Source organism: Pseudomonas sp. 22072, assembly GCF_052046095.1.
In the GTDB taxonomy this organism is placed as follows: domain Bacteria; phylum Pseudomonadota; class Gammaproteobacteria; order Pseudomonadales; family Pseudomonadaceae; genus Aquipseudomonas; species Aquipseudomonas paracarnis.
In genome coordinates this window covers 1-57,235 of sequence record NZ_JBQEQE010000016.1, presented here as the reverse complement: position 1 = coordinate 57,235, position 57,235 = coordinate 1, and the positions used below count along the sequence as shown (strand labels likewise).

Below are 57,235 nucleotides of genomic sequence, written 5' to 3'. Positions count from 1 at the left end.
TTTCCAAGGGCAACCTGGAAATCCCCCTGGGCAGCGGGCCTTACCAGGTGGCCGAGGTCAAGCCGGGCCGCATGATTCGCTACGAGCGGGTCAAGGATTATTGGGCCAAGGACCTGCCGGTCAATAAGGGCTTCTACAACTTCGATACCCGCATCACCGATTACTACCGCGACAGCACTGTCTCCCTGGAAGCCTTGAAGGCCGGGCAGTTCGACTACTGGCTGGAGTTCAGCGCCAAGAACTGGGCCAATGCCTACAACATTCCAGCGGTGAAAGAAGGCCGATTGATCAAGGAAGAAATCCCCAACGGCAACCCCACCGGCATGCAGGGTTTTGTGTTCAACATGCGCAAGCCGATGTTCCAGGACGTGCGGGTGCGCAAGGCCATCAGCCTGCTGCTGGATTTCGAGTGGAGCAACAAGCAACTGTTCAACGGTGCCTACACCCGTACCCGCAGCTATTTCGAAAACTCGGAAATGGCCGCCACCGGCCTACCCGGTCCGGACGAGCTGGCGATTCTCGAGCCGCTGCGCGACAAGATCCCTGGCGAAGTCTTCACCCAGGCATTCGAACCGTCCCACACCGACGGCAGCGGCATGATTCGCACCCAGCAACGCGAGGCCTACCAACTGCTGCAGGAAGCGGGCTGGAAGATTGTTGACGACAAAATGGTCGACAGCACCGGCAAGCCAGTGACCATAGAGTTTTTGCTGGCCCAGACCGAGTTCGAGCGCATCCTGCTGCCGTTCAAGCGCAACCTGGCAGACCTGGGCATCGACCTGGTGATTCGTCGCGTGGACGTCTCACAGTTCGTCAACCGCCTGCGCTCGCGCGACTTCGACATGCTGGTGGGCAGCTTCCCGCAATCTACCTCGCCGGGTAACGAGCAGCGCGAGTTCTGGAAATCCTCCAGCGCCGACAAGCCCGGCAGCCGCAACTACATGGGCCTCAAGGACCCCGCGGTCGACCAGTTGGTGGAAGAGCTGATCGACGCCGGTTCGCGACAAAGCCTGATCGCCCACGCCAGGGCGCTGGATCGTGTGCTGCAGTTTGGTTACTACGTGATTCCCAACTGGCACATCAAGACCTTCCGCGTGGCGTACTGGGACCACCTTGGCCACCCCAAGGTCTCGCCACGCTACGACGTCGGCACCGCGACCTGGTGGAGCAAACCCGACGTCACACCTGCCGTCCCCCTGGACACACGCGCCGATGCGGCGAGCGGAGGCGATTAAATGCTGGCCTATATTGTTCGCCGCCTGTTGCTGATCATTCCCACGCTGTTCGGGATCTTGTTGATCAACTTTGTCATCATCCAGGCCGCTCCCGGCGGCCCGGTGGAGCAGATGATCGCCAAGCTCGAAGGCTTCGACGGCGCCACCAGCCGCATTGCTGGCGGCGGCGCCGAAGTTGCGGTGGCCGGTTCCAGCTACCGTGGCGCCCAGGGCCTGGACCCGGCGCTGATCAAGGAAATCGAAAAGATGTACGGCTTCGACAAGTCGGCGCCGGAACGCTTGTGGATCATGGTCAAGAACTACGCCCAGCTGGACTTCGGTGACAGCTTTTTCCGAGACGCCAAGGTCATCGACCTGATCAAGGAGAAGATGCCGGTGTCCATTTCCCTCGGGTTGTGGAGCACCTTGATCATGTACCTGGTGTCCATCCCCCTGGGGATCGCCAAGGCCACGCGCCACGGCAGCCATTTCGATGTGTGGACCAGCTCGGCGATCATCGTCGGCTACGCGATACCGGCGTTCCTGTTTGCGATTCTGCTGATCGTGGTGTTTGCCGGTGGCAGTTATTTCGACTGGTTCCCCCTGCGCGGGCTCACCTCCAACAACTTCGAGGAGTTGAGCTGGGGCGGCAAGATCCTCGATTACTTCTGGCACCTGGCGCTGCCCGTCACTGCCCTGGTGATCGGCAACTTCGCGACCATGACCCTGCTGACCAAGAACAGCTTTCTCGACGAAATCAACAAGCAGTACGTGGTCACCGCCAAGGCCAAGGGCCTGACCAATCGCCGCGTGCTGTATGGCCACGTGTTCCGCAACGCCATGCTGCTGGTGATCGCCGGTTTCCCTTCGGCCTTCATTGGCATCTTCTTTACCGGCTCGTTGCTGGTGGAGGTGATCTTCTCCCTCGACGGCCTGGGCCTGATGAGCTTTGAAGCGGCGATCAACCGTGACTACCCAGTGGTGTTCGGCACGCTGTTTATCTTCACCCTGCTGGGGCTGATCGTGAAACTGATCGGCGACCTCACCTACACCCTGGTCGATCCGCGTATCGACTTTGCCAGCCGGGAGCATTGAGATGAACCTGTCCCCCCTCAATCGCCGCCGGTTCGAGCGGTTCAAGGCCAACAAGCGTGGCTGGTGGTCGCTGTGGCTGTTCCTGGTGCTGTTCGTGCTGAGCCTGGGCGCCGAGTTGATCGCCAACGACAAGCCCCTGGCGGTGCACTTCGACGGCGGCTGGTACTTCCCGGCGCTCAAGCGCTACCCGGAGACTACCTTCGGCGGTGAATTCCCGCTGGAAGCCAACTACAAGAGCCCGTACATCCAGGAACTGCTCAAGGCCAAGGACGCCTGGACCTTGTGGGCGCCGATTCCGTTCAGCTACCAGAGCATCAATTACGACCTGAAAGTCCCGGCCCCGGCGCCGCCGTCCTCGGTCAACCTGCTGGGCACCGATGACCAGGGGCGCGATGTGCTCGCGCGGGTGATCTACGGCTTTCGTGTATCGGTGCTCTTCGCCCTGACCCTGACCATACTCAGCTCGATCATCGGCGTGATTGCCGGCGCCTTGCAGGGCTTTTATGGCGGCTGGGTCGACCTGGCCGGGCAACGTTTCCTGGAGATCTGGTCCGGCTTGCCGGTGCTTTACCTGCTGATCATCCTGGCCAGCTTCGTGCAACCCAACTTCTGGTGGCTGCTGGGGATCATGCTGCTGTTTTCCTGGATGAGCCTGGTGGATGTGGTGCGCGCCGAGTTCCTGCGCGGGCGCAACCTGGAATACGTGCGCGCGGCGCGGGCGCTGGGCATGCAGAACGGTGCGATCATGTTCCGTCACATCCTGCCCAATGCGATGGTCTCGACCATGACCTTCCTGCCCTTCATTCTCACCGGTGCCATTGGCACCCTCACCGCCCTGGACTTTCTAGGCTTCGGGCTGCCGGCAGGTTCGCCGTCGCTGGGTGAGCTGGTGGCGCAGGGCAAATCCAACTTGCAAGCGCCGTGGCTGGGCATGAGTGCCTTTGCGGTGCTGGCGATCATGTTGAGCTTGTTGGTGTTTATCGGCGAGTCCGCTCGCGATGCGTTCGACCCGAGGAAATGAGATGAATCCGGACAATCTGATCGAAATCCGCGACCTCAGTGTCGAGTTCGTCACCGGCGAGCATCATCACCGCGTGGTCAACCACGTCAGTTTCGACATCAAGCGCGGCGAAACCCTGGCGCTGGTGGGCGAAAGCGGTTCAGGCAAATCGGTCACCGCCCATTCGATCCTGCGCCTGCTGCCCTACCCGTTGGCCAGGCATCCGTCTGGCACTATCGAGTATTCAGGGCAAGACCTGCTGACGCTCAAAGAGAAAACCCTGCGGCATATACGCGGCAACCGCATTGCGATGATCTTCCAGGAGCCGATGACCTCGTTGAACCCGCTGCATTCCATCGAAAAGCAGATCAACGAAGTGCTCGGCCTGCACAAGGGCCTGACCGGCAAGGTCGCCACCCAGCGCACGTTGGAATTGCTGGAGCTGGTGGGTATCCCCGAGCCACACAAACGCCTCAAGGCGTTGCCTCACGAGCTGTCCGGCGGCCAGCGCCAGCGAGTGATGATCGCCATGGCTCTGGCCAACGAGCCGGAGTTGTTGATTGCCGACGAGCCGACCACGGCGCTGGATGTCACCGTGCAGTTGAAGATCCTGGAATTGCTCAAGGAGCTGCAGGCGCGGCTGGGCATGGCGCTGCTGCTGATCAGCCACGACCTCAACCTGGTACGGCGCATCGCCCATCGTGTGTGTGTGATGCAGCAAGGTTGCATCGTTGAACAGGCCGATTGCGAGACACTGTTCCAGTCGCCCCAGCATCCCTACACCCAGGAATTGCTCGCGGCGGAGCCCAGTGGTGGGCCAGCCAACAATGATGTCGGCCCTCCGCTGCTGGAAGTGGACGACCTGAAAGTCTGGTTTCCGATCAAGAAAGGCTTTTTGCGCAATACCGTCGATTACGTCAAGGCTGTGGACGGCATCAACTTCAGCCTGCCCCAGGGCCAAACCCTGGGCATCGTTGGCGAAAGTGGCTCGGGCAAGTCCACCTTGGGCCTGGCAATTTTGCGCCTGATCGGCAGCCAGGGCGGGATTCGCTTCGAAGGCCAGCAACTGGACCGCCTCAGCCAACAGCAGGTGCGCCCGTTGCGCCGGGAAATGCAGGTCGTGTTCCAGGACCCGTTCGGCAGCCTGAGCCCGCGCATGTGCGTCAGCGAGATCGTTGGCGAAGGCCTGCGTATCCACAAGATGGGCACGCCCGCCGAACAGGAAGCGGCGATTATCGCGGCGCTCAAGGAAGTGGGCCTGGACCCCGAATCCCGGCATCGCTACCCCCATGAATTTTCCGGCGGCCAGCGCCAACGCATCGCTATCGCCCGAGCGCTGGTGCTCAAGCCGCGCCTGATCCTGCTGGACGAACCCACCTCGGCCCTGGACCGCACGGTACAGCGCCAGGTGGTAGAGTTGCTGCGTGGTTTGCAGGCCAAGTACAACCTGACCTACCTGTTTATCAGCCATGACCTGGCAGTGGTGAAGGCGCTGAGTCACCAGTTGATGGTGGTCAAGCAAGGCCAGGTGGTGGAGCAAGGCGATGCCCAGGCTATTTTTGCTGACCCGCAACATGCCTATACCCGGCAGTTGCTCAAGGCGGCTTTTTTGGTGCCGGCCTGACGGCACGCGGGTGCAAATGCAGGAGAAATAACGCCATGTCGCTCAGCCCAATCGCCCGTCCCGCAGACACGCCGCGCTTCTGGCGCGACGAACGCCTGCCGTTCATCGAAGCGCGCACCATCGCCGACGGGCGCAAGGTCACTTACACCCGGCACGCCCATGAGCATTTTTCCATCGGTGCGATCACCACCGGCTGCAGCTATTACCACTACGGCGCGCGCACCTTCGAAATCAGCGCCGGCACCGTGGTGCTGATGAACCCAGGCGATGTGCATGCGTGCAACCCCATCCATGACCAGCCCTGGTCCTACCACATGCTGTACCTGGACACGCCGTGGCTGACCGACCTGCAATACCAGCTGGGATTCAGTACCGACCAGGGCTACCGGCCATTCGACACACCCCATACTCGCGACACCGGGCTGTACCACGGCTTGCTTGACCTGTACCGCACGCTAGTGGATGAGCAGGCCGAACTGCTGCAAAAACAGAGTGCGCTAGTGAGTTACTTCACCGAGGTGCAACAGCGCCTGAATCCTTCACTGACGCCGGTACGCGAGGTCAACCACAAACTGGAACGCGCCGCCGACTACATCCGCGCCCACTGCACACAGGCCTTGAAACTCGAAGACATTTGCCAGGCCGCTGAACTGTCGCCGTCTTATCTGATCCGCGCATTCAAGCAGTATTACGGCTTGACGCCCCACGCCTTCATGGTCAACCGCCGCATCCAGTTCGCCCGCAGCCAACTGCGCAATGGCGCACTGATTGCCGACGTCGCCCTGGCCGCGGGCTTTGCCGACCAGGCGCACTTCCAGCGCACCTTCAAACAACACTTCGCGGCCACGCCGGGGCAATACCGCGAGAACCTCAAGCCATCAGCAAATAACCCACACTGGCCACCAGCAACGCGGCCATTGAGCGGTTGAACAGGCGCACACCTTTGGGGTTGTTCAAGTAGCGGCGCAAAAACGTCCCCGCATACGCCCAGCACGCCACCGACAGGTAGCAGATCACCAGGTAAAGCACGGCAAACAACCATACCTGCGCCGCATCGCCATCGGCCACGAACAACCCCATGCCTGCCACACACGCCAGCCAGGCTTTCGGGTTGAGCCACTGCATGATCGCGCCATACAACATCGACGGCGCGGAGTGCGCACCGTCAGCGTCCAGACGGCCATCATCCACCGCCAGCTTCCAAGCCATATACAACAAGAACGCCACGCCGCCCCAGCGGATCAATTGAATCAGGATCGGCCAGCGCACCAATACTTCATGCAACCCCAGGCCGATCAACACCAACAACAAGGTAAAACCCACGGCGGCGCCGAAGACATGTTTCTGGCTGGCGACGAAACCAAAACGTGCGCCAGAACTTAAAGCGACCACATTCACCGGTCCCGGCGTGATGGACGTGGCCAGGGCAAAGGCGGCCATGGAGAGAATCAAGCTCATTGCAGTTCCTTTTGTGATCCCAAACGAGGTTTAGATCACGGTACCGCGCAGGGACACGAGGGTATTGAAGAAAATGCCCCTGGGTACTTCAGAAACGGACGCTGATCTGATTAGTGCCCCCGCGATAAACTGTGGGAGCTGGCTTGCCTGCGATGGCGGCCGTTCAATCGACAGAGATGTCAAATGTGCCGCCCACAGGTAACCACGATGCGAAGCGAGCCGCTCTTGATCTTGATCTGCTTGTGATCTTGATCTCAGGCGCCCCGTTAAACCACGCTGGCCGAACGCAGGCTTGAATTCGTGGGTAACGTGGTGGGGCAAGAGCGTTTTGCTTACTTTTGTCTGGGCCGGCATTCCGGCTTTTCAAAAGTGAGACGCCGTCAGGGCGGAACCCTAAGTAGCCGTTACCGCAGGAATGGATAGGTACTCGGTATTACGGTGTCGACTGTGAGGTCGTCTTCGCAGGCAAGCCAGCTCCCACAGTTGGATCGCGGGGGCGTCAGGTAGATAGCCATCGGCTGGCACGCCGCGATCGCAGCGATACGGCGACCCAACAAGCCAGCTTTCATAGTGGGATCCAGGGCACCTCTCAGCGCTGGGTGGGAATACGAATATCGCCCCCCCGACACTGGCTCTTCACACTGCGCGGGCAACCGGCAAACGCGAGATCCTTGGTCAGGCACACCCGCACTTCCGACAGCACCTTGCCCTTGCAGATCACCGCCATACCGTGGTTGCCCATGCGTGGGTTGCTCTCGCGAAACAGCGCCTCGATCTCGTTGGCCCGCAATGACGGCGGCGTATTGAACGGCTGCAGTTGCTGCGGAATGGCAACCGCACCGAGCGCCACATCGGTCTTCTCCAGATACTCCAACGGCTCCAGCCCACTGCAGGTACCATGCTTGGCCCACTCATGCTTGAGCAGCGTGCGGGTGGGAAACAGCGCCGCGCCCTTGTCCATTTCTGCCGCGCTCAAGCGCGTCTGCGGTGTACAGGACGCCGGCCACCCTCCCCGTGCGTATTGCGGCCACAAACCATGCAGCACAAAGCCGTAGCCTTTACCTGAGCATTGCTCGTTGCCTGAGTGCGTGAGGCAAAACGTGGGTGACCACGAGAGCGATAGCACATAGAAATCAAACTCACCCGCCTGCCCTTGGCTGCGTGGCGCCGCCGTTGCCGCGGTGGCCATCAGCAGCCACATCACCATCCAGTATTTCATCCCGGTATTCCTTTAAAAGAGTAAAGCCTTACGCTATTGCCACGCCTAGGGATGCTGGGAGTAACGGTGTAACACCTTGTCCAAGATGATATCGGTCTTCAGCGCTTCGATGCCCAGCGACGGATGCTCGGCCTCGCCACGAATATGCGCGTTCATGTTCAGGACGTGGTGCCATTGAATATGGGTGTGACACGGCACGTCCAACACCTCGGTGGTCTCGCCTTCAAGACGCAGCGGCTGGTCCTCGAACACCGAAAACTGAATACGACCGCGACTGCCGATCAGTTCGACCCGGTCTTCGCGTCGGTCCGCCACAAAATTCCAGCAGCCCATGCCCAATGCACCGCTGGCAAATGTCCAGCAGGCCGTCACGGCATCTTCTGCCGCGTAGCGCCCAGCCTGTCGCGCCGAAAAGCCTGAGACCTCGACGATGTCCCCGGCCAGGTACTGGAACAGGTCGAACCCATGGCTCGCCAGGTCGGCAAAGTAACCGCCACCGGCAATGGCCGGATCGGTGCGCCAATTGGTGGCGTCGGAGTCTGTTACAGCAGCGGGTTTGCACAAGGTCCAGGTCAGGTGGCGCAACTCACCGATACGGCCTTCCTGCAGCCAGGTGCGCACTTGCTGAAAGCGTGGCAATGAACGCCGGTAGTAGGAGACAAACAGATGCAGCCCGGCGCGCTCGAATGTGCGCTGCATCAACGCGCTCTGTTCAGCATTCAGCGACATCGGCTTTTCGACGCAACAATGTTTACCCGCCGCGGCCACTCTCAGGGCGTACTCAAGGTGACTGTCGGGCGGAGTGGCAATGTAGACCGCATCCACCTCGGGGTCATCGATCAAGGCCTGGGCATCGGTATAGCAACGGGCAATGCCATGGCGCGCCGCATAATCGCGCACCGCCTCGGCACGCCGCCCCATCACGGCGACCAATGCCGAACCTGGCGCTTTATAGAAAGCCGGTCCACTCTTCAATTCAGTGACACTGCCACAGCCGATCATGCCCCAGCGTATGGTCTTCATCTAATGTCCTCGGTCGTATTCGTCAATCGGGCAGTATCCACATACAGGCCCTGGCGCGCCATAACCACTTAGCATGACAATTGCATTACACTTTTATGACATTCATCCGGCGCGGGGGCACACTCGATGAAAATTAGGGCGACCGTCATTTGCGAACATGAGGGGCACATCCTCTTCGTACGCAAGGCCAGATCAAAATGGGCATTGCCCGGCGGGAAAGTAGAAGCGCACGAGCGTCCGGTAGGCGCGGCGGAACGCGAGCTGGAAGAAGAAACCGGTTTAAACGTGGACGGCTTGCTGTACCTGCAGGAGCTCAAGGCCCGCGACACCGTCCACCATGTGTTCGAGGCCTCGGTGATCAATATCGACGAGGCACGGCCGTGCAATGAGATTGTGGATTGCCAGTGGTACGCCTACAGCGCCGTGGACGAGCTGGACACCACAGACGCTACCCGCCACATCGTCAAATCCTTCCTGCGGCGCCTCTGACGCGCTGGACGGCCGTTAACCTACCGCCGCAAACCCACGGCGCCCGGCCTTTATCTCGGTACGCAACTCACCAATCAGGTTGGAGATGGCACGGATGCTGTCCAGGCCTTCGGGTGATACGCGGGTCAGCAGCAAGTCGACACGACCGGACGCAGGCTCGAACACGCTGATGCGCAGCGAGCCGTCACTATTGAGGCAGCACTCACACGCAAGCGGCAGGAAGCCTGAGGCCATGATGCGGTTGAATTCGGTGATGGAAATCATGATCAGCCCCCCGTCCCTGGGTTCTACCCGATTGAGGTGATGCAAGCAGCATAGATAAGGTTTTGCCGGCCGCCGGACAATTAATGCAAAAGTGTTAGCCAGCCCTCACTTTAGTAGGTCGTCACCGGCCATGAACGACAGGCCGAGATTAAATCGCGGGCAAAAAAAATCCCAAGTAGCTGATGGAAACTTGGGATTTAAAAATGCATAAACCGTGGGAGGTGAACGCTCGGCTATAGTAGCGATTGTAAAAACATGTAACAAGATTATTTTAATCCTTTCGTCGGATTGAAAGCGTCGTAAGTCATTCAATAACCACATATTTTTTAAGGTAGAAGGCAGTAGTCGTGCTACTTTTTGGTGCAAGTAACGACAGTAAATCCCTGTATAAAAAATGGTTATTAATCGGGCGTAGCGCTTTCAAGTAACTGTTCACTTAACTGCTTGCATGTTTCTTGAAGGGCCTCACGACTGGAAGCAGTGGCGCCCACCACGGCCTCCAGATGACGACACAGCGTCAGGCGTTCAGCCGCCTCTTCGCGCTGGCGGTCGACCTTGGCGTTGAGTTGAATGAAATAGAACCCCAGCAGCACGGCGATGCCCAGCACACCCACCGCGAGGTAGCGCAAGCCGTTGGACGATGGAGGCTCTGGGGCATTCATGGCCTTATGGCGCCCTGCTCTTTTCATAACGAACGTCATCACCATCGACCGGGCCCACGACGGACCAGCCCAGGCGCTGATAGAACCCATTGGCCCGGATTTCATCACGCCCATCAGTCACCAGGTAGAGCGTGTCGTGGTGCTCAAACAGAGCCGCCTCGGCCACCGCCATCAGTTGACGGCCCAGCCCAAGCTTCTCGTGCGAGGGCAGCACGAACATTGCGAACACTTCACCTTCATCCAGGTCGACCATGGAAAACCCCGCCGCCTGGCCGTCCACTTCCGCGATCCAGCCGCAAGGTGCTGCGCGCAACGTATCGCTCAATACCTGCGGGGTAATCCCCAGGCCAGCCATCTGTTCAAGGCTCAGGTGGTTTTGCACCACCGAGGTGCGAATCGCGCACAGCGTGTCGACGTCATCAGGTGTCGCCGTTCGAATCAGCACTTGCATACCCGCCTCCATCAAGAAGTGCGCAATTGTATGCAAATACTCACATGGGGTTTGTCGTGGATTTGTAAAGGCCCCACGGCTGGTGCGGGCTACGGATTACTTGCGTGCGACCTTGTAGCGCAGGCAATCCTGGTAAAAGCTTTGACGAATCGCCTCGGGCTTGAGCCTTGAGCGGCTGTCATAGGTCTGCTCGGTGATGCCCATGGCCATCATGCGCATCCACGATTTGCTGAACTTGAGGGTCTGGATCTTCTGCCGGGCCGCGTATAGCGAAACGCCGGATAACTTTAGCTCCTGGGCCCTGGCGGCCGTGCCTGCGCCCCAACTGCACATGTACTTGTCACCCTCGCGCAATTCCCTGGCCTGCGCGACAGTCGCGCCGCCGGCCAGGGAGCAGGCAATCAGCATCATTCCCACAGAGCGCATTTGCATCCTCACCTAACCACCTGAAAATAAAAGTGATTTTGGCGAGGATTTTGTTACAAAGGGGCCATTAAATTGCCTTACTGCGCAAAGCGACTCGCGGATGCTTCCTATCAAGGCTTGAGTTCGAACAGCGCCGGCATCGGTGGCCACTGCGAAGGCACTTTACGAAAGCGGCTGAACCCGGCTGCCTCAGCCATCTGGCGGGCACGCTTCTCGCCCATGAACGCCCCCAGCCCTGCCCCACCGTGGGACAGCGAACAGGTCATGCAATAGAGGGTGCTCTGCGGGTACATGACGCGCCCGAACAGGTTCATGTTCTCGTGCAGTTCCTCGGACAGGTTGAGCTCCACCATCAGGTAAATACCGTCTTCGGCCGTGGCGGCGCGCAAATCCTTGAGCATCTGCTGAGGGTCGGTGGCATCGTGGATCACCACAAAGGTGGTCACGAAGTCGAATTGCTGGCCGCGCAACGCATCGGAGTCGTTCACCTCGAATTGCACCCGGTCACCCACACCAGCCGCCTCGGCGTTGGCCCGCGCCAACTCGATGGAAGGCAGGTGGAAGTCGCAGCCGACAATGCGCGCCTCAGGATAGGCCTTGGCCATGGTGATCGCCGCCAGGCCCGCACCACAGCCGAAATCCAGCACACTGCCGCCGGTCTTGAGCTTCTCTTCGACGCCGTCCAGGGATGGAATCCAGTGCTGGACCAGGTAGTGCTTGTACCAGGGCATGGTCATGCGCTCCATGCCTTTCCAGGTTTCCAGCGGGAACGCCTCTTCAGCGCAACCACCACCATGGCGGAAGGCCTCGATGACCTTGGGCGCCATGCTCACGAACGGCACGCTCAGCTGGATAATGCCACCGGCAAAATACGGCGAATCTTCATCGGCCAGCACCGGCACAAACTCGGCGGGCATTTGGTAACGGCGGGTTTGCGCGTCGTAGGTCACATAATTGCCGGTGGCCATGCTGCCCAGCCATTCGCGCAAGTAACGTGCGTTGTAGCCGGTCTTGTGCGCCAACTCTTCCAGGGTCACCGCCTGGCCGTCGGCCAAAGCCTTGAACAAACCGAGCTGGTCGCCGATGTAGAGCATGGCGCCGCGCAGCGTGTTGCCGTAATCCTCCATGATGCGCGCCGAAAATTGCTGGACCTTGGCTTTATCAACTTCCATAACGTTGGACATCTGTCGCTCCTTGATGAATATGCAAATCTGTTAAGGGATCAGTGGCCGGCGAGTTTGGCCAGCACGTTGTCAACGATGCGTTCGGACATGCCCAAGTGAGTACGGGGCTCGAACAGCCGGGCCAGGGCGCCATCATTCATGACAGCAAGCACCCGCGCATCGGCCTCGATTGCCTCGCGGATCGACACGTGATTGCGCTGGCTGGCCTGGGACACTTCGAAGATGATCTGGTAGGCGCTGCTCTTGCCCAGCTTGCGCGCCATTTCGAACACCACCGCTTCGGTGCAGATGGCATCGCCATAGGCCTGGGCGGTGCATTCCATTTTCTGCACATTCACGGTGAGCCCATCGATGGTCTCGGTCAGAATCGAGAGCGCCATCAGTGCATAGTGGGAAACGTCCGCGACCGCGCACCACTCCAACCGCGTACCGCGGTAATCGCGCTCATGCTCAAGAATCATCGCGTCCAGCGCGAGCATGACCTGGGCCTTGGCCAGCCGTGCCAACACCACCACCTGCTCGCAGCCTTCGGGGTTGCGTTTGTGCGGCATGGTGCTGCTGCCGATCTGCTGGTCGCTCCAGCCCACTTCCACTTCAGCGATTTCCCAACGATTGAGCGTACGGATTTCATCGGCTACGCGGGCCAACGAGGCGGTGACCATGGCCAGGGTGCTGACGAACTCCGCAACGCGGTCACGGGACACATGCCAGCCCGTCAGGGGCACTTGCAGCGACAAGCGCTGGGCAAAACGATCCAGCATCGGCATGGCGTCCGGGCCGAACGCCGCCATGGTGCCGACCCCGCCGAACAGTTGCACCACCAGTACACGCTGGCGGGCTTCGGCCAAGCGCTGCCGGTGGCGCAACAGCTCATCGATCCAGCCGGCGACCTTCAGCCCGAAGGTGGTCGGCAAAGCGGGAATCGAGTGGGTCCTGGCGACCATCAGCGAGTCACGGTGCGCATCGGCCAGGGTCGACAACTTGCCCAGCAAAGTCTCCAGGGCCTGATCCATCGCATCAAGCACATCGCGCATCTCCAGGGATTGGGCGGTGTCCTGGATGTCTTGGGTGGTAGCGCCGTAATGCACGTATTCACGGGCACTGGGGCTACAATTTTTTTGCAGGGCGCTCAGCAATGGCATCAGCGAATGCCCAGTGGCAGCCACGCCCTCGGCCAGTTGGCGCACATTGATGCCCGATAGCAACGCGGCCTTTTCGATCTCCAGGGCCGCCTCGCGCGGGATGATGTTGACATCGGCCTGGGCCATGGCCAGCGCAGCTTCCACGTCCAGCCAACGTTGCAGGCGACAATGACTGCAGAAGATCTTGCGGCTCTGCGGGCCGGCATAACCCGAACCGTGGGTTTTCGAATCGAGGATGTGGCTGTGTTCGTGGCGGCATTGCTCGCCGTCATGATCAAAGCCCGGGTGGTCCGAACGTGCGGTGCAAGACGCACGGGCTGTCACTTCCAATGTTTGCGCATCCATCACATACCCTCCGTAGCGTACAGGGACTGACTGGTATTGCCTTGGGTTGCCATCACCGCCTCAGCGCCATCGCCTGAAGCGCGAGGTCTTGCTTTAGTTGCCACCAGATCGACCATCTCGGCCGCCAGCCCTGTGTAGGCTGTCGGGTCAAGCAAGTCGTCGAGCGTTTGCGCGCTGAAACAACCGCGCAGCCGAGGGTCGCCAAGCAGCGCATCGCGAAAGCAAACGCCCGCGTCCTGGCCCTGCAGGGCGATGTCGTGCACCAGATGATGGGCCGTCTGCTTGCCACACCGAGGCGCCAGCGCAAGCATCACGCGCTCCGACAGGATCAGCCCGCCCAGCAAGTCCAGGTTGCTGCGCATGCGCGCTTCACGCACCTGCAGCCCAGCCTGCAGCAAGCCTTCCATACGAGCGAGCAACGCACCGGCGTAAATGAACAGCTCGGGTAAGGCCGCCCATTCGATGCGCCAAGTGGTGCCGTCACGCTCGTGCATCTGGAAAGCGGCGTCGGTCAGCGCAACCATCTGCGCGCGCACCAGCCGCGACAGCGCGCTGATCAGGTCCACCGTCGATGGGTTTTGCTTGTGGGGCATGGTGCTACTTCCCACTTGCCCGGCTCGCCGCCCCTCGCGCACTTCGTCGATCTCGGTGCGCTGCAGGTGGTAGATCTCATTGGCGACACGGCCCAACGTCGCCGACGCCTGCACCAGCAACCACGCGGCTTCCAGGATGCGGTCGCGGGCGCTGTGCCAACTGCTCAACGGTGCCGACAGGCCGAGGCTTTCCAGGGTACGGCGCTGCACTTCCAAACCCTGCGGGCCAAGCCCGGCCAGGGTGCCCACGGCGCCGGTCAGGTTGCCGACCATCACCCGGGCGTAGGCTTCTTCAAAGCGTTCAAGGTGTCGATCAATCTCATCGACCCACACCGCCACCTTGTAGCCAAACGTGGTGGGCAAAGCGTGTTGACCATGGGTCCTGGCGACCATCGGCGTGTGCTTATGGCGCAGGGCGAGCGTGAGCAGATGCCCACGGATCCCGCGCAAACGCTGCACCACCAGGCCCCAGGCATCGCGGATTTGCAGGATCAGCCCGGTGTCGAGGATGTCCTGGGTGGTCACGCCGTAATGCACGTATTCGCCCAGCCCATCGGCGCATAACCCCTGCAATGCGCGCAGGGTCGGCACCAGGATGTGCCCGGTTTCCAGGCCTTCGCGCCCCAACGCGTCGAGGTCCAGCAGTTCCACGCTGGCTACCCGGGCAATCTCCCGGGCGGCCTCGTGGGGGATGAGGCCCATCTGCGCCTGGGTCGCCGCCAGCGCTGTTTCAACATCGAGCCACTTCTGCACCTGATTGGCATCAGAGAAGATCGCAGCAAATTCCGGGGACGAGTAAGCGCCCCCGTGGATACGGGATTCAGTGATATGACTTGGCATGTCGGGTTACTCGGGTTGTCCAGGGAGGGCTACTTCACGCGTTGTACTTCTTCCCAGACTGCATCGTAATAAGCCCGCTCCAGCCGGAAGTGCTCGGCCAAAGACGTCAGGAACGCATTCTGAAACCCGAGGTCCGGAATACGCCGTGAGATCAGCGCCCATTCACGCTTGGCCCGCGGCGGCACCAGGCTGATATGCACTTCGTAGTACTCCGCGTCATCCTGGCTCAAGCCCGCGTTGCGCAGGGCGTTGTACAGCTTGCCGTGGTTGCCCGGCACCACCAGTTCGGTGATGTAGAACACCGCCAGGCCCCAGCCGACATCGGGGTTGCGGAAACAGCGTGCGCGGTTGTTGAGGTAGGCGATTTCCTCGGGCATCGTCGAGAGCGCCTCGAAATCGGCATTCAGGCCCACGGCGGCAAGCAGCTTGGCTAACAGGCGGGGGTGGGAGCGCCGCTCGTCTTCTTCGCCCAACTCGCCGTAGAGATAACGCGCCAGGGCGGCCGCCTCGTCCACATCAGTCAGGTTGACCAGCAGGTCGGCGGCATCCCGGTACAGGCGGTACGTGCGGAACCATTGATGGCGCAAAAACACCTGCAGTTGCTCGCGAGAGGCTTTGCCTTCAAACACATACTGCGACATCGGATGGTTTTCCCGCGACTGCGCGGCAATCTGCTCTTCCAGGCGTTGCTGGAAACCGGCCTCGGACAAGGGTGATGCCAGGTCGGCTGACGGCATGAAACGCTCTTGTACGCTATAGACGGCATTGGCCAGCCAGCGCCGGGTCGAGGCGGTGGCCACGTCATCGCTCAGCGACAGGATGTACAGCAATTGCTGGCACTGCGCTGCATTCGCGGCGTCGCCACGTTGGCCGGTCTCGCACAGGGCGCGCAGCATATTGGCAGCAATTTCGATGCGATTGAACGTCGCGTCCGGCTTCAAGGCTTCCGCCAACAGACGGGCTTCGGCCGTGTGAATATTCTGCAATTGCGGCAGGGAAAAATTACGTGGGCTCATCATGTGCTCCATTATTTTTGTTTTCGGATCGCAGGTCGTTCAGGCAGACAGGCGTTGGGCCTGCATCTGCTGCCACAGGCTGTCGAAGTAGGCTTTGTTGATTTCGAAGTGGCGCTTGAGTGCGCGCATGAACGTGCGCTGAAAGCCCTCCTCGCTGGCGAACTTGGCAATCAGTGCCCACATTTCCTCGGTGTCGATCTCATCCTGGGTGCCATGCAAACGGTGGAATTCGCTGGGCTGCTCTGGAACGTCGAGGCGCTGCAACAGCTCGTAGATGCGCCGATGGTTGACGCAACTGACAGACTCCACCGCATACAGCAGCGCAAGGCCCCAGGCGACATCCGTGTGGCGCACACAGCGAATACGATTATTCAGGTAGGCCTTTTCCAGCGGATGCAGCGCGGGAAAGTCGATGGCCAGCGGAATATCGAAATACTCCATCAGATGGGCGAGCATCGCCGGGTGCGAACGCTCCGGTGTCTCAGCCCCTGCTTCGCCGTACAGGTTGCGGTAAAACACCGAGGCGTCCTCGATGGCTTCGAAGCGAAAGGCCAGTTCGGCCAGCAGGCTGTAGAAGTTGTAGGAACGGGTCCAGTGATGCTCCAGGAAGAAGCGCACATCCTGCACCGGCGGCGTACCTTGGAACAGGTGTACCGACATCGGGTGGTTGACCCGGCTACGTGCGGCGATTTCAGCGTCGACCTGTTGACGGAACTCGTCCACCGGCAACGCGGTGAAGCCCGGCACGTCGGCGGCGAACTCATCTTCGACGCGGTAGACCTCGCTGGCCATCCAGCGCCGGGTCGGCTCGGTGCGCGGGTCACCTGGAATGTGCAATTGCAGCAAGGCTGACTGGTAGTGCGCGTAGGCGCCAGCGTCTCCCGCCAGGCCTTGTCGAGTCAGTGCGAGCAGCGCTTCCAGCGCGCGGGTGACCTGGGTGTAGTTGGCGCCGGGTTCCAAGGCATTCGTCATCAGCCGCGAGGCGGTGGTGAACAGATCGGAATCCGAGCGTTGTTGCAGGGTAGCAGTATCCATTGATAACCCCTGAATCTTGTTTTTGTGGTTGGGCATACTCGGAAAAAAGCCTAAAGGTTCCCGTAGTGGCAAGGTCAACACCTGTAGGAAAATTCTTTCAAGGCTTGGCGATGGGAGGTGATGGCGTCAGGGCGGAGCCCCAATTAGCCGTTACCGCAAGAATGGATATGTACACGATCCAACTGTATCGGCTGTCAGGCCGTCTTCGCAGGCAAGCCAGCTCCCACAGTTAGATCGCGGTGCGTCAGTTAGATCAGCGTCGGCTGTCAGTCCGTCACGGGAGCAAGCTCACTCGCCACAGGTCCAGCGTCGCACCAAAGTTGTGTAGTTACCTATGGTCGTCGCCGGCGAGCCAGCGCCCACAGTTGGATCGGGGTGCCAGGTAGATAGGGTCGGTCATCAGACCAACGCCCTGCGCTCAAGCACAAAGCGCGGCAACTGATCCCCAGGCAGTGCCCTGCTGAAATACCAGCCCTGGATAAACAACTCAGGCCCGTTACTCAAAAAGGCCAATTGCTCAGCCGTCTCGACCCCTTCCACTACCACGCCCAGGTCCAGGGCCTCGCAGAAGCGCAACATACCGGTGAGCACCTGGGCGCCTTTAGGGTCGTGCTGGGCAACCACAAAACTGCGGTCGATCTTGATGAAATCCACAGGAAACTGGTGCAGATAGCTCAACGCAGAAAACCCAGTGCCAAAATCATCCAGATAGACCTTGGCCCCCATGGCTTGCAACTTCTGGATGGTCTGGCGGGTGGCCGGGATGTCGCTGACCAGCGCGTCTTCGGTAATTTCCACTGAAACTTGCCCACGGGCCTGGCCAAGAATTTCCACCAGGCGGTCGCCATAGGCGGCATCCTTTAGTGTGGTGCTGGAAATATTGATGGTCATCGGCAGTTCAAAACCCACCTTCTGCCATTTCTGATACTGGCGCACGGCCTGGGATGCCACCCACACATCCACGTCCGGCATCAGCCTGGCGTGCGCCAGCCATTGCAGGAACTCCCACGGCGAATGCACCGTGCCCTGGCTGTCCCGGGCGCGCATCAGCGCCTCGCACCCGGTGCATAAACCGGTACGGGTGGAGACCTGGGGTTGAAACTCAAGATAGAACTCGTAATCGCTGATCTGCTGGATGCGGTTCAACTCAGCGGCCTGGCGGGCCAATGTCTGGTGGGTGGCCAGCACCGGGTCGAACTCTAGCAGACGGCCTTTTTCCTCAAGGCCGCGAAACGTCATGTCCAAAGATTTGAGATACACCGTGCCGCCATCGCTGGACTGGCGATGAATCGCTCTCACGTAGGGCGCATACACCAGCGTGCCGGCCCCCAGCAGAACGATCTGCAACACCACCGCCGCCACGTCGCCATGGGTGCTGAGGTATGCATTGAGCAGCACCGGGGCGGTAAACGGCACGCTGGCCACCGCCGGCGACACCCAGCCCAGTTGTACCACCATCAACGCCACCATCGCGTTGAACGCCGGTACCAGTAGAAACGGTATAAACAGGCGCGGGTTGAGGATGATCGGCAAACCGAACAACAGCACCTCGCTGACATTGAATAACGACAACGGCAAACTCGCTACCGCCAGCAAGCGCATGGACTGGCTTTTGGAAAACAGCAGGATCGCCAGCAGCAGGCATAAGGTTGCCCCCGAACCACCGATAAACGCAAAACTGCCCAGCAAGCCGTTATTGAGCAAGTACAGCACCGGCTCCCCCGCCGCCAACGCTGCGCCATTGAGCGCCACGGCCTGGTCCAGGGCATCGAATAGCGGCTGCATGGCATACACGCCGTGAATGCCGAAGAACCACAGCAGCGAATTCATCAGTGTCACAAACAACCCGCTGCCGTAAGGCGTCTGCAACGCATCAAGCACCTGCGGACCCTGGATTTGCGCCACATGGGGTATCAACAGCAGCAACGACAACACCGTCACCAACGACAAGGCCGTGAGTGCGCCGGGTATCACCATGTTGATGGTGCCCTTGAGGTTATGGCCGACCAGGTCTTGGTTGACCAGGCGTGTCCAGCGAAAGCGGTGCAGCCAGGCAATGGCAGGCACATTGATCAAGGGCGAAGCAATGGCAATAAACAGCAGGAACGTGGCCGAAGCACGCGGGTAATCACGCAGCACGAAGGTGGCGACCACCACATGGGCCAGGCACAGGAAGGCAACCGGCAGCTGTGGCAGACGGTGTTGAATCGCCAACATATAACCGATGGAGGCCGCGACCAGCAGTGGGATCACCGAACTGATCTGTTTATGCAACCCCGCCAGGAAACTCACCACTTGGGGATCGAACCCCAGCGCCAGGGCACATTCGGACAGAATCAGGAAGCCGGCGGACACCAACAGGCACGGCAGAATCCACAGCAGCCCCTCACGAATCGCACGCAACGACTCCGTGCTGGCCAGGACCGCCAGGCGCTGGGTCAGGAAAAGTTTGAACAGGGTGTGCGCCATGGGCCGTCCTCTGCCTGTCACCGACTGCCGCTGAAGATCAGCGGCCGGAAACACCGCTAACGCTACACGCCCTGATAGCCGAAGCGAAAGCCTTTATCCCCGTCCCAGCCCGGCTTTTTACCAGTGAATGCCTGGCTGCTAGACTAAATCCCTACAGATTTATCGAACTTTCTGACTTGAATCATCCCCTAAGGCTGTCTGAGTCGGTATCATCCGCACGGTTTGTGCGTGTTAAACGATGTTACAACCTGTCTGATAATGGGTACGCACTCAGGGAATCTTGCCTGGAACGACAACAGGCCAAAGGAGAGAACCTCACTATGCAAGACAAGCGCTCAAGTAACATGCGTCCTCTATTCGTCACCATTGTGCTGTGGTTGTGCAGCGTGGTGTTGCTGTTTGTGATCAAGAACGTCATTGAATTGTTTACCGGGCCTGTGGCTGAAACCTGGGTAGACCTGACGCTGGTGCTGATCGCCTATCTGATGTTTTTCTTGCTGGCGCCGTTGCAGAACTGGATGCGACGCAGGTCGCGCAAGCGTGCCCGCCATCACCTCAACGCACGCACGTCCGAGAGCAGCTCTCATCCTTCTCGTTAAGGTGTCTATCTGTGTCGACGCCTAACGATACTTATCAGCTTGCACTGGACAGGTTTCTGCGCGAACAACCGCAGGTCGCTGCCGAGCTGGACAGTCTTAACCCGCTGGTAGCCCAGGCCAGGGGCGAAACCCTGGCGCAGTATCGCGCTGAACGCCTGCATGAGGCTTTCGAGGCACACGCTGAACAGCAACAGCTGTTCGCCTGGGAATTGACCCTCAAGCTGACGGCCGATTCCACCGAAGTCTTCGAAGCCCAGCGCCGTGAAGTGCATAAAGAAGTCGCACAGATGGCGGGCATGGACTGGCTGGAGTACTGCCAGTTGCACGGCTTGGCCGTTTGACCTCTTCCCTACAAGCGCCAGCGTGGCCGGTTGCGCCCCATGACTTGGCGCAACTCGGCGACCGTTATGCTTCGGTGCTGCGGGTCCACCGCGAGCGCAGCCTGTAACGCCGCCCAGCAATGCCTGGGCAACTGCGCAGGCCGGGACAACCGGTCCATTGCGCAACGTTCGCCAACGCGCTTGCCATGGGCCAGTTCGTATAGGATGCAGGCCACGCCGTACAAGTCGGCGGCCGCGGTCAACGCCCCGCCGGCCAACAGTTCCGGGGCTGCGTAGGCAGGTGTCCAGGCATTGAAACGACTGCGGCTGACACTCGGCAAACCCACCCCAGCCTGCCCGGCGGCATGGCCCAGCCCAAAGTCGAACAAGCGCACGCCCTCCTCGCCCACCATGACATTGGATGGTTTGACGTCACCGTGCAGCACGTTTTGCTGGTGGGTGTAGACCAAGGCATCCAGCAACTGCACGGCGATGGGTTGCAGTTCGCGCCAGGGCAACCCATAAGGGCATTCCAGCAGCAGACGGTCCAGGGTCAGCCCCTGCAACAACTCCATGGTGAAGAACGCGACCTGGCTGTGTGTGTCGACTTCGAACGAGAACGTCCGTACCACGCGGTCGTGCCGAAGGCTGCGGGTCAACGCAAACTCGTTGTACAACAACACATGCGCATCGGGACATTGGGAAATGGATTCGTCCACCAGCTTGAGCGCCACGTTCGAACAGCGCTCGCCTAATTGCTCGTGCAGCAGGTCGCGCGCACGGTACACAACGCCCATACCCCCTCTGCCCAAGACATGCTCAAGGTGATAACGCCCAACCAGCAGACGCAAGGCTTGTGGCGACGCGCTCAAGGCTGCACGACAACCGCGGTCAGGTCATCATGTACCGGCCTGCGCAACGCCCCTGCAAATAGCCGTTCCACTGCCTGCTGGGGCGTTTGCATACTCAACGCTCGTCCCAGGTCCACATGGCTGAGGGCCTGATACAAACCATCACTGCATAATAAAAATACATCCCCTGGGCGGGTACTGAGTTCCAATGCCTCAAGGTGCAACCGCGAACCCGCGCCCACGGCTCGGGTCAAGGCCCTGGCATCGGGGTAGGCCTGGGCTTGCGCGGCACTGAGGTGACGCTCGTCCATGAGCCGCTGCAGCAACGAATGGTCCTTCGACAATTGGTAGAGACTCTGCCCGCGCCATAGATAGCAGCGACTGTCTCCCGCCCAGAGACAAGCCGCCCGGCCTTTCTCCAGCAGCAGTGCAACTACGGTACTGCCCATCGTCGCGTCAGCAGGTGCGCCAGGTTCTGTCCATGCACGCCTCAACCCTTGGTTGACGCCCTGCAAACAACTGCGAACGGCCTGGATACGCTGATCGAGGTTGCCCTGAGCCGACACGGCTGCCAACTGCCTGATTACCCATCGGCTGGCGACATCCCCGTTGCGATACCCGCCCATGCCGTCCGCAACCGCCCAGCAGCTGCGGCGCGGGTCGTCCAGGAATGCATCCTCGTTGCGCAGCCGCGCCTGCCCCTGCTGTGTACGACCAGCGCTGCGCCAGGGGGCTGCCATCTTCACAGTTGCTCCGGCAAGCGAAAGGTGCGCCACGTATCCACATCAAACGGGACAGGCGTGCGTTGGCTGGTCAGCAGGTAATTGACGCGCAGGCCGGCGAGGTCTGCCTTGAAAACCTGAGCATTTTGCCCACTGGCGGGTTCTCTCTGCAGCTGGTCCAGAAACCGGAACAGTGACCAAGCCCCTGTGTTCTTCTCGATTCCCAAGGGTCGCTGCTCGGTGCCTTTCTCCAGGACGAGACTGCTGCGCCCATTGTCTGCATCGGTGGGCCAACGGAACGCCACGGGCACGATGGGACCGTGGCGATATTCCAATTGCTGGTCACCCACGCGCAGAATCGCACGACTGATCGATGGGTCCAGGCTGTAGGGCGCCACGGTAAACCGCACAGATAACTCCTCCGTGTCCTCGGTAAAAAAACCGCGGCGTATGGCCTGGGTTTTTGTCAATTGCTCCAACAGCGAACGCGAAACCGGCAAGCTCTGGCCATCCAGCCCACGCAATCGGTAGCGAGTGCCGTCGACACTGATGAAAGGCCGCAGGTAGTTCTCATAAAAGCGCGCCATCACCCCTCGTGGCTTGAAGAACTCCTGAAAATCATGAAGGGCTACGTCATTGCTCGCGTTGGCATGGAACGGGTAACGTCGTCCAATTGCCTTGGCGTAAGGGCTACGCACATCGCTCTGATAGCGTTGGTTGACGTGCACATAGGCCTGCTCCAGCAAATGCCGCCAACTCTCGTCGGCCAGGCCCTCAAGCCAGCCGGCAACGGGTAGCGGCAGACGCGCAGCGGCATCACGCAGGCTACCCAGCACATCCTGCTGCCCCTCCATACGCTGCCGGGCACGCAGGAAGGCTGCCTGCTCGGGTGCGCTGTCACGGTTCAATGCCGTCAGTTGCAAGTGCAGTTCATCCAACTGACGCAAAGCCTGGGTCAGCTCTGCTCCGGGGTTGTTCTGCTCATCCAGCAATTGATGCAAAGGCTCGAATTTTTGTTGCAGCGCCCGCCGCGCAGCATCAGTCCCAGCCACCAGCGCCGCCTTGGCCACGTCTGCGGGATGTTGCACTGCTTTATCGAGCAGCTCATGACCTGGCAGCAAACGCGTGTTTTCACGCAACTGTTGCAACAACCGAATCAAAGGGGACTGGGCCGAAGTCAGGCTCATGAGCTGCTCGGCGTCCTGGCGTAGGCTGTCGGTCTCTTGCAGCGTGATACGGCCGAGAACATCGCTCCAGGCATCGGCATATTCACTGAAATAGCGCTGCTGCAATTGCGCCATCAGCCGACTCAAATCTTGATGGCCCAGATCGGTACCCTCACCGAGCACCCAGTTATCCCGGGCAATGGTGTCAACCAACCGTGGACCCTGCGTCTCAAAGTACTGCAGATACCTTTTGGTATAGAAACCCGGTACGGAGGGGGCGATACCAGCGAATACATTGCCCTCGGCCAGGCGCAAGGGTTCCAGATCGCGGGCTTGTTCGCGCAGTACCCGATACACCACGTCGGCCAATGACTCGCCCCTCAGTGCTTCGCGAGCCTGAGCCACCCGTTCCTCGTTGAGCGGCCCGACAAACGGACGCTCAAGCAGCCGCGCAAAGTGATCATTCAGGCGCTTTTGTGTCGACATGTCCCCGGCAAAACGCTCCGACCAGAGGCTCGCCATATGTTGTGCCAGCCAAGCAGTCTCACGGCGCTCGCGCAAGTTGAGCATCAAATACGCGCGCAGATTGTCCAATAGCCGGTCCCGATCTCCCAGGCTGGCATATACCTGCTCGTCCAGTTGGGCGGTTATCCAACGCAGCAATTGCTGGTGCAGTGCCTGCTCATAGGCGTGTTCGACACTGGGCCGACTCAGCTCGCCCTGATACAGCCCAACGTGCTCGACCAGGCGCACATCTGCCGACCTGGGAAAAACCCGGGTCGCCGCCAGCCGCGCATCCAACAGCGCCAACAGCGCCGTGCTGTCATCGCTGGCTTGCGAGCCAAGCGGCGGGAGAGCTACCAGTGCCGCCAACTGCGCCAGTCGTTGATGGTTGACGGCATAACTGTGCCACCACAGCCCGCCGACACCGCCAATAACCAAGGCTACGGCCATCGCTTGCAACCCCTGGCGCCAACGGATTCGCTGTCGTTCCTCGGCCTGCAAGCCAGCGAGGTCGGCTTCGGCAAAGATTGCCTGGCTGAACAGGCCCTGCACAAATCGCGGGTGCCGGCCATCGGCGCAGGTCAGGAAAATCCCTCGCAGACCATTGATGGGTTGGTAGCGATGAGAGGAAAACGCCATTTCAGCGAACAGATTCACGCGTTCACCTATTCGTGCCACCTGCTGGGGGAATCCCAGCATCAGCCCCCGGCGCTCGACATTGCGCTCCTGGTGCAATCGCCCGATCAGCTCACTATTCAAGCGCTGTAACAATCGCTCGACCGCCCGGCGAACCTGCGTAGTGTCAGTATCCTCGACATGGGCGTCCAAGTGCTGCCCAAGCAAGCTGTCAGCACTCTCTGCGTGGGGCAGGTCGAAGAACTCAGCGAATCCCGACAACCGATCGGCCTGGGTCAAAACCAGGTAGATCGGCACATCCACATGCAACGTCTGCTGAATCTCCTGCAAACGTGAGTGCACACGGCGTGCGTGATGATCCAGGTCGTACTCGTTGATGCTCAACAACGTGTCGACCGACAGCGTCACCACTACACCATTCAGCGGACGCACTCGGCGCCGCCATCTGAGCAGATTGAGCAGGGTTGCCCAACCTGCGGCATCCACTGAGCTGTCAGGCTGGGTAAGGTAGCGCCCCGGCGTGTCGACGAGTATGCCTGCGGCGGCAAAGTACCATTCACAATGAGTGCTACTGCCCATTGGTCGCCCTTGGGCAGGGTCGAGCGCCAACGGCAAGCCGGCGGCAGCCAGTAACTGCGTTTTGCCACTGCCCGGCTCGCCGATCAACAGGTACCACGGCAGATCATGGCGCCACCGTGCGTTATGCACGCCATAATGGCTGGATGTTTTCAGCAGATGCACAGCGTTTTTGAATCGAACGCTTACCTGACGGCGCTCATCCTCGACCCACTTCAACGGCTGCTCACGCGGGGGCCTTTGGCGCCTGGTAGCACTACCAGTATCCGTAAGCGCTATCACCAGCCCCCACAGTAAAAACACGATGCTGATGGTAAGCAGGCGAGCAGTCGTCCCCTGCCAGATACGATAGTCATCCACTGCCAACAGCGGCCCTAAAAACCACACGAGTGCCGCACAGGAAAGCGCCAGCAGAAGGCTCCAAACCCAAACCCTGCCCAGCACGGCGCCCATCCTCTTGAAGAATGCGCTCATTCATTGCTCCAGCGTTTACAAGGGCGTACGAATCAGGTCCGACGCCGAGAATTGAAGGGGTTGCAGTGCATTCGATCGTTCCTTGCTCAGTACCCAGGCAAATCCTGTATACAGAGCCAACAAACAGCTCAGGGTGAATGCCACACACCAGGTGACGGGAATGACACGGATCCGCTTGTGCGGGTCCTTCCCCTGTATGGCAGGCAGTAGCGGCGCCTTCAGCGGTTCCCCACGTACATGCCTGATCTGGCGATACAAGGCATCACGAACAGCCTCAAGTTGTGACGCGCCCCGCTCCATGACCCGGTATTTGCCCTCGAACCCCAAAGATAGACACAGGTACAAAAGCTCCAGCATCGCCAGGTGCTTGAGGGGGTCGCGCGACAGCCGCTCCAGCAGTTGGAAAACTTTTTCGCCCCCGAAGGTTTCGTTATGAAAGCGGCTCAACAGGCTCTTTTTCGACCACTCGCTCTGCGCCCCCCACGGAGTTATCAAGACCGCCTCGTCAATCACACTGCACAACACATAACGCGCCGATATTATCTGGCTGCTTTCCACGCCGCCCTGCAAAGCGTGGGTTTCAAATTGATTGACAGCCAACGACAACCGCTCGTTGAGCGTGTCCCAACTTTCACGGCCAGAGCAGCGCCTGAGCCCTACAACCTCGGACAATACCGCCCAGGCTGCGTCGACTATAGGGTTGAGCCCAACCTGGAAGCTTTGCGTATCGAGCCTGAGGCCGGCGTAGATCATCCGATCTTCCAACTGCTCATAACGCGGCGGCGACGGGAAGTCCGTTAATGGTCCTTGGGCAGGCCCATGACTTTCCCGGTCAAGCAAGACGGTTTTTTCATCTTGAGTGCATTCACTTTCCATGGCGTTCAATTCCTGATGGCCCAGAAGTCAAGTTCAAGCCCGGTGAACTCACCTCCTACGTGGAAAGCGAAACCACCTGACTGCTCCAGTTGTGCGATATCACGAGCGCTCATATCGAGCATGAAGTAGGTCTTGCCGGCGTGAAATGGAATCTGTCGCGGCGCCACTGGCAACGACGTGACCTTGATACCGGCCAAGTGCAGGTTGACCAATTCACGTATGCGCTCAACCGGCGCGACTTTCAGGTGTGCCGGCAGACGCTGGCGCAGTTCCTGCGCCTCACACTGCGCAGTGGCCGCCAAAATGAAGGTGGCCGTACCAAGCAATTTCAACTCGCTGACTGGGCATACCAGGACGCCATATTGGCGCGGCTGCAAAGCCAACTTGATCGCCTGTTGCTCCAACACCACAGACAGCACCAAGCGCACCTGCTCCATCAGCCCACGAAAACTGGCGCCCTGATCACCGTGTTGGTAATGAACGTTCAACTGCGCACGCTTACTGTCACTGGCGAACGTTGATAACTCACCGAGCAGGGACACCAGCGCACGGAACACTGCTTCGGGCCGCACCCGAGCCTGGCTCAGGCAGTGGCGCAGCTCCAGCTCGGTACGATTGATTACTTGCAGCATCAGGAAGTCAGCGATTTGTGTGCCTGCGGTCGTGCTCTCGCCACGAATACGTGCAGCGATGGCATCGCCCCTGCTGACAAGCAGGCCGATCACCTCCTTGAGACACGACGCCACGTACCCATGCTCCTGCACGAAAATGAACGTAGGGATGAACGTTGTATCCAGGTTCACTCCCCCCTCGTCGGTGGCGTCCAGTACCTGGGCGATCTTGAGTTTGACGAAGTGCTCGTCATGCGAGTGTTCGCCCAACAGAAGACGTAAGTCGGGACGTGCGCAGTTGATCCGGCAACGCGTATCCACACCCGCATTGGCATCTCCCACTTCCACTTCGCAGCTGACGTAGCGTGCCAGCACATCACTCTGTCCTGGCTGGCGAACTTCAAGGTGACTGCCACTGGCCAACGGGAGCGCCAGGAAAACGCCTTGTCTGCCCGTGTCGGTGGGTACCTGCAACACCAGAGGTTCCATGCCGGGGCTCAACTCAAACAGGCTACCGTCCGGCAAAACGCCGCTGGCCTGGTTGACCACCAGCTTGCCCAGCTTGAGGTACTGCAAATTGAGTTCCAGCGTGAGCAAGCCCCAGGTATCACTGCCCAACAAGCGCGTCTGGGTGAGTTGTTGATGATAATAACGGTCGTTGTGCTGCAAGTGCTGTGGCCGCAACAGCATGCCTTCTTGCCAGATAACTTTCTGAGCCTGCATGTCACTGCGCCTCCAGGCCGGCGAGTGAGCCAGCAACGCGTATACCGGTCTGATCCAATACCAGATCAGCACGGTTACGTTGTTGCACGGTCAGCGGGATCAGTAGCCGCCACTGGACATTGGGCAGGTCTCGATAAGCCGCCAGCACCCCCACGAAACGACTGTCAGGTCCGATACGAAGCTTGAGCCCCAGGCGGTCCCCAGGGCGCAATTCAAGTTCGTCGCTGTTTACCCAGTCCTTGGACAGCGTCTGCTGCGCATTGCCATACAGACCGAAGAAGTCGGCATGTTCAAAAGCGACGCCCTGGCGCAGTTCAATCAACTGCACCACAACTGGCGAGGGGCGGCCATGCAGATCCGGGTTGACGAGTTCACTGGCGGTCAGCGCCATGTCTAGCTTGGTCAGCTTAGAAAAAGGCGAGGCGGCGCTGCAACCTGTCAATAGCCCGAACATGAGCAACAGCAAAGCAAGGGTGACTCGGTACATGAGCATTATCCTGGAAAATCAATATGCAGGCTGGAGATCAGGCGCACCTGCTCCTCATAGGCCTTGGCGAAGTCGCCCCCCAAAGGACGATCATTCAATCGCTCTTGCGCCACCAGACGCTGGTAATGACGCTGGTACGCACGCCAATGCTCACCATCCGAGAAAAACCCGACCGACTTGCCCGAGGACTCGAAGCATCCCAACAGATAGCTGGGCTCAAAGGCCGCACGGGCGTTGCGCAAGGTGCTTCGACAGGCGGCCAACAGTGCGACCTGATGCGCTTGCAGTTCCCGGTGAGCCTGGGTGATAGCCCGTACAGCGGGCATCTGGCCTAACGCACTTATATCCAACATCGCAGCTACCGCAGCATCGATGTCGCTACACGCTTTCAAGGGATTAAGGCCCACACCATGGCTGCCGAACGGCGCTGTATCCAACTCGTTATTCAATTCGTCACGGGTGCGCAAACTTTGTTGCAACCCTTCGATCGTCAGGCGAAATAAGCGCGCCACCTTGATCGCCAGTGCTTGCCGACCCGGTTGATCGAGCGTATTCAGGTCCAGGCCCAAGGCTGCTGCAAATTGTGGCCAGAACTCGTCATCAGTCGGCACAGTCATCGCTGCCTGTACCGTAGCAACCTCTACCGCGGGTTCTTCCCGACGTGGGAAGACCACGTGCTCCCGGTCAGCCCCGTAGCGATCCGTCCACACTTGCTGCTCATCGGCGGACTCGTTCAATGCCTCCAGATCCTGCGAAAAGGCATGCATACGGCAATCAAGGTCCAACTGATGCGAAGGGCCCAGCGAGAGGAAGGCGTCTTCAGGGATCGTTACTGCCGAGGCGGCCTGCAAGCCGCCAGCAGGTTGCGGTGGCTCCAGCAAGCGCGCACGTATCGCCAACGCTCCCAGCTCGAACACTTCGCCATCACTGATCAATCGCGCGTGCCCCTTGCGCAGGCGCTCATGACTCCCTGCCACCCTGATTCCGTTGCGGCTGATATCCGTGAGGAAATAGCGGCCCTCGCGGTAGGCGACCAGTCCATGGTGGCTGGAGAGCACGCGGCTGGCGTCAGGTATTACCCAATCACATTCCGAGCCGCGGCCGATCACGCCACCACTCACGTCAAACACTTTGCGGTCCAGGGGCACGTTCTTTTCGCTCTCGGGCGCGCAGATCTCAAACACAAGCTGCATCTTCATGACCCTCCATTCAGCGGCCACGAGTGATCGCCTGTGGGTCACCCACAGGATGGTACTCAGCGTCATCGAATACATAGTTGGCGTTACAGCCACCCAGCAAAAACAGTACAAGCACGACGATGTGCCATGGACGATCAGGCATCGGCTTTCTCCCATAGTGAAAATAAGGTGCGTCATTCAGCGTTCTTCCCTGGCATCGCCAAAGGGAATGTTCAAGCGGGCAAGACGGTAGAGCAGCGTACGCCGGGCAACCCCTAGCTCCCGTGCCGTACGGGTGCGATTACCGCGATTCTTGTGCAGGCAATCGAGCAAAAACGTGCGCTCCACTCGCTCCATGCGCTGGCGCAGGGTCGCTTCATCGGTAGCGGCTGGCGTCAGTGTCATTGGCAGCGCCAGATGCTCCGGTCGGATCACGCTGTCGTCACACAACAGCACGGCGCGCTCCACCAGGCATTTGAGCTCGCGTATGTTGCCGGGGAAGCTGTGGCTGGAAAGTTGATCAAGGGCGGTATTCGACCAATCGACAGGTGACCTTTCCAGCGCTTCGCAAACCTTGTCCGTGAAATAGCGCGCCAGTTGCTGTACATCGCCGTCTCGCTCGCGCAGGGCCGGTAGAGTGATGGGAAACTGAGCAAGCCGATAATAGAGATCCTCGCGAAAGCGCCCCTCGGCAACCATCGCCGCGAGGTCGCGATGGGTGGCAGCAATGATGCGGACATCAACCTTATGGGCTGCACTGGCGCCCAGTGGGCGAACCTCGCCCTCCTGCAATACCCGCAGCAACTTGGCTTGCAGTGACAGCGGCATATCGCCGATCTCATCCAGCAGCAACGTACCGCCATGCGCAGCGTCGAACAGCCCCGCGTGATTGCGCTCGGCGCCAGTGAACGCGCCTTTTCGGTAGCCGAACAGTTCGCTTTCAAGCAACCCTTCCGGGAACGCTGCGCAGTTCTGCACGACAAAGGCCTTGGCCTTGCGCGGCCCGGCGGCATGGATGGCGCGGGCCACCACTTCCTTGCCAGTGCCGGTCTCACCGTGCAGCAGCACGGTATAAGACGTGTGCAGCACTTTACTGATCAGCCGGCACGCCTGCTCCATTGCCGCACTGGTGCCAATCAAGCCATATGTTCCAGCCAACGGTTTGTCGCATCTGCGCTTTGTGCCAACGATGGGCTGGATATCGCGCAGTGCGAGTAACTGATTCAAGGCGAAGCTGCCCAAATGCCCCAAGGATGAGGCGTAGACTCGCAACTGGACCGACTGCTGGCGGGCGAAGACCAGCACACCGGTCATACGTTTGCATCGGCTGAGCAGCGGCACGATCAATAGCGCACGCCAGGGTATCGCCATTGCCGGGAGGAAGCGGGTGTCATACCCACTGTCTTGCACATCCTCCAGACTCAGGACGGAGCCCTGGTTCAAGGTTGCGTGCAGCAGCCCTTGGTGGGACTGATCGGGACACGCAGGCGCAACGGAGAGCGATGGTATCTGGGCCATATGTTGAGCGGTCAGTTCAAGCCGGCCGGTCACTTCGTCCAGCAGATACAATTGGCTGAGCTCACACTGGCTCAGCCGTGCCGCCCCGGTAACGCATCCTTCAAGTAACGAATGTTCATCGCGCTCGAACCCCAAGCGTGTGAAACAGGCAGACAGCGCGTCGACATAAACCAGCGGGTCGGCCTCTTTACCAAGCAGGTTATCGGTCATGGGCTGCACTCGTCGAAACACGCCAGGGCCAGCACTGTGTCGGTCTTGCCGACAGCGCGCCGATCAGTTGTTGCAGGTCCGCATTAGTCATGGTCATTAATCCCTGATGAATTGTGGGTCAGCGTGACCACGCCATCGGCCTGTTCATGCGCCAGCCAAGTGGTCCAGCCCAGGCGGCAAACTGTGTTCTCACCAATATGCAAGGCCTTGATCTGGCCCTGCGCCAACATCAGGCTCAGGTCGTAGTCCAAGGGGTCCCGCAGGGTCAGGCGCACCAGCGAACGCAGTGGTTGGTAGGCACTTCCGGTGGGCAGAAAATCGTGGAAACGCTCCCAGCACAGCGCCCGGACATGCACCCTGAACTTGCCACTGCGGTCAGCGATGCGGTGTCCCAGAACCAGGTCATCGCCAAGAGCACTATTGGCCCGCCCCAGATGATTGCGCTGCGTCTGGCAGACCTCGACCGTACGTGCAACCCATTGCTCTAGAAACAACGCCTCGTGCATGAAGTAGTAACGCAGGACCGACTCGATCAACGCCGCCGAATGCACCCGTAAACTCAGCAAGCCAAGGTAAGGCAGCAAGCGCTTGCAATCGACTTGGCAAACGCCCCGTATCGCAGCTGCGCCCAGCCCTATCAAGGCAAACATCTGCTCGGAAAACCTATCGTTGGCACCTGCCCGGAAACACGCCCGATAGCGGTACTTGCGCCAGATCGGCAGCATCAGCCGGTGCAGCCGATGGTGGAACAGGTCGAGAAAATCCCGAGTCGGGTTGCCACCCGAGCGCTCGGCGAATGCCTGCTCACCATAAAACGCGGGCAGTGGTGACCCCGCACCGAATAACCCCAACACATTCAGACGCAGGCGTGCGCGCAATTGGCCCTGTTCCATAAAGAACTCCACCCGGTCAATATCGTGCGCGGCAAACCCGAGACCAGGGTTGGCCTGGAATTCCAACTGGTCGTACAGCGCGTCGTCATCTAAAAGCGGATGGGCCTCGCGCAAATGCTCGATAACCTGCAGAACCGCCTGAAACAACGTGAACTCACGGATAACGCGACAAAGTTGAGTCAGAGCTGGGGTTGCTGTCCCATCTGGGATGGCCATAGATACACGTCTCCTTGTGTGCTGATGACCCGCAACTCGTGATACGAATTGAGGCTGGCATAAAGCGCAAAAAACTCATTTAGAACGCAAGCGAATACAAACAGGTCGCCCTGGCCAACAAAGCCCTGGGAATCGACCGTCAGATCGATCCGCACGCCTCGGATGGGCAGCCCGCGGTGCAGGCGATCCACTGGCTCTTGGCGGATGGAGAGCAAGGCGCCCAGTCTTTTCTGGCTGACCTTCAGGGCCTGGCGATCGTAATAACGCGACAAATCGTAGGACTCCAGAATCACTTTCAAGGCATTGATATCGGTCAACGACAAATAGTTGAGCGACATGTTGCTGATGAGCTTCCACAGATAGTCTTGGTCCAGTGGTGGTGCGAAGCTCGCCGTTGGCGCGGTGATGTTGCGGAACGTCAACGACTCCGGCGTCTGCTCACCGGGCAGATTGATATCACCCGCACGCAGTTGGCGCGGCAGGTTGCAATTAGTACAGGTCAGTTCGACCGACAAGGTTTCATGGCCCCGCTCGCGGCGGTTGCCAAACCCCATCCAGGTATCGAGCCCGGCATGTTGAACCGACGAGCGTTGGCGAATGCTGTAGCTGGGCGGTGCCGCCAGGGGCTCAGTGTCGCAGTCATGCTCAAACGACTCGAACGGCACGTAGGTTTGATAGCCCAAGCCACCGGGGCGCCACCCAGTGACCTGATCCACGGAAAAGACGCTGGCATTACCCGGCGTATATTCCCCGGGCGCCAAGAGGTACTCATCCTGCTTTCCATCCAGGCGAATAGGAATCGCATCCTGCTTGAACAGGTTGACGATGGGCGTGCAATACAACTTTATGTTGTCCAGGGTGGGACGCTGAGGTTCACGGCCGTGAGTGCGATGTTCAAAGCGCATTACCATGCCATGCGCCTGCCGGAGCAGCTCGTGAGACAGCGTGTGCAGCACACTCAGACCTTCAACGTCGACAAACAGGTACTTCTCGGGAAAAGCAAAGTACTCCTGCAGGTGTCGATAACCCCCCAGGGCATTCTGCGGATAAGGAATCAACGCCTGCTCCTTGGAGAATCCCACCGGCCGAACCTGGTCAGCAGCGAGCCGTAGCATCACGGGCATGCCATCGCTGGCGATGATCGGCATACCGTCGTGATCCAGTAACAGCAGGCAGATCCCATCGAGATGACGCAACAGGTTCAGATACAGGCCCTGACTGACATAGGGGTCTCCGGCCAGGTGCAAGCGCAGTGAATCAAATGCCAACTCGCTGAAGTTACCTGCGACACTCATGCTCAGGTGCAAATCCAGACAGGCCCCTTCGCCCTGGCTCCGGTATTCCAGGCCACTGAGTTGCAGGGGCATGACATCGGTGGCGTAGCATGTACGGAACCGGCAACGCTCGCCGTGGATGGTGGCGCTTTCCACGGCGGTGTCCCGACCCACTCGAACACCGGGACCAGCGCGTTTCAACGGATCGAATTGCAGGATGCTGAAGGCCGGTATCGGCCGCATGTAATGAGGCCAGAGCAAGTGCATCAACGAATGCGTCAACTCCGGCAGTTCGTCATCCAGCTTCTGGCGCAGGCGCGCGGTCAAAAAGGCAAAACCCTCCAGCAAGCGTTCGACATCCGGGTCCTGACCAGCCTCGGCGAGAAACGGCGCCAGGGCGGGATTGCGCTCTGAAAAACGCCTGCCCAGTTGGCGCAGGGCACTGAGTTCGCTTTGAAAATATCGGTCAAGCGTCATCGGTAAAAACCTCAACCCGCCCGGCATCCGTGAGGCGGGCGTGGAACACCACGGGCAGCAGGATGCCGTCAATGGCCCGCTCAGCCTCGATGGCAAGCGCCAACTCCAGGGATTCACGCGCACCCGGCAACAGCCTGACACGTGCATTCGTCAACCGCGGTTCATAGGCCTGGATAAAGCGCTCGATATGTAGACGCGACTGGCTCAAGGACTCATGCAAGCTAAGCCGCATGTCATTGAGGTCCGGCAGCCCATAATCAGGCAATGTCTTGACACTACCCGCGCGAGTGCTGAGCATTTTCCCCAGATGGGCAGCAATGGACGCCGCCCCGCCCTCCGGGGGCGACGCACCGCATTCGAGGCGTTCGAAAAGGCTGCCGTGCTCTGGCATGCCGTAGCCTCTGCTCATTCTTTATCCAGCTTACCGACCAGGGACAAAGTGAAATCTGCCCCCATGTACTTGAAATGCGGGCGCACAGTCAGGTTGACCCGGTACCAGCCAGGTTCGCCATCGACATCACTGACGACAATGCGTGCAGCTCGCAACGGGCGCCGCCCACGTACCTCGGCACTAGGATTTTCCTGGTCCGCCACGTACTGGCGAATCCACTTGTTGAGTTCCAGCTCCAGGTCTGTGCGCTCTTTCCATGCGCCCAACTGCTCGCGCTGCAGCACTTTGAGGTAGTGCGCCAAGCGGTTGACTACCATCATGTAAGGCAATTGGGTGCCCAGCCGGTAATTCAGCTCTGCGGCCCTGCCCTCCTCACTGATACCAAAGGATTTTGGCTTCTGCACGGAGCTGGCGGAAAAGAACGCCGCGTTATCGCTGCCTTTGCGCATGGTCAAGGCGATGAAACCTTCTTGTGCCAACTCGTATTCGCGTCGGTCCGATACCAGCACCTCGGTAGGAATTTTGGTTTCGATCTCGCCCATGCTCTGGAAGTGATGCAGCGGGAGGTCCTCGACCGCTCCGCCGCTTTGCGGGCCGATAATGTTCGGGCACCAGCGAAATCGCGCAAAGCTGTCGGTCAGGCGGGTGGCAAAGGCATACGCGGTATTGCCCCACAAGTAATGCTCGTGGCTATTAACCACATTCTCCTGGTAGGCAAAGGTCTTGACTGGATACTCAAGGGGGTCATACGGGGTACGCAACAGAAAGCGCGGTACGGTAAGGCCGATATAACGGGCGTCTTCGCTCTGCCGGAAACTTTGCCACTTGGCAAATTGCGGACCTTCGAAATGATCTCGCAGATCCTTCAGGTCCGGCAGCCCGGTGAAACTTTCCAAACCGAAGAACCCGGGCCCGGCAGCGGCGATAAAAGGCGCGTGGGCCATGCTGGCGACGCTGGATGCGTACTGCATCAGCTTCACGTCGGGTGCGTTGGGCGAGAGAAAGTAGTTGGCAATGATTGCGCCCACCGGCTGTCCGCCGAACTGGCCGTATTCAGCGCTGTAGACATGTTTGTAAAGCCCGGACTGGGTGATCTCCGATGAGTCTTCGAAGTCGTCCAGGAGGTCCTGGCGCGAGACATTCAAGAGCTCGATCTTGATGTTTTCGCGAAAATTGGTGCGCTCGACCAGCAACTGCAAGCCTCGCCATGAAGCCTCCAGTGCCTGGAAGTCCGGATGGTGCAGGATTTCATCCATTTGCTGGCTGAGCTTGGTATCGATCTCGGCAATCATGCGGTCGACCAGGTGTTTCTTTACCGGCTCATCACAGTTATGTGGCTTCACCAGCTCTGCAATGAACGCCGACACGCCGCGCTTGGCGATGCCGTAAGCCTCGTCGTCGGCACTGAGCAAGGTCTGGGCAATGATGTTATCGAGGATGCTGCAGGTTTCGGTGGTTTGTACGAGTTTCGAGCTGTGTTCAATCGTGTTCATGGTGTCAGTGTCCCTTTACTGAAACGGCAATGCTTGAGGGCTGTCCAGCCCCAGTTCGGCCAGGACTCGAGCGCGGGAGTCGTCATTGGCCAATGCCTGCTCGATAGCCTTGCGAAAGTTCGGCGTGTTCCCCAGCGGCCCCTTGAGCGCCACCAGGGCTTCACGCAATGCCATCAGCTTTTGCAACGCCGGGATCTGCTCGACCAGGTTTGCGGGGTTGAAGTCCCTCATGACGTTGATCTGCACCTGGATCGGCAACTCCTCCACATCAGCGGTATCCTGCAGGCGATTGGGTACGCTCAGCGTCAGGCTCAAGGCTTGCTTGGCCAACACCTCGTCAAAGGTGTGCTTGTCGATACCGATGGGCTTGCGATCCTCGAGTTTGCGATGGTCCGCACGCTGGGAAAAATCTCCCAGCACCAGCAGCTTCAACGGCAGCTCGACTTCTTCCTGGGCCCCACCGACAGCGGGTTTGAAAGTAATATTGATACGTTCCTTGGGGGCTACCGAACCGTCTTTGGCCATGGTGCTTTTCCTTTTTGATGAGGCGCTATTCAAGTACTGCTTCAAGATCGAAATGGCACAACCTGCGATGCAGTGCGTCTTTGCAGTCGCATATGGGCTGGGTTTGTGGCAACAGCTCATAGCAGCGGTACAGAAGCTTGCCGACTTGCAAGGTCAGCGCCGGCTCCCAACTTTCCAGACCTGTGCGCTGTAATTGAAGGTCGAGTTCTTCCAGCTGAAGCCTGGCCAGCTCATGCTTGCCAGCCGCCACGCACAACCTGGCCAGCGCCAGGCGCCAATGAAAGCGCGCTCGATCACCGCACGCCGCCTGCAGCCCTTGCTTGAGTACGGCCACTGCTGCCTTGAGGCCGTCCTTTCGCAGGCAAGGCATCACCGCTTGCAATGTGGTCTCCCAGGGCTGCGTGTGACTGTCGGCGACAACATGGGAGGGCTCGGGCTTGTGCACGTGACGCATCACATGCAGCGCGATCCACTCACCTGTCGCAGGGTCGGCAAAGGGGGTGCCGTCGTTGAACCGATATTCAGGCAGGTGCGGCAGGCGCTGCAGCAGCAGAGCCAAATGCATCTCCAGTTCAGTCATGGCCAGGTTTGCATGCAAGGCGTCCAGGCACTCCCAGACCATGCGCAAACCATCCAACCAGAACAACGCACCCGCCAGGCTTACCTCAAGCTCAGGCAACAGATCGGCGTGATGGCCTTGGCTGAGACGCTCTTGATAGCGCTTGCGCTTGTCCGCGACCAACGGGCGCAACGCCGTTACTCGCTCACTGTTGGCGTCGGGATAATTGACGAGCATCAACCACGCCAAGGTTCGACCCAGGCGCAAGGCACGCAGGTCGGTTGCGTCCTGGCGCAACCACCAGGCACATAACGGGCGGGCCTGCTCCTGTAAAGTGCGCAGCAGTCTGTGCGCGTCTTTTTCGTTGTTGATCGGTTGCCCGGGACTCAGCAACTGGGTCGTCTGCTTGACCTGGGCAATGACGTTCGCGACACCGCCAGGTTCGGATACACCCTGCGCCAAGCGCTCCGACAATTGCCGGCGAATCGGCAGCAGCAAAGGTGCATCGCTTCCAAGTTGTTCGCCCCATAGCTGGTCGAGACATGCCAGGTGTTCCAACAGGGCCTGGAATAAAGGCCGTTGATCGCTGAGCGACGGGTTGAGTGCAAACGCTTGCTCAAGGCGCGACACCAGCCAGCCAAACGCCGCAGCACGGGTTCGTAGCTTGCCAGGGTAAACCTGCTCCCAATGGAGTTCACACAGGTCACGCAGCAAACCGAGACCGGCCAGCAATCCGGCAAATGAATCACGTTGATACAGGGCCCAGACCAACCAGACGGCGACGCGTAGATCCTTGGAGTGATCACGCAGCAAATGCTCGCTGATTTCGCTGACCCTCTGCCAATCCGGCTGGCCCGCAACATGGATAGACTGGGCTTTGCCAAGCTCGGCCTCCAGCGCTTCAAACTCGCTCGAAAAACGCACGTCACTACCAACAAAACTGCTTGAGCAACATGCTGTCCGTGCAAGCTTGCGGTAATGAACATAAAGTTCTTCTGAATAAGCCATTTTGAGTTGCACACATCCGTCCGAGGTAAATAGGAGGACTTAACGCCATTGTCGAAACGCCCTTGAACTTCCATTCAAAACTCATCGAAGTGAGTGAACCTTAGCCACGACAAAAACAATCAGCAAGTAACGGAACGGAACTTAAGAAACGTCCTACACACCCAACAAATAAAGGAATGCGCAACTATTTGCGCACCTCTTCATCGAAAAATCCACGCTTTATCTCCGACAGCCGCGCATTTACAACTTATAGGGCATGAGCAACTAAGTGCGCGCAGGCGTGAAACTAATAGCGCTGAAATCCACCTACCGCTCGACAATAAGCTCTGAACAAACGAACACAGAGCCGCCTTGGTCTTTATTTCATTGGCTTTCATACTTTCAGGCACGCTTCTTGTTATAGGCCTCTGCCCCTTCAGCGCTTTTGCTGTTCGGCAATACCTACTCAATCAGGCAAGGAAACCCGTCATGCCAACACCCGCGTATCTCTCCATCACCGGTGTCAAACAAGGTTTGATTACGGCAGGCACATTTACTCAGGACTCGGTAGGCAGCATTTATCAGGAAGGTCATGAGGACCAGATACTGGTACAAGCATTTGCCCACCAGGTGATCATTCCTCGCGACCCGCAATCCGGCCAGCCAACCGGTCAGCGCGTGCACAAACCGCTGATGATCAGCAAGGTTTTCGATAAATCCTCACCTTTGCTGTTCAGCGCCCTGACTACCGGCGAAGAAGTGTCCTGCCGGTTGGAATGGCTGCGCAACTCTTCCTCCGGGACTCTGGAGCACTATTTCACCATTGAACTGGAAGGCGCGACCATCGTGGACATCCAATCGCGCATGCCCAACTGCCAGGACCCCGACAACGCCCACTTCACCCATCTGGAGGACGTGCACTTCAGCTATCGCAAGATCATCTGGACTCACGAGGTCGCCGGGACGTCCGGTTCGGACGACTGGCGCAGTCCAGTGGCCGGCGGCTAAGCAGGGCGATAGGGCCCCGCTAACGAGGTGCCGAGTAATGGGGCAAGAGCGTTTTGCTTGATTTGCCGCTTTTGCAAAGTGAGCCGCCGCCATTGCGGAACCCTAGGTGGCCGTTACCTGAATAACGGATATGTACGCGGTCTGATCTGACATCTGGTCGGCTATCAGGCCGCCTTCGCGAGCAAGCCCGCAGTTTTGTTATCCTGGCGCTCCCGCCCACACGGACGCGCGCGTATGCACATCGACCCGGCCTTCATCCTTCACCAGACCGAGCACTGGCAGCTCAACCACCACCTGGCGTCGAAGCTGCCGGGCTACCTGATGCTTGGCGCCAAGGTACCGGTTGACTCCCTCGCTGACATGCCAGAAGCCGCACTGGCCGAAATGGGCGGTTTGCTCGCCAACATCCAACGAGTGATGCAAGCCCAGCTCCAGCCGAAGTGGCTATATATCAGCCGCTACGGACATATGCCGGGTTTCCCGCTGCACTTTCACTTCATTCCTGTCTATGACTGGGTGGAGCGAGCGTTCTGGCAGGACGAACGCTACCGCTCGCTGTACGCTTTCGGTACGCCGCCCCTCGAACCCATGACCGATGGCGCTGAACTGACCCTGTTTGTATGGCGCGAGTTTGGCGAGAGCCTCACCCCGCCGCAGGTTCACGGGCCAGGGGTGGCGCAGGTGATCGAGCAATTGCGCGCTGCATTCAAGCGGGACTCATAACGCGCAGCCGCTTCACCATCGGCACACACGCCAGCACCAACCCGGACGGAGAGCGATACACCGCCTGCTCATCGCCTACATACCCGCACGCGCTATAAAAACTTACCGCGTTCAAGGTCGCATCCAGCACAACCTGTTCAATCGCTTGCTGGCGTGCCACGCCTTCCAGATGAGCAAGCATTGCCTTGCCAAGGCCTTGCCCCATGTAAGCGGGCAATACAAACAAGGCCCCTATTTCACCGTCGGCAAGATCGAGCATACCGGTGGCGACAGGCTCGTCATTCAGCCAGCCCATGTAGAACTGTTTTTCCATCAACACGCTGTAGCCATCGCTGGCGTGACCTCGGGTCCAGAGCGCCATTTGCTCAGCGCTGTAGGCGCCAATGCATTGGCCGCGAATGGCCTCGCGTCGAATCTCGAACGCACGCTCGGCGTCATCCGGCGTGGCACGTTTTATCTCCAGCATCGCAAGCTCCTTCCATGACCTCAAACTGCCACTAGCCCATTTGTGCTAATCGACCCCACCCCACGGCGGCGCTATATTCCGCGGCACTTCCAACGTTCTCACCCACACCGCGCACTCAATGCGCGCGGGTTCTTTGCGCGTTGGAAAAACCAAAACAACCCCAAGGAAGAAGCACCATGAAACTCCACTCCCCTGTCACTCGTCTTGCCCTGCTGGGCGCCTTGATCATCGGCGTCGCCGGTTGCAGCAATATCAAACCCACCGAAGATCATCTCAAGAAGCTTTCGGAAACCAATCTGGGCGAGCCGGTAAAACGTATTTCCAATGTGCGCAGCGACTCCATGACCACCTACTACGTCGCTAACACAGCCTCCGGCGAGTACAACTGCTCCGTGCCCAGCGGTGCGAGCGGCGGCGCGTTCGCGATTGCCAGCTTCGGCCTGATGAAGCCCGCGGCCTACTGCATGCCCAAGGGCGCCAAAGGCAATGGGTTGACGCCGTTCATGCAGTAATTTTTTCCTGACTGAGCTCACGCAGGGTGCCGCGCAGCTCCGCAGGGCGTACCGGTTTGGAGAGGATAGCGATCTGCCGATCATGCAACGCGGCCTGGATTTTCTCCACATCGTGCCCGGTGAGGATCAGCGCTGGCACCGCCCAGCCGCGTTGTTCGCGTAGCTGGTCGATGCATTCAATGCCGGTGGCATGGTTGCCCAGATCGTAGTCGGCAACGATGATGTCGCAGTCGCTGACCAAGCCCTGCCCCGTGGACTCGGCCTGCACCTCGCACCCCCAGCGCTCGAGCAAAGCTTGGGTGGCGAGCAGCACGTTGTAGTCATCCTCCACCAGGCACACTTTCAGACCGCTGAGCAGACCGGCCTGGCGAGCGTCGTCACGCACTGCCGGTTGACGCGGCGCGGTGGCCAGGGCCAGGGCCAGGCCATGCAGACTCACTGAGGTGCCATGGCCCACCCGCGAACGCAGGCTCACCTGCAACCCCATCAACTGCCCCAGGCGCTTGACGATGGACAGCCCAAGGCCCACGCCTTCAACGTCCTTGTCACGCAGTTGGCGCACGCGATAAAACTCTTCGAAGACCTTTGACAGATGCTCCCTGGCAATGCCCCGCCCCTGGTCGTGCACCTCCACCACCAAGCCGTTATCGCGAACACGCACACCGATCAGCACTGGTCGTTGCGCGCCGTATTTGAAGCAATTGGAAAGCAGGTTCTGCACCATCGTTGCCAACATGGCCGGGTCGACCAGCACCCAGTGAGCGCCGGCGCGCAAGCGCAACTGCACTCCAGCCCAGCGCGCAGCCTCGGCGTTCTGGCGCACCAGGTCGGCGAGAAAGTCACCCAGGTGAATCACTTGGTATTTGGGCAACAGGCGTCCGTTGTCGAGGGTGTAAAGGTCGAGAATCGAACGAAACAATTGCGACACGTTAAGCAAAGAGCGGTCGATATTGTCCACCAGGCGCTGTTCGTCCTCCCCCAAGCGGGCTTCGCGCAAGCAGGCGGTGAACAGGCCGATGGAGTGGATCGGCTGGCGCAGGTCATGGCTGGCCTGGGCAAGAAAGCGCGACTTTTCCAGGTTGGCGGCGATGGCTTGCTCGGAAGCCTTGCGTGTGCGCTCCAACAGGATATGGGCGTACACCGGGATCACTGTGCTGGTGATCATCAGCATCAGCATCATGAAGGGTTGCGCCTGCCACAGCGGCGTGAGTTGGTACACGATCAACAGCGCCAGCAACGCCAGCCCCGTCGCAATTGCCAGGTAGCGCGAACCGTAGCGCATGCCGTTGCCCAGGTTCACCCAGACCATCACCGCATACAGCGGCAATGCCGCCTCACCGCCCATCACCAGGCCGAACGAAGTGCCCGTGTAGTCGTGGATCATGCCGAAGATCCGCCGCGCCGGATAATGCCCAGGCCAGCGTGCGATCACCTGGCGCAACACGATGGATGCCAGCAGGAACAGCAAGATATACAGGATCACCGGCAGATAGGTGTCCAACGACTGCCCAGGCAAAAAGCCCAGCACGCCGATGTAAACGATAGCGATGCTGGCCACCACGATGCGCAGATTAGCCTGATCGAGTTCGGAGTTGGTCTCGGGGCTCATCGTCATATCCTTGACCTATCATCTGTAGGAGCGAGCTTGCTCGCGAAAAACGTCAACGATAACGCGTTGACCTGGGAATACGCGGTGCCGGTGCGTGCTTCGCGAGCAAGCTCGCTCCTACACCGAGGGTAAATAAAGTAGCATGCCTCGACACAACCTGGCCCCAGGAAGGAGCTCACCATGACCGGCCGGATCATCATCGCCGACGACCACCCCATGTTTCGCGAAGGCATGGCGCGCACCGTGCAACGCTTGCTGCCCGACGCCCAGGTGCAAGAGGCCGGCGACCTGGCCACGGTGAATACGTTGCTGCGCGAGGCGGGCGAGGTCGATACCCTGATCCTCGATTTGCGCTTTCCCGGCCTGACCTGCATCAGCCAACTGGCCGAAATGCGCCAGCAACTGCGACGCACCACCTTGGTGGTGGTGTCGATGGTCGACGACCCTGCGCTGATCGAACAAGTCATGGCCTTGGGCGTCGACGGTTTTATCGGCAAGAACATCGCCCCGGACGAGATCGGCCAGGCGCTGCTGGCGATACGCACTGGCGAAGTGCTGGTCAAGTTCGCGCCGTCGGGCCTGCTGCCGCTGGACACTCATACCCTTACCACCCGCCAGCAGGAAGTGTTGCGCCTGATTGCCCAGGGCAAGACCAACAAGGAAATCGCCAAGGCCCTGGATATCTCGCCGTTTACCGTGCGCATCCATGTGTCGTCCCTGCTGCGCAGTCTGAAGGTACCGTCGCGGGCGGCGGCGGCGGTGAAGTACTCCGGAGAGCTCTAAGCTGTTTGTAGGAGCGAGCTTACTCGCAAGAAACCCACAGGCGCCGCGTTGACTCAGAAAACACGCGTTAGCGTTGACGTTTTTCGCGAGCAAGCTAGCTCCTACAGCCCCCTCTGCATCCGATATTTATGCTCAATTCCCAACTTAATAATATTTTATTAATCACCGCCCGCCCCCTAACTTGACGTCATGCCCAAGCTGAATCCAACTGCATTACGCAAGGACAGACACATGACTCAAGCAATAACAAAAATAGACACGCTGGTGGTGGGCGCAGGTCAGGCTGGCGTGGCCATGAGCGAGCATTTGAGCAAGCAAGGCGTGCCGCACCTGGTGCTGGAGCGCAGCCGTATCGCCGAACGCTGGCGCACCGGGCGCTGGGACTCGTTGGTCGCCAACGGCCCGGCCTGGCATGACCGCTTCCCCGGTCTGGAATTCGACGACGTCCCTGCCGATGGCTTCGCGCCAAAAGAGCGTGTCGCCGATTACTTTGAAGCCTACGCACGCAAATTCAATGCGCCGATCCGCACTGGCGTGGACGTGACGTCAGTGGTACGTAACATCGGCCGCCCCGGCTTCACCGTGCACACCAGTGAAGGTGTGATCGAAGCCAACCGCGTGGTCGCCGCCACCGGGCCATTCCAGAAGCCCGTGATTCCAGGCATAGCGCCGACAGGCACGGCTCTGCACCAGATCCATTCCGCCGACTATCGCAACCCTGGGCAACTGCCGGCGGGCGCCGTATTAGTGGTGGGCGCCGGTTCTTCCGGCGTACAAATCGCCGATGAACTGCAGCGCGCCGGTCGCCAGGTCTACCTGTCGGTAGGCGCCCATGACCGCCCGCCCCGCGCCTATCGCAACCGGGATTTCTGCTGGTGGCTCGGGGTGTTGGGCGAGTGGGACCAGGCGGCGATGAAACCTGGCCGTGAACACGTGACCATTGCTGTGAGCGGCGCCCATGGCGGCAAGACCATCGACTTCCGTGAACTGGCCCAGCAAGGCATGACCCTGGTTGGCCTGACCCAAGCCTTCGACGGCACGGTGGCGACGTTCCAACCCAACCTGGTGGAAAACCTGGCACGCGGGGACGAGAACTACCTGGCCCTGCTGGACGCGGCCGACGCGTATGTCGAACGCAATGGTCTCGACCTGCCCCAGGAGCCCGAAGCACGTCGCGTGTTTCCCGACGCTGAATGCATCAAGCAGCCAATCCTGACGCTGGACCTGGCCGAAGCGGGTATCACCTCGATGATCTGGGCCACCGGGTTTGCCGTGGACTACAGCTGGCTACAGGTGGACGCTTTCGACGCCGCCGGCAAGCCGCAACACCAACGTGGTGTATCCAGCGAAGCCGGCATCTACTTCCTCGGTTTGCCATGGCAATCGCGGCGTGGCTCGTCGTTTATCTGGGGGGTGTGGCACGACGCCAAATACGTAGCCGACCATATCGCTATCCAGCGTCAGTACCTCGAGTACCGCGAAGCCGCGCCGGTTGCCCGCCAGACCCCTGTCAGCGCCTGATCACTTTTTCCTGGAGTTTTTTGATGCCTACTCACACTCGCATCCGCATGTTCAACACCAAAGAAACCTATCCCAACCAGAGCCTGGATAACGACCTGTGCCAGGCCGTGCGCGCCGGCAACACCGTGTATGTACGCGGCCAGGTGGGCACTGATTTCGATGGCAACCTGGTGGGCCTCGGCGACCCTCGGGCGCAGGCCGAACAGGCGATGAAAAACGTCAAGCAACTGCTCGAAGAAGCCGGCAGCGACCTCAGCCACATCGTCAAAACCACCACCTACTTGGTCGACCCACGCTACCGCGAGCCGGTGTATCAGGAAGTGGGCAAGTGGCTCAAGGGCGTATTCCCGATTTCCACCGGGCTGGTGGTCTCGGCCCTGGGCCAGCCGCAGTGGCTGATGGAAATCGATGTGATCGCGGTTATCCCAGAGTAAGGAGGCTAGCCATGACCTTTTCAATCGTTGGCCGCTGCGCGGAAACCGGCCAGTTGGGCGTCGCCATCAGCTCATCAAGTATCGCCGTAGGCGCTCGCTGCCCATGGCTGCGGCCCGGCGTGGGCGCGGTATCGACCCAGAACATCACCTTGCCGGCCCTCGGCCCAGACGTGCTCGACGGGCTGGAACAGGGCCTGGCCCCAGACGATGCCGTGGACAAAGCACTCACCCGCAACGGCTACAGCCAGTATCGGCAACTGACGGCGATTGACCACCTGGGCCGCAGCGTGCATTTCAGCGGCAGCCAGACCCTGGGTACCCATCACGCGGTATCGGGCGAGCAATGCGTGGCGGCGGGCAACATGCTCGCCGACCGTGAAGTCATCACCGCGATGGTCTCGGCCTTTGAACAGGGCGAAGGCCAGCTCGCAGACCGGTTGCTGGCAGCGATGCATGCCGCCATCGCCGCCGGTGGCGAAGCCGGTCCGGTGCATTCCGCCGCGCTGGTGGTGGTGGGCGAGTTGACTTGGCCGATCATCAACTTGCGCGTGGATTGGGCCGACGAAGCGCCGATTGGCGAATTGCAAAAACTCTGGGACGCCTACCGCCCACAGGTACAGGACTATATCGATCGCGCCCTCGCCCCCGACCGCTCCCCCGGCTACGGCGTGGCCGGAGACGAGCGATGAGCCGCAGCCGCGACCTGCTGGAAACGCTGGTGGGCTTCGACACCACCAGCCGTGAGTCCAACCTTCAGTTGATCGAGTTTGTGCGCGATTACCTGGCCGGGTTTGGTATCGCCAGCGAGTTGGTCTACAACGCGCAACGCACCAAGGCCAACCTGTTTGCCAGCGTCGGCCCGGTTGAGCTGCCAGGTATCGTGCTGTCGGGGCATACCGACGTGGTGCCAGTGGATGGGCAACCCTGGACCCTGCCGCCGTTCACGTTGACCGAGCGTGACGGCAAGCTGTTCGGGCGCGGCACCGCCGACATGAAGGGGTATATCGCGTGCGTACTGGCGTTGGTACCCGCACTGGTCAAAACACCGTTGCGCCTGCCGGTGCATATCGCCCTGTCCTACGATGAAGAAGTCGGATGCCTGGGCGTACGCTCATTGCTCGCTGTTCTGGAACAGCGCCCGGTGAAACCCATGCTGTGCATCATCGGCGAACCGACCGAACTCAAACCGGTGTTGGGTCATAAGGGCAAGTTGGCGATGCGCTGCGACATACAGGGTCAAGCATGTCATTCGGCGTATGCGCCCTCGGGGGTGAATGCGATCGAACATGCCGCCGATCTGATCTGCGAACTCGGGCGCATCGGCCAGCGCTTGCGTTCGCACCAGGACCCACGTTTCAACCCACCTTTCAGCACGGTACAGACCGGCCTGATCAGTGGTGGCAAGGCATTGAACATCGTCCCGGCCGATTGTCGCTTTGACTTTGAAGTACGCGCCCTGCCCGCCTCGGACCCCGCTGAAGTCGCTCAAGAACTGCAAGCGTACGCCATGCAGCAGGTACTGCCGCGTATGCAGGCGGTCAGCAAGCAGAGCTCCATTCGGTTCACAGAGCTGTCGGCCTACCCGGGGCTGGTCACGGATGAGCACAGCCAGGCGGCGCAGCTGATTGCGGCGTTTTGCGGCTCGCAAGCGTTCGGCACCGTAGCGTTTGGCACCGAAGGCGGGCTGTTTGATGCGGCAGGCATTCCCACCGTGGTATGCGGGCCCGGGAGCATGGAGCAGGGGCATAAGCCGGATGAGTTTGTGAGCGTAGCGCAATTGGCGGGATGTGATGCCATGTTGGGGCGCATGCTGGACTCGATCCGCTGAGCCAAACACTGCTTCCACAGACAATGCAAATGGATCGTGTTGGATCAGGCAGATAGGGGTCGGCTGGGGGCCATCATCGCAGGCAAGCCAGCTCCCACAAAAGGCCAGCCTCCAGTCAGACCAGCTCCCGAGCAAGAAACGGCGCAGTCCGGCTGGTCTTGCTCTTGGCCACCTTCTGCGGCGCCCCACACGCCACGACTCTCCCGCCCAAGTCCCCTGCTCCCGGCCCGATATCAATCACCCAGTCACTTTGGGCCACAACGCGCATTTCATGCTCCACCACAACCACCGTATGCCCCGCATCCACCAACTGGTTCAGTTGGCTGAGCAAACGATCGACGTCCCTGGGGTGCAACCCGGTGGTCGGCTCGTCCAGCACATACAAGGTGGCGCCCCGGGCATTGCGTTGCAACTCGGTAGCGAGCTTGATGCGCTGTGCCTCACCGCCCGACAACTCGGTGGCCGGCTGCCCGAGGCGCAGATAACCCAGGCCGATATCGCGCAGCACGACTAACGAACGCAGGATGCCCGGCTGCTCGGCAAACACCTGCACCGCTTGCTCCACCGTCAACCCCAGCACCTGGGCGATGTTCAAGCCCTGCCATTTGATCGCCAGGGTGTCGGGGTTATAGCGCGCGCCGTGACAGGTCGGGCATGGCGCGTACACGCTGGGCATGAACAGCAATTCAACGCTGACAAAACCTTCACCCTCACAGTTCGGGCAACGGCCCTTGGCGACGTTGAAGGAGAACTGCCCGGCATCGTAATTGCGTTTCTTGGCCGCTGGCGTGGCGGCAAACAGTTTGCGCACGTTGTCGAACAGCCCGGTGTAGGTCGCCAGGTTGGAACGCGGCGTGCGGCCGATGGGCTTCTGGTCCACCTGCACCAGGCGCTGAATGTGCTCGAGCCCGGCGCTGATGCGCCCGCCACTGGCTTGCGGTGCAGCATCTTCCAGGCTCGGTTCGTCGTCGCTTTCCAGCACACGCCCCAGGCCCGTGCCCACCAATTCCAGCAGCGCCTGGCTGACCAGGCTGGATTTGCCCGAGCCGGAAATCCCCGTCACCGCGGTGAAACAGCCCAGCGGGAAATCCACGTTCAAATCTTTCAGGTTATTTCGCGTCACGCCTTTGAGCTTCAGCCAACCGGCCGGCTCGCGGCTTGGCACATTGGCCGGGCGAGGTGAGGCAAACAGGTATTCGCGGGTCTGCGAGGCCTCGACATCCGCCAACCCTGCGGGCGGCCCGCTGTACAGCACTTGCCCGCCATGTTCGCCGGCAGCCGGGCCCACGTCGATCAGCCAGTCGGCGCGGCGCATGGTTTCCAGGTCATGTTCCACCACAAACAGCGAATTGCCCGCGGCCTTCAAACGATCAAGCGCGGTGAACAATGCTTCGCCATCCGCCGGGTGCAGGCCCGCCGAAGGCTCATCGAGCACATAAATAACACCGAACAACTGCGAGCCCAATTGGGTAGCCAGGCGCAGACGCTGCAGTTCCCCGGACGACAGGGTCGGCGTGCTGCGCTCCAGGGACAGATAGCCCAGGCCCAGTTCGATCAAGGTGTTGACCCGTTCGAGCAGGTCCTGGGCGATGCGCTGGGCCGCCAGGCGTTTTTCCACCGACAGCTTCATCGTGTCGTGCCCCGCGGCCACCGGCTGCAGCAACTCGGCCAATTGCGCCAGGGACAATTGCGACAGCTCACCGATATCCACCCCGGCAAACTTCACCGACAACGCCGCCTGGTTCAGGCGTTTGCCCTCGCACAATGGGCAGGCACTGCCTTGCATGAACTGCGATACACGCTTTTTCATCAGCGCGCTTTGGGTGTTGGCGAAGGTGTGCAGGATATAGCGCCGAGCGCCGCTGAAGGTGCCTTGGTAACTGGGCTCCAACTTGCGTTTCAACGCCTCGCGGGTCTGCTGCGGGGTGAAGCCGGCGTACACCGGTACGGTGGGGGTTTCTTCGGTGAACAGGATCCAGTCGCGCTGCTTTTTCGGCAGCTCGCGCCACGGGATGTCCACGTCATAACCCAGGGTCACGAGGATGTCGCGCAGGTTCTGGCCCTGCCACGCCAACGGCCAGGACGCCACTGCACGCTGGCGGATGGTCAAGGACGGATCGGGCACCATCAGCGCTTCGGTCACTTCATACACGCGGCCCAGGCCGTGGCATTGCGGGCACGCGCCCTGGGGCAGGTTCGGCGAGAAGTCCTCGGCATACAACATGGCCTGCCCTTTCGGATAGCGGCCGGCGCGGGAATAGAGCATGCGGATCAAGCTCGACAAGGTGGTGACACTGCCCACCGACGAGCGCGCACTGGGTGTACCCCGTTGCTGTTGCAGGGCCACGGCAGGCGGCAAGCCTTCGATGCTGTCTACGTCCGGCACGCCGACCTGGTCGATCAAGCGCCGCGCATAGGGCGCCACCGATTCGAAATAGCGGCGCTGGGCCTCCGCGTACACCGTGGAAAACGCCAGAGACGATTTGCCGGAGCCAGACACGCCGGTAAATACCACCAAGGCGTCCCGGGGAATATCCACATCGACATTGCGCAAATTATGTTCACGGGCGCCACGCACCCTGACGAAGCCGGTTTGCCGGGCGGTGAGCGGTGGGATGTTGCGCTGTGAAGTCATGGGCAACCTTGTCTTGCGCTTAGCACCCTGCGCACGCGTTGGGTCAGGGCATCGGGGCTGTAGGGTTTGCTCAGCAGGTGGATATCGGCGCTGAGCAGATGATTGGAAGACAGAATGTCGCGGGTGTGGCCCGAGGTAAACAGCACCGGCACCGGCGGGTTCTGCGCGCGGGCCCAGGTGGCCAGATCGGTGCTCTTGACCCGACCCGGCATCACCACATCGGTGAAGATCAGGTCCGGCGACACGCCGCGCTGCAACACTTGCATCGCGCGGTCGCCATCCTCGGCGGTCAGTACGGTATAACCCGACTGCTGCAGCAACTCGACCACCGTCAGGCGCACGCCTTCGTTGTCCTCGACCACCAGGATGGTTTCCTGGCCGCCGCCTTGCAGGTCCGCATCACTGTAGTCGTCGAGGCATTCAGGCTCCAGGCAGTGGGGGAAATACATCTGCACCACCGAGCCCTTGCCCTCCTCGCTCCACATGTCCACGTGCCCGCCACTTTGGCGCACAAAACCGAACACCATGCTCAGGCCCAGGCCGGTGCCGTGGCCTTCGCGCTTGGTGGTAAAGAAGGGTTCGAATGCGCGCTTGAGCGTCGCCTCGGACATGCCCACGCCGGTGTCGGCCACTGCCAGGCGCACGTACTCGCCGGGCTTGATGCTTTTACCGATGCAATCGTCCGGGTTGAGGATGACGTTTTCTCCGGTGATACGAATCACACCCTCGCCTTGCATGGCATCGCGGGCGTTGATCGCCAGGTTGAGCAGCGCGTTTTCCAGCTGGTTGCGGTCGACATTGATGCACCAGGAGTCCTGGGGCAGTTGCACGTCGATATGGATGGTTTCCCCCAACGCCCGTTGCAACAGCTCGCCCAGGCCGGCGTAGATGCGCTGCGGGTTGTACACCGCCGGAGACAAGGGCTGGCGACGGGCAAAGGCCAGCAGTTGCGACGACAGCTTGGCCCCTCGCTCCACGGCGGCGATGGCCGCGGTGACGCGACGTTGCACCTGACAATTGTCCGGCTCATGCCTGGCGAGCAAATGCAGGTTGCCGGCGATCACTTGCAGCAGGTTATTGAAGTCATGGGCCACGCCACCGGTCAGGCCGCCAATCGCTTCCAGCTTCTGTGACTGGCGCAACTGGTCTTCTGCGGCAGACCGCGCCTGCACTTCAGCGGCTACGCGTTGCTCCAGATTATGGGTGAGCTCCTGGCGCACCCGCTCGGACTTCACCAGTTCGGTGGTTTCCACCACAATCGCCAGCACCCCGGCCGGCTGTTGGTTGTCCCCGGCCACGGGGCTGTAATAGAGGTCCAGCCATACGCTTTCCGGTTGGCCGTGACGCGATAACACCAGCTCCTTGTTATTGAACGACAAGGTACCGCCCGCCAGGCACGTATCCACCACGTGCCGATTGAACTCGGCTACTTCCGGCCAGCCCAGTTCGACCGGAGTGCCCAAGAGGTAGGGATGGCGCCCGCCGGCAAATACCGAATAGCTGTCGTTGTAGATCATGTACCCCGCCCGCCCCCACAGCATCACCATCGGCACGGGTGAGGCGAGCATCATTTGCACGGTGCAAGCCAGGCTCGTGGACCACTGATCCAAGGGGCCAAGGTCGGTACTTGACCAGTCAAACGTGCGAATCCGCTGGGCCATTTCGCCGGCCCAGCCTTCACAGCCATGGGGGTTGGATAAAAATTGCATGATTGGGCTCTGTGCAGGGACAAGACAGTCGCAAGTTTTGGAGCGCGCCAGCGGTGGATGGTTTCATCCTGAGCACAGAGGAATGCACAAACCCCTGGAACTCAATGAAAATCCCGGCTGCGCACCACCATTCCATCCAGCAACGGCGTCAAATCGGTGAGGCGCCCCGCGATCAAATGCCGCACCTCACCTACCGCCTCCCACCGGCCGTCCACCTTGAGCAAACGCGAGCCCACCAGCGCCTGGCGCTGACGCTCGGCCAGGTCGCGCCAGACCACCACATTGAGGTTGCCGAACTCATCTTCCAGGGTGACAAAGGTCACGCCGCTCGCCGTGCCAGGGCGCTGGCGGCCAGTGACCAACCCGGCGATGCTCACGTTGCGCCCATGTTCCACCGCCAGCAATTCCTGGGAACTGCGGCAGCGGCGCCGGCGTAACTCGGCGCGCAACAACGCCAGGGGATGGGGCCCCAGGGTGGTACCGAGGGTGGCGTAATCGGCGTGCAAATCTTCGCCGACCGTAGGTTCGGGTAATGCCACCCGCGTTTCATCGGGGCTCGGCAGGCCGGCAAACAAGCCCAGTTGCTGATGCACACCGGCCACGTCCCAGCGCGCCTGATGGCGGTTGCCGGCCAGGGCGCGCAAGGCCCCGGCATCCGCCAACAGCGCCTGGGCACGCGTATCCAGCCCGGCGCGCGCGTCCAGGTCAGCGATGTCATTGAACAGCCGCTGCTGCCTCGCCGCTTCGATACGCCGCCCGTCGTCCTCGCGAAACCCCGAGATCATGCGCAAGCCCAGGCGAATCGCCGGTTGCTGGCCGTCGATGGGCTCCAGGCTGCATTCCCAGTCGCTGGCCTGCACATCTACCGGGCGGATCTGCAAGCGATGGCGCCGGGCGTCCTGCAGGATCTGGTCCGGGCTGTAGAAGCCCATGGGCCAGCTGTTGATCAGGGCGCAGGCAAAGGCCGCCGGCTCATGGCATTTGAGCCAGCAACTGGCATAGGTCAGCAAGGCGAAACTGGCGGCGTGGGACTCCGGGAAACCATAGCTGCCAAAGCCCTTGATCTGCTCGAAAATCTGCGCGGCAAAGGCTTCGGTGTAGCCATTCTTCAGCATGCCGGTGCGCAGGCGCTGCTGATGCGGCTCCAGGCCGCCGTGGCGTTTCCAGGCGGCCATGGAGCGGCGCAACTGGTCGGCCTCGCCAGGGCTGTAGTCGGCGGCGACCATCGCGATTTGCATCACCTGTTCCTGGAACAGCGGGATGCCCAGGGTGCGTTCCAGCACGGCCTTCAATTGCGGCGACGGATAGGTGGTGGGCTCTTCATTATTCCGCCGACGCAAGTACGGATGCACCATGCCGCCCTGGATCGGCCCAGGCCGCACAATGGCAACCTCGATCACCAGGTCATAAAACGTCTGCGGCTTGAGCCGGGGCAACATCGACATCTGCGCCCGCGACTCGATCTGGAACACACCGATGGTGTCGGCCTTGCTGATCATGGCGTAGGTGGCCGGGTCTTCCTTGGGAATCGTGGCCAGGCTCAAGTCCCGGTGGCGATGTCGGCGCAGCAAATCGAAGCAGCGGCGGATCGCGCTGAGCATGCCCAGGGCAAGGATGTCCACCTTGAGCAAACCGACGGCGTCGAGGTCGTCTTTGTCCCACTGGATAATGGTGCGCTCGGCCATGGCCGCATTTTCCACCGGCACCAGGGTGTCCAGCGGGTATTCGCTGATCACAAAGCCGCCAGGGTGCTGGGACAGGTGCCGCGGAAAACCGATCAGTTGCTGGGTCAATGTCAAGACACGCCGCAGCAGTGGGCTGTCCGGGTCGAAGCCGCTTTCACGCAGGCGCTCCAACGGCGGCGCCTCATCGCTCCAGCGCCCGCAGCAATCGGCCAAGACGTTGATCTGGTCCGCCGGCAGCCCGAGGGCCTTGGCCACATCACGTACCGCGCCCGTGGCGTGGTAACTGCTGACCACCGCCGTCAAGGCTGCACGGGTGCGGCCATAGCGCTGGAACACGTATTGCAGCACCTCTTCGCGGCGTTCGTGCTCAAAGTCCACGTCGATGTCCGGCGGCTCGTTGCGCTCTTTGGACAGGAAGCGCTCGAACAGCAGGTTGGTCAGGCTCGGGTTGATTTCGGTGATGCCCAGGGCAAAACACACCGCCGAGTTAGCCGCCGAACCCCGGCCCTGGCACAGGATCGAACGGCTGCGGGCGAAACGCACGATGTCATGCACCGTAAGGAAATAGCTTTCGTAACCCAGCTCGCTGATCAGCTGCAGTTCACGATGGATTTGCTGCAAGGTCTTGTCGTCGATGCCTTCGGGCCAGCGCTGGGCGATGCCTTCTTCGGTGAGGGTGCGCAGCCAGGATTGGGCGTCATGCCCCGCGGGTACCAGCTCGCGTGGATAGTGATAGCGCAACTGGCCGAGGTCGAAGGTGCAGCGCCGCGCGAGGGCGAGGGTTTCATCCAGCAAGGCCTGGGGGTACAGCGCCGCCAGCGCGTCGAGGCTGCGCAGGTGGCGTTCGCCATTGGGGTGCAGGCGCGTGCCAGCTTCGGCCACCGGCACGTGGTGACGGATGGCGGTCATGGTGTCTTGCAGGGCACGGCGGCCTCGCGCATGCATATGCACATCGCCGCAGGCCACGGCAGGGATTTGCAGGCTGTGGGCCAGTTGCAAGCGCTGTTGCAGATGGCGCGCATCGTCCTGCCCACAGTGCAGGTGTACCGCCAGCCACAGGCGCTGGTCGAAGGTGCGGCGCAGCCAGTCGAGGCTGGCCTGGGTGTCGCGGTCTTGCGCCACCCACAACGCCAACAGGCCGGGCAACGGTTGCTCGAAATCTTCCTGTAGCAGGCGATAACTGCCCTTTTCAGCCCGACGCCGGGCCAGGGTGATCAGCCGGCACAGGTGCTGGTAACCGCTCAGGTTCTCCACCAGCAGCACCAGTTTCGGGCCATTTTCGATGTGCATTTCGCTGCCGATAATCAACGGCAAGTCCACGGCTTTGGCGGCTTGCCAGGCACGCACGATGCCTGACAGCGTGCATTCATCGGTAATCGCCAGGGCGCTGTAGCCTTGGCGCTTGGCGCGCTCGAAAAGCTCCAGCGCACTGGAGGCACCACGCTGGAAGCTGAAATTGGACAGGCAGTGCAGCTCGGCATAATTCATGCGCCCCCACCCCCTGTTGTAGGAGCGAGCTTGCTGTGGCGAGGGAGCTTGCTCCCGCTGACTGCGCAGCAGTCTCCGGCTTTTATTGGGGGCGCTACGCACCCCAGCGCAAGCAAGCTTGCTCGCCACAGTAAGTGCGCTCCAGCTGAGGGGATGCTCATGCAAACCACCCTTGCAACCACAGCCCATCGCCTTGCCCCACCGTGCGATAGGCCCAACCCTGCTGGCCGGCGCGGGTCTGGACCAGGTAATAGTCGCGGCGGACATCGGCGCCATCCCACCAGCCCGATTCAATGCGCTCCGGACCCATCAGGATCTGTACGCCGTGTTCGGCCAGCAAGGTCGGTTGCGGCAATAACCAGCCTGGGCGGCGGACCTTGTTCAAGCTCGGGCACGCCTGGTGGTCGGTCGCAGCCTGCCAGGCGCATTCGGGGCGATGGTCGGCCTGAAAACGCAGGCCCTGCACCGCCTCATCCCCCAGGCGTGCACGCAGGCGTTCGCGCAACTGTTCCCACGGCAGGGTTTGTTGCGGGCGGTCGTCGAACAGGTCCTGGCGTTGCGGCACGAACACCGGCAAGTCCTCGGCCACCAGGCGCACACCCCGCACCGGCGCGGTGACCTGTACCTGCTCCAGGCGCCCACGGGCCAGTTCGAACAACATTGAAGGCTCGCGCTCGGCGCTGAGCAGGCCCACCTTGATCACGCTGTCTTGTGCCTGGGCGTGTTCCAGGTGCAGGTCAAAGCGCTGCACGCCACTGTCGCGGCCGCACAGGAACGCGGACAGGTCGCCGGTCAAACGCCGCAAGGGGAACAACAGCGCCTGGTGGGATTGCACATCGAAATTCAACTCGATGCGTGCATCGAACTGGTCGGGCGGTTGATAAAAATCCAGGGCCAATGGCCGCTGCCCGCTCAGGGCGTCGAGGTGCTTGAGCAGGCTGGCGTCAAAACGTCGCGCCAGGGTATGCCGGGGCAAGGCCTGCACCTGGGCCAGGCTGCGCAGGCCCATGCGCGACAAGGCGGTGGCGGCTTGGGGTTCAAGGCCTGCACGGTCGACAGGCAGCGACGCCAGGGCCTGCATCAGGGCGCTGTCATCGGCCACGGCCAGGCCGTCGTAGCCGTTTGCCAATATCCGCGCCGCCGCCGGGTTGGGCGCAGCGACGATGCGATGACGAAAGCCAAGTTCGGTCAGCTCTTTGCGCAAACGCGCCTCAAGTTGCGGCCAGGGCCCGAACAGGCCCAGGCTCGATTCGATCTCGAACAACAAGGCCCGTGGGTAATACAGGCTGACTTGGGAGCTGAATCGGTAGGCCCAGGCGGCCAGAAACTGCTGCAGGCGCTCGATCTCCAGCGGGTCGTATTCGACACAGGCAAACTGCTTGACCAGGGCATGGGCTGCCGTCAACGATTGCCCGGGGCGCAGGCCCAAGGCGCGTGCGGCGGCGTTGACGGTTTGCAACACGCGCCGCTGCGGCGTGCCGGCCAGCAGCGCCAGCGGCTGCTCGGGTTCGGGGTGCACACGCTGTGCCCCGTCCAGCGCCAATTGCGGGAAGACAATACACACCCAACGCATGGCAACCTCAATGCCCCGCCAGGGCAATTGGCGCCGGATGGGCCAGCCCGCCACGGCACTTGAGCACCCGCACTTGCGCGGGCCTGGCCTCGACCGCCAGGCGCAGGGCGGCAGGCGAGGCATTGATCGCCTCGCTCAGGGAGCGCCAGGCAAACGCCAGGGTCTGCCCGGTTTCGGCCGCCACCTGCAAACGCCGCAAGGCACGATCATCGGCCTTGCGCGGCCAACACAACACCGCCCCGCAACTGCCAGAACGCAGGCATTGCTCCACCGCCCACAACGCGTCACGCTCCTCGGCCCGGATGATGGACAGCTGGCGCACATCCACCCCGGCGTTCTGCCACGCATGGGGATAGGGGGTATAGGGCGGCGCCACCAGCACAATGCGCTCGCCCAGGGCCGACAGGCGCGCCAGGGTAGGCAGCACCAGTTGCAACTCGCCCACCCCGTCCTGGGCCATCAGGATTTCACTCAAGGCCGATTCCGGCCAGCCGCCACTGGGCAGCACCGCATCCAGCGCCGCCAGCCCCGTGGGGTGCACGCTGGCCGGGGGGGCGGCGGGCCGGCCCTTCCAGACTCGCCCGCCATTGAACAGCGAGTCCAGGGCAACCACGGCGCCCATCAGCCTTGCCTCACCAGGCCGCAGAACACGCCTTCGATGGCCAGGTCCTGCTCGGGCCCGACCACGATGGGTTGATAGGCCGGGTTGCGCGGCAACAAGCGAACCCTGTCGCCGTTGCGCTCGAAACGCTTGATAGTGACGTCGCCGTCCAGGCGCGCCACCACAATCTGCCCGTTCAAGGCTTCGGCACTGCGGCGCACGCCCACCAGGTCGCCATCGAGAATGCCATCTTCAATCATCGAATCGCCCTGCACCCGCAGCAGGTAATCGGGGGTTTTGGCGAAAGTGGCGGGGTCCAGTTGCAAGCGGCTGTGCACCTCGGCATCGGCGCCAATCGGCCGACCGGCCGCCACACGGCCGAGCACCGGTACATCCAGCCACTCGGGACGCGCAGGTTGATTGAGCAAGCGAATGCCACGGGCCTGGTTGGGGTTGACCTCGATAAACCCAGCTTCGGTCAGCGCCACCACATGCTTGCGGGCGACGCTGCGCGAGGCGAAGCCGAACGCCTCGGCGATCTCGGCGAGGCTGGGAGGCTGGCCTTGTTGCGCGATGCGCTCGCGAATGAAGGTCAGGATGGCGGTGCGGCGGGGAGTCAGGTTTGTCATGGAGTACATTTGTACTCCTGTGGGAAATTTCTGACAATAACCGTCAGTCTGCTAATTGCCAGCTCCCACATGAAGGCATAGGTATCTACTTAAGTCTGTAAGCTCAACGGTTAAAACGATGCGAAGCGAGCCGCTCTTGATCTTGATCTGCTTTTGATCTTAGGCGCCCCGTTAAACCACGCTGGCCGGAATTCGACAGGGATTTGGGGGGTAAAC

52 protein-coding genes (1 of these 52 cut by a window edge) are annotated in these 57,235 nt (G+C 60.6%); 16 read left to right on the top strand and 36 right to left on the bottom strand.

The genetic code is table 11. The features are described from left to right. The 5 genes in view from ACTJLA_RS17460 to ACTJLA_RS17440 are tightly spaced (at most 35 nt apart) and all read left to right on the top strand, a layout consistent with a single transcriptional unit that may run on beyond the window. Positions 1-1,235, top strand: the 3' portion of a protein-coding gene (locus ACTJLA_RS17460) for an extracellular solute-binding protein (protein WP_440841696.1). The gene continues 598 nt to the left of window position 1, outside the view; 1,235 of the gene's 1,833 nt are visible here — the last part of the coding sequence; its start codon lies beyond the left edge, outside the window; the stop codon is at positions 1,233-1,235. Continuing rightward, positions 1,236-2,309, top strand: coding sequence for a microcin C ABC transporter permease YejB (locus ACTJLA_RS17455; RefSeq protein ID WP_034126078.1), 1,074 nt, complete (start codon positions 1,236-1,238; stop codon positions 2,307-2,309). A gap of 1 nt (position 2,310) precedes the next feature. Next, on the top strand, positions 2,311-3,330 hold the full coding sequence (locus ACTJLA_RS17450; protein WP_003190688.1) for an ABC transporter permease: 1,020 nt from the start codon (positions 2,311-2,313) through the stop codon (positions 3,328-3,330). A 1-nt stretch (position 3,331) separates the two neighbouring features. Then, the gene (locus ACTJLA_RS17445) at positions 3,332-4,933 is read left to right on the top strand and encodes an ABC transporter ATP-binding protein (RefSeq protein ID WP_014718252.1); all 1,602 of its coding nucleotides are present in this window, start codon (positions 3,332-3,334) and stop codon (positions 4,931-4,933) included. A 35-nt stretch (positions 4,934-4,968) separates the two neighbouring features. Beyond that, positions 4,969-5,862 carry an AraC family transcriptional regulator gene (locus tag ACTJLA_RS17440; RefSeq protein ID WP_054920849.1) on the top strand — a complete coding sequence of 298 codons (894 nt, stop codon included), beginning with the start codon at positions 4,969-4,971 and terminating at the stop codon, positions 5,860-5,862. Here ACTJLA_RS17440 and ACTJLA_RS17435 read toward each other — a convergent pair. The 3 genes from ACTJLA_RS17435 to ACTJLA_RS17425 form a co-directional block, all read right to left on the bottom strand. Next, positions 5,804-6,391, bottom strand: a complete 588-nt coding sequence (locus ACTJLA_RS17435; protein WP_054920851.1) for a LysE family translocator — start codon at positions 6,389-6,391, stop codon at positions 5,804-5,806. The genes ACTJLA_RS17440 and ACTJLA_RS17435 overlap by 59 nt on opposite strands. A gap of 589 nt (positions 6,392-6,980) precedes the next feature. Further along, entirely contained in the window at positions 6,981-7,610 is a 630-nt protein-coding gene (locus tag ACTJLA_RS17430; protein ID WP_054920856.1) for a ribonuclease T2 family protein, read from the bottom strand. A 45-nt stretch (positions 7,611-7,655) separates the two neighbouring features. Further along, a complete protein-coding gene (locus tag ACTJLA_RS17425; protein ID WP_054920858.1) occupies positions 7,656-8,633 on the bottom strand; it encodes a Gfo/Idh/MocA family protein in 978 nt (325 codons plus the stop codon). 126 nt (positions 8,634-8,759) lie between these two features. Here ACTJLA_RS17425 and ACTJLA_RS17420 point away from each other — a divergent pair, with 126 nt between their 5' ends. Continuing rightward, positions 8,760-9,122, top strand: coding sequence for an NUDIX hydrolase (locus ACTJLA_RS17420; RefSeq protein ID WP_054920861.1), 363 nt, complete (start codon positions 8,760-8,762; stop codon positions 9,120-9,122). 15 nt (positions 9,123-9,137) lie between these two features. On the opposite strand, the gene ACTJLA_RS17415 is transcribed toward ACTJLA_RS17420, so the two are convergent. The 10 genes from ACTJLA_RS17415 to ACTJLA_RS17370 all read right to left on the bottom strand — a co-directional run bounded on the left by ACTJLA_RS17415 (position 9,138) and on the right by ACTJLA_RS17370 (position 19,549). Beyond that, positions 9,138-9,386, bottom strand: a complete 249-nt coding sequence (locus ACTJLA_RS17415) for a DUF1652 domain-containing protein (RefSeq protein WP_003191753.1) — start codon at positions 9,384-9,386, stop codon at positions 9,138-9,140. A gap of 401 nt (positions 9,387-9,787) precedes the next feature. After that, complete coding sequence (locus ACTJLA_RS17410) at positions 9,788-10,048, bottom strand: hypothetical protein (RefSeq protein WP_032900704.1); 261 nt, start codon at positions 10,046-10,048, stop codon at positions 9,788-9,790. Positions 10,049-10,052: 4 nt separating this feature from the next. Further along, positions 10,053-10,499 carry a GNAT family N-acetyltransferase gene (locus tag ACTJLA_RS17405; RefSeq protein WP_034126087.1) on the bottom strand — a complete coding sequence of 149 codons (447 nt, stop codon included), beginning with the start codon at positions 10,497-10,499 and terminating at the stop codon, positions 10,053-10,055. Positions 10,500-10,595: 96 nt separating this feature from the next. After that, complete coding sequence (locus tag ACTJLA_RS17400) at positions 10,596-10,925, bottom strand: hypothetical protein (protein ID WP_003191756.1); 330 nt, start codon at positions 10,923-10,925, stop codon at positions 10,596-10,598. Positions 10,926-11,035: 110 nt separating this feature from the next. Next, entirely contained in the window at positions 11,036-12,109 is a 1,074-nt protein-coding gene (locus ACTJLA_RS17395; RefSeq protein WP_054920863.1) for a class I SAM-dependent methyltransferase, read from the bottom strand. A gap of 38 nt (positions 12,110-12,147) precedes the next feature. Beyond that, positions 12,148-13,596, bottom strand: a complete 1,449-nt coding sequence (locus tag ACTJLA_RS17390; RefSeq protein WP_054897490.1) for a class-II fumarase/aspartase family protein — start codon at positions 13,594-13,596, stop codon at positions 12,148-12,150. Continuing rightward, positions 13,596-15,029 carry an adenylosuccinate lyase gene (gene purB / locus ACTJLA_RS17385; protein ID WP_440841691.1) on the bottom strand — a complete coding sequence of 478 codons (1,434 nt, stop codon included), beginning with the start codon at positions 15,027-15,029 and terminating at the stop codon, positions 13,596-13,598. The genes ACTJLA_RS17390 and purB overlap by 1 nt, the downstream gene beginning before the upstream one ends. Positions 15,030-15,058: 29 nt before the next feature. Beyond that, complete coding sequence (locus ACTJLA_RS17380) at positions 15,059-16,045, bottom strand: HOASN domain-containing protein (RefSeq protein ID WP_060764836.1); 987 nt, start codon at positions 16,043-16,045, stop codon at positions 15,059-15,061. 39 nt (positions 16,046-16,084) lie between these two features. Then, complete coding sequence (locus ACTJLA_RS17375; RefSeq protein WP_072448390.1) at positions 16,085-17,080, bottom strand: HOASN domain-containing protein; 996 nt, start codon at positions 17,078-17,080, stop codon at positions 16,085-16,087. A gap of 399 nt (positions 17,081-17,479) precedes the next feature. Further along, positions 17,480-19,549: an EAL domain-containing protein gene (locus ACTJLA_RS17370; RefSeq protein ID WP_057974849.1), complete on the bottom strand. Its 2,070-nt coding sequence runs from the start codon at positions 19,547-19,549 to the stop codon at positions 17,480-17,482. A gap of 344 nt (positions 19,550-19,893) precedes the next feature. On the opposite strand from ACTJLA_RS17370, the gene ACTJLA_RS17365 reads away from it, so the two are divergent. Together ACTJLA_RS17365 and ACTJLA_RS17360 are read left to right on the top strand one after the other, a co-directional pair. Then, positions 19,894-20,148, top strand: coding sequence for a hypothetical protein (locus ACTJLA_RS17365; protein ID WP_236280173.1), 255 nt, complete (start codon positions 19,894-19,896; stop codon positions 20,146-20,148). Between the two features lie 11 nt (positions 20,149-20,159). Further along, on the top strand, positions 20,160-20,489 hold the full coding sequence (locus tag ACTJLA_RS17360; RefSeq protein WP_054898536.1) for a DUF6388 family protein: 330 nt from the start codon (positions 20,160-20,162) through the stop codon (positions 20,487-20,489). An 8-nt stretch (positions 20,490-20,497) separates the two neighbouring features. Here ACTJLA_RS17360 and ACTJLA_RS17355 read toward each other — a convergent pair whose 3' ends face one another. The 15 genes from ACTJLA_RS17355 to tssA all read right to left on the bottom strand — a co-directional run bounded on the left by ACTJLA_RS17355 (position 20,498) and on the right by tssA (position 37,836). Then, complete coding sequence (locus ACTJLA_RS17355; protein ID WP_072448386.1) at positions 20,498-21,340, bottom strand: serine/threonine-protein kinase; 843 nt, start codon at positions 21,338-21,340, stop codon at positions 20,498-20,500. Further along, positions 21,337-22,059 carry a PP2C family protein-serine/threonine phosphatase gene (locus ACTJLA_RS17350; protein ID WP_057974850.1) on the bottom strand — a complete coding sequence of 241 codons (723 nt, stop codon included), beginning with the start codon at positions 22,057-22,059 and terminating at the stop codon, positions 21,337-21,339. Before ACTJLA_RS17350 ends, ACTJLA_RS17355 begins: the two co-directional genes overlap by 4 nt. Before the next feature lie 2 nt (positions 22,060-22,061). Further along, positions 22,062-25,397 (bottom strand): type VI secretion system membrane subunit TssM, encoded by a 3,336-nt coding sequence (tssM, locus tag ACTJLA_RS17345; protein WP_072448384.1) that lies wholly within the window; start codon positions 25,395-25,397, stop codon positions 22,062-22,064. A gap of 15 nt (positions 25,398-25,412) precedes the next feature. Then, positions 25,413-26,273 (bottom strand): type IVB secretion system protein IcmH/DotU, encoded by an 861-nt coding sequence (gene icmH, locus ACTJLA_RS17340; RefSeq protein WP_054898533.1) that lies wholly within the window; start codon positions 26,271-26,273, stop codon positions 25,413-25,415. A 5-nt stretch (positions 26,274-26,278) separates the two neighbouring features. Further along, entirely contained in the window at positions 26,279-27,607 is a 1,329-nt protein-coding gene (tssK, locus tag ACTJLA_RS17335; RefSeq protein WP_072448383.1) for a type VI secretion system baseplate subunit TssK, read from the bottom strand. 1 nt (position 27,608) lies between these two features. Further along, positions 27,609-28,094 (bottom strand): type VI secretion system lipoprotein TssJ, encoded by a 486-nt coding sequence (gene tssJ / locus ACTJLA_RS17330; RefSeq protein ID WP_034126100.1) that lies wholly within the window; start codon positions 28,092-28,094, stop codon positions 27,609-27,611. 5 nt (positions 28,095-28,099) lie between these two features. Then, complete coding sequence (tagH, locus tag ACTJLA_RS17325) at positions 28,100-29,293, bottom strand: type VI secretion system-associated FHA domain protein TagH (RefSeq protein ID WP_054920877.1); 1,194 nt, start codon at positions 29,291-29,293, stop codon at positions 28,100-28,102. A 10-nt stretch (positions 29,294-29,303) separates the two neighbouring features. Continuing rightward, positions 29,304-29,435 carry a hypothetical protein gene (locus ACTJLA_RS17320; protein ID WP_034126102.1) on the bottom strand — a complete coding sequence of 44 codons (132 nt, stop codon included), beginning with the start codon at positions 29,433-29,435 and terminating at the stop codon, positions 29,304-29,306. Positions 29,436-29,470: 35 nt separating this feature from the next. Continuing rightward, on the bottom strand, positions 29,471-31,000 hold the full coding sequence (locus ACTJLA_RS17315; RefSeq protein ID WP_054898530.1) for a sigma-54-dependent Fis family transcriptional regulator: 1,530 nt from the start codon (positions 30,998-31,000) through the stop codon (positions 29,471-29,473). Between the two features lie 83 nt (positions 31,001-31,083). Further along, positions 31,084-32,109, bottom strand: coding sequence for a type VI secretion system baseplate subunit TssG (gene tssG, locus ACTJLA_RS17310; protein ID WP_054898529.1), 1,026 nt, complete (start codon positions 32,107-32,109; stop codon positions 31,084-31,086). Continuing rightward, a complete protein-coding gene (tssF, locus tag ACTJLA_RS17305; protein ID WP_314546478.1) occupies positions 32,073-33,860 on the bottom strand; it encodes a type VI secretion system baseplate subunit TssF in 1,788 nt (595 codons plus the stop codon). The genes tssG and tssF overlap by 37 nt, the downstream gene beginning before the upstream one ends. Next, positions 33,850-34,251 carry a type VI secretion system baseplate subunit TssE gene (gene tssE / locus ACTJLA_RS17300; protein ID WP_440841756.1) on the bottom strand — a complete coding sequence of 134 codons (402 nt, stop codon included), beginning with the start codon at positions 34,249-34,251 and terminating at the stop codon, positions 33,850-33,852. Before tssE ends, tssF begins: the two co-directional genes overlap by 11 nt. Before the next feature lie 14 nt (positions 34,252-34,265). Beyond that, a complete protein-coding gene (gene tssC, locus ACTJLA_RS17295; protein ID WP_054898527.1) occupies positions 34,266-35,744 on the bottom strand; it encodes a type VI secretion system contractile sheath large subunit in 1,479 nt (492 codons plus the stop codon). Between the two features lie 15 nt (positions 35,745-35,759). Then, positions 35,760-36,269, bottom strand: a complete 510-nt coding sequence (gene tssB / locus ACTJLA_RS17290) for a type VI secretion system contractile sheath small subunit (RefSeq protein WP_054898526.1) — start codon at positions 36,267-36,269, stop codon at positions 35,760-35,762. Positions 36,270-36,294: 25 nt separating this feature from the next. After that, the gene (gene tssA, locus ACTJLA_RS17285; RefSeq protein WP_057974858.1) at positions 36,295-37,836 is read right to left on the bottom strand and encodes a type VI secretion system protein TssA; all 1,542 of its coding nucleotides are present in this window, start codon (positions 37,834-37,836) and stop codon (positions 36,295-36,297) included. Between the two features lie 468 nt (positions 37,837-38,304). On the opposite strand from tssA, the gene ACTJLA_RS17280 reads away from it, so the two are divergent. Both ACTJLA_RS17280 and ACTJLA_RS17275 read left to right on the top strand, forming a co-directional pair. Next, positions 38,305-38,823: an Hcp family type VI secretion system effector gene (locus ACTJLA_RS17280; RefSeq protein WP_034126109.1), complete on the top strand. Its 519-nt coding sequence runs from the start codon at positions 38,305-38,307 to the stop codon at positions 38,821-38,823. A 234-nt stretch (positions 38,824-39,057) separates the two neighbouring features. Next, positions 39,058-39,546: an HIT family protein gene (locus ACTJLA_RS17275; RefSeq protein WP_054898524.1), complete on the top strand. Its 489-nt coding sequence runs from the start codon at positions 39,058-39,060 to the stop codon at positions 39,544-39,546. Here the strand turns inward: ACTJLA_RS17275 and ACTJLA_RS17270 are convergent. After that, positions 39,530-40,012: a GNAT family N-acetyltransferase gene (locus ACTJLA_RS17270; RefSeq protein WP_054917124.1), complete on the bottom strand. Its 483-nt coding sequence runs from the start codon at positions 40,010-40,012 to the stop codon at positions 39,530-39,532. The genes ACTJLA_RS17275 and ACTJLA_RS17270 overlap by 17 nt on opposite strands. A gap of 176 nt (positions 40,013-40,188) precedes the next feature. On the opposite strand from ACTJLA_RS17270, the gene ACTJLA_RS17265 reads away from it, so the two are divergent. Further along, positions 40,189-40,524: a hypothetical protein gene (locus ACTJLA_RS17265; RefSeq protein WP_044273082.1), complete on the top strand. Its 336-nt coding sequence runs from the start codon at positions 40,189-40,191 to the stop codon at positions 40,522-40,524. On the opposite strand, the gene ACTJLA_RS17260 is transcribed toward ACTJLA_RS17265, so the two are convergent. Continuing rightward, a complete protein-coding gene (locus ACTJLA_RS17260) occupies positions 40,514-42,133 on the bottom strand; it encodes a hybrid sensor histidine kinase/response regulator (RefSeq protein ID WP_314546460.1) in 1,620 nt (539 codons plus the stop codon). The genes ACTJLA_RS17265 and ACTJLA_RS17260 overlap by 11 nt on opposite strands. 180 nt (positions 42,134-42,313) lie before the next feature. Here ACTJLA_RS17260 and ACTJLA_RS17255 point away from each other — a divergent pair, with 180 nt between their 5' ends. From ACTJLA_RS17255 to argE, 5 genes are all read left to right on the top strand, one after another. Continuing rightward, positions 42,314-42,916 carry a LuxR C-terminal-related transcriptional regulator gene (locus tag ACTJLA_RS17255; protein ID WP_259038820.1) on the top strand — a complete coding sequence of 201 codons (603 nt, stop codon included), beginning with the start codon at positions 42,314-42,316 and terminating at the stop codon, positions 42,914-42,916. A 189-nt stretch (positions 42,917-43,105) separates the two neighbouring features. Beyond that, positions 43,106-44,437, top strand: coding sequence for a flavin-containing monooxygenase (locus tag ACTJLA_RS17250; RefSeq protein ID WP_371262604.1), 1,332 nt, complete (start codon positions 43,106-43,108; stop codon positions 44,435-44,437). Between the two features lie 23 nt (positions 44,438-44,460). Further along, complete coding sequence (locus ACTJLA_RS17245; RefSeq protein WP_054917131.1) at positions 44,461-44,871, top strand: RidA family protein; 411 nt, start codon at positions 44,461-44,463, stop codon at positions 44,869-44,871. An 11-nt stretch (positions 44,872-44,882) separates the two neighbouring features. After that, positions 44,883-45,560 carry a DUF1028 domain-containing protein gene (locus ACTJLA_RS17240; RefSeq protein WP_054898520.1) on the top strand — a complete coding sequence of 226 codons (678 nt, stop codon included), beginning with the start codon at positions 44,883-44,885 and terminating at the stop codon, positions 45,558-45,560. Then, positions 45,557-46,699: an acetylornithine deacetylase gene (gene argE, locus ACTJLA_RS17235; RefSeq protein WP_054917132.1), complete on the top strand. Its 1,143-nt coding sequence runs from the start codon at positions 45,557-45,559 to the stop codon at positions 46,697-46,699. Before ACTJLA_RS17240 ends, argE begins: the two co-directional genes overlap by 4 nt. A gap of 115 nt (positions 46,700-46,814) precedes the next feature. On the opposite strand, the gene uvrA is transcribed toward argE, so the two are convergent. The 6 genes from uvrA to lexA form a co-directional block, all read right to left on the bottom strand. Further along, a complete protein-coding gene (gene uvrA, locus ACTJLA_RS17230) occupies positions 46,815-49,334 on the bottom strand; it encodes an excinuclease ABC subunit UvrA (protein WP_054898518.1) in 2,520 nt (839 codons plus the stop codon). After that, a complete protein-coding gene (locus ACTJLA_RS17225; protein ID WP_054917134.1) occupies positions 49,331-51,043 on the bottom strand; it encodes an ATP-binding protein in 1,713 nt (570 codons plus the stop codon). Before ACTJLA_RS17225 ends, uvrA begins: the two co-directional genes overlap by 4 nt. 101 nt (positions 51,044-51,144) lie before the next feature. Continuing rightward, complete coding sequence (locus tag ACTJLA_RS17220) at positions 51,145-54,216, bottom strand: error-prone DNA polymerase (RefSeq protein ID WP_054898516.1); 3,072 nt, start codon at positions 54,214-54,216, stop codon at positions 51,145-51,147. Between the two features lie 157 nt (positions 54,217-54,373). Next, positions 54,374-55,789: a Y-family DNA polymerase gene (locus tag ACTJLA_RS17215; protein ID WP_034126120.1), complete on the bottom strand. Its 1,416-nt coding sequence runs from the start codon at positions 55,787-55,789 to the stop codon at positions 54,374-54,376. A gap of 7 nt (positions 55,790-55,796) precedes the next feature. Then, positions 55,797-56,411: a translesion DNA synthesis-associated protein ImuA gene (gene imuA / locus ACTJLA_RS17210; protein WP_003191873.1), complete on the bottom strand. Its 615-nt coding sequence runs from the start codon at positions 56,409-56,411 to the stop codon at positions 55,797-55,799. Continuing rightward, on the bottom strand, positions 56,411-57,028 hold the full coding sequence (lexA, locus tag ACTJLA_RS17205) for a transcriptional repressor LexA (protein ID WP_072448369.1): 618 nt from the start codon (positions 57,026-57,028) through the stop codon (positions 56,411-56,413). The genes imuA and lexA overlap by 1 nt, the downstream gene beginning before the upstream one ends. Between the last annotated feature and the right edge of the window lie 207 nt (positions 57,029-57,235).

Excerpts from the sequence above, each read along its gene's own strand:
- ACTJLA_RS17225 (WP_054917134.1), bottom strand. The coding sequence starts at position 51,043 with ATGCAATTTTTATCCAACCCCCATGGCTGTGAAGGCTGGGCCGGCGAA.
- ACTJLA_RS17450 (WP_003190688.1), top strand. The coding sequence starts at position 2,311 with ATGAACCTGTCCCCCCTCAATCGCCGCCGGTTCGAGCGGTTCAAGGCC.
- tssB (WP_054898526.1), bottom strand. The coding sequence starts at position 36,269 with ATGGCCAAAGACGGTTCGGTAGCCCCCAAGGAACGTATCAATATTACT.
- tssE (WP_440841756.1), bottom strand. The coding sequence starts at position 34,251 with ATGCCAGAGCACGGCAGCCTTTTCGAACGCCTCGAATGCGGTGCGTCG.
- ACTJLA_RS17245 (WP_054917131.1), top strand. The coding sequence starts at position 44,461 with ATGCCTACTCACACTCGCATCCGCATGTTCAACACCAAAGAAACCTAT.
- argE (WP_054917132.1), top strand. The coding sequence starts at position 45,557 with ATGAGCCGCAGCCGCGACCTGCTGGAAACGCTGGTGGGCTTCGACACC.
- ACTJLA_RS17370 (WP_057974849.1), bottom strand. The coding sequence starts at position 19,549 with ATGGCGCACACCCTGTTCAAACTTTTCCTGACCCAGCGCCTGGCGGTC.
- ACTJLA_RS17435 (WP_054920851.1), bottom strand. The coding sequence starts at position 6,391 with ATGAGCTTGATTCTCTCCATGGCCGCCTTTGCCCTGGCCACGTCCATC.
- ACTJLA_RS17260 (WP_314546460.1), bottom strand. The coding sequence starts at position 42,133 with ATGAGCCCCGAGACCAACTCCGAACTCGATCAGGCTAATCTGCGCATC.
- ACTJLA_RS17425 (WP_054920858.1), bottom strand. The coding sequence starts at position 8,633 with ATGAAGACCATACGCTGGGGCATGATCGGCTGTGGCAGTGTCACTGAA.
- ACTJLA_RS17280 (WP_034126109.1), top strand. The coding sequence starts at position 38,305 with ATGCCAACACCCGCGTATCTCTCCATCACCGGTGTCAAACAAGGTTTG.
- ACTJLA_RS17415 (WP_003191753.1), bottom strand. The coding sequence starts at position 9,386 with ATGATTTCCATCACCGAATTCAACCGCATCATGGCCTCAGGCTTCCTG.
- ACTJLA_RS17220 (WP_054898516.1), bottom strand. The coding sequence starts at position 54,216 with ATGAATTATGCCGAGCTGCACTGCCTGTCCAATTTCAGCTTCCAGCGT.
- ACTJLA_RS17275 (WP_054898524.1), top strand. The coding sequence starts at position 39,058 with ATGCACATCGACCCGGCCTTCATCCTTCACCAGACCGAGCACTGGCAG.
- ACTJLA_RS17380 (WP_060764836.1), bottom strand. The coding sequence starts at position 16,045 with ATGAGCCCACGTAATTTTTCCCTGCCGCAATTGCAGAATATTCACACG.
- tssF (WP_314546478.1), bottom strand. The coding sequence starts at position 33,860 with ATGACGCTTGACCGATATTTTCAAAGCGAACTCAGTGCCCTGCGCCAA.
- ACTJLA_RS17395 (WP_054920863.1), bottom strand. The coding sequence starts at position 12,109 with ATGTCCAACGTTATGGAAGTTGATAAAGCCAAGGTCCAGCAATTTTCG.
- ACTJLA_RS17250 (WP_371262604.1), top strand. The coding sequence starts at position 43,106 with ATGCCCAAGCTGAATCCAACTGCATTACGCAAGGACAGACACATGACT.
- tssK (WP_072448383.1), bottom strand. The coding sequence starts at position 27,607 with ATGCAGGCTCAGAAAGTTATCTGGCAAGAAGGCATGCTGTTGCGGCCA.
- tssA (WP_057974858.1), bottom strand. The coding sequence starts at position 37,836 with ATGGCTTATTCAGAAGAACTTTATGTTCATTACCGCAAGCTTGCACGG.
- imuA (WP_003191873.1), bottom strand. The coding sequence starts at position 56,411 with ATGGGCGCCGTGGTTGCCCTGGACTCGCTGTTCAATGGCGGGCGAGTC.
- ACTJLA_RS17400 (WP_003191756.1), bottom strand. The coding sequence starts at position 10,925 with ATGCGCTCTGTGGGAATGATGCTGATTGCCTGCTCCCTGGCCGGCGGC.
- ACTJLA_RS17455 (WP_034126078.1), top strand. The coding sequence starts at position 1,236 with ATGCTGGCCTATATTGTTCGCCGCCTGTTGCTGATCATTCCCACGCTG.
- ACTJLA_RS17365 (WP_236280173.1), top strand. The coding sequence starts at position 19,894 with ATGCGTCCTCTATTCGTCACCATTGTGCTGTGGTTGTGCAGCGTGGTG.
- ACTJLA_RS17405 (WP_034126087.1), bottom strand. The coding sequence starts at position 10,499 with ATGCAAGTGCTGATTCGAACGGCGACACCTGATGACGTCGACACGCTG.
- ACTJLA_RS17240 (WP_054898520.1), top strand. The coding sequence starts at position 44,883 with ATGACCTTTTCAATCGTTGGCCGCTGCGCGGAAACCGGCCAGTTGGGC.
- tagH (WP_054920877.1), bottom strand. The coding sequence starts at position 29,293 with ATGAAGATGCAGCTTGTGTTTGAGATCTGCGCGCCCGAGAGCGAAAAG.
- ACTJLA_RS17430 (WP_054920856.1), bottom strand. The coding sequence starts at position 7,610 with ATGAAATACTGGATGGTGATGTGGCTGCTGATGGCCACCGCGGCAACG.
- ACTJLA_RS17420 (WP_054920861.1), top strand. The coding sequence starts at position 8,760 with ATGAAAATTAGGGCGACCGTCATTTGCGAACATGAGGGGCACATCCTC.
- ACTJLA_RS17315 (WP_054898530.1), bottom strand. The coding sequence starts at position 31,000 with ATGACCGATAACCTGCTTGGTAAAGAGGCCGACCCGCTGGTTTATGTC.
- tssM (WP_072448384.1), bottom strand. The coding sequence starts at position 25,397 with ATGAGCGCATTCTTCAAGAGGATGGGCGCCGTGCTGGGCAGGGTTTGG.
- ACTJLA_RS17270 (WP_054917124.1), bottom strand. The coding sequence starts at position 40,012 with ATGCTGGAGATAAAACGTGCCACGCCGGATGACGCCGAGCGTGCGTTC.
- ACTJLA_RS17215 (WP_034126120.1), bottom strand. The coding sequence starts at position 55,789 with ATGCGTTGGGTGTGTATTGTCTTCCCGCAATTGGCGCTGGACGGGGCA.
- ACTJLA_RS17390 (WP_054897490.1), bottom strand. The coding sequence starts at position 13,596 with ATGGATGCGCAAACATTGGAAGTGACAGCCCGTGCGTCTTGCACCGCA.
- ACTJLA_RS17410 (WP_032900704.1), bottom strand. The coding sequence starts at position 10,048 with ATGAATGCCCCAGAGCCTCCATCGTCCAACGGCTTGCGCTACCTCGCG.
- lexA (WP_072448369.1), bottom strand. The coding sequence starts at position 57,028 with ATGTACTCCATGACAAACCTGACTCCCCGCCGCACCGCCATCCTGACC.
- tssC (WP_054898527.1), bottom strand. The coding sequence starts at position 35,744 with ATGAACACGATTGAACACAGCTCGAAACTCGTACAAACCACCGAAACC.
- purB (WP_440841691.1), bottom strand. The coding sequence starts at position 15,029 with ATGCCAAGTCATATCACTGAATCCCGTATCCACGGGGGCGCTTACTCG.
- ACTJLA_RS17265 (WP_044273082.1), top strand. The coding sequence starts at position 40,189 with ATGAAACTCCACTCCCCTGTCACTCGTCTTGCCCTGCTGGGCGCCTTG.
- ACTJLA_RS17375 (WP_072448390.1), bottom strand. The coding sequence starts at position 17,080 with ATGGATACTGCTACCCTGCAACAACGCTCGGATTCCGATCTGTTCACC.
- ACTJLA_RS17320 (WP_034126102.1), bottom strand. The coding sequence starts at position 29,435 with ATGCCTGATCGTCCATGGCACATCGTCGTGCTTGTACTGTTTTTGCTG.
- ACTJLA_RS17445 (WP_014718252.1), top strand. The coding sequence starts at position 3,332 with ATGAATCCGGACAATCTGATCGAAATCCGCGACCTCAGTGTCGAGTTC.
- ACTJLA_RS17440 (WP_054920849.1), top strand. The coding sequence starts at position 4,969 with ATGTCGCTCAGCCCAATCGCCCGTCCCGCAGACACGCCGCGCTTCTGG.
- tssG (WP_054898529.1), bottom strand. The coding sequence starts at position 32,109 with ATGGCCATCCCAGATGGGACAGCAACCCCAGCTCTGACTCAACTTTGT.
- icmH (WP_054898533.1), bottom strand. The coding sequence starts at position 26,273 with ATGGAAAGTGAATGCACTCAAGATGAAAAAACCGTCTTGCTTGACCGG.
- tssJ (WP_034126100.1), bottom strand. The coding sequence starts at position 28,094 with ATGTACCGAGTCACCCTTGCTTTGCTGTTGCTCATGTTCGGGCTATTG.
- ACTJLA_RS17255 (WP_259038820.1), top strand. The coding sequence starts at position 42,314 with ATGACCGGCCGGATCATCATCGCCGACGACCACCCCATGTTTCGCGAA.
- ACTJLA_RS17350 (WP_057974850.1), bottom strand. The coding sequence starts at position 22,059 with ATGGCAGCCCCCTGGCGCAGCGCTGGTCGTACACAGCAGGGGCAGGCG.
- uvrA (WP_054898518.1), bottom strand. The coding sequence starts at position 49,334 with ATGACTTCACAGCGCAACATCCCACCGCTCACCGCCCGGCAAACCGGC.